Here is a 49,605-nt window from a genome sequence, read left to right as displayed (position 1 = left end):
CCGCCAGCCCCGGCCGCGGTCGCTTCCAGCACATCGCCGATGTCGCCGTCGCCTTCCAGGGCGGTCAACAGGGCGTCAATGGATTCGTCTTCAACACTGGCCTCGTCCGGCCCGGCGGCCCGCGCCGCGACGAGGTCGCGGGTGATGGCCATTTCCTCAACGCCAGAAACGACGAAGGGCTCGCCATCCATCATGGAGAGCTCGACGTAGGCGCCATCCGGCGTCACTACGGTCTCCCCCTCAAGTATCACGTCGCCCGGGCGAATCTCGCGCAGCTCGCCGTCTTCGTTGCGGGCAAAGGCTTTCCCTACCACTGCCACCACGTTTGCTATTGCTACATTGGCCATGAGTCAGTTCCTTCTTGTTGCCGGATACCCGGCTTTAGCGGACCAAGTCCAGTATTGGGACTTTCAATACTAAGTCAGCCGCAGAAAAGCGGTATTGGACTTAAGGGCAGTAAGTCGAGACAGGCTGTGATTCAGTTCACAGATGTGTAAGTGGGGATATTATTCATGGCGAGGGCGAGCTGGACCCGGTCCCGAACGCCCAGTTTCTCGAAGATAGAGGACAGGTGGGCTTTTACCGTGCGCTCGCTGATCTCCAGGGCGGCGGCAATTTCGAGGTTGCTGGCGCCGTGGGCGACCTGCTCGGCCACCATCAGCTCCCGGGAGGTCAGGGAGTCCAGTTCAGGGCGCTCCGGGGCCGGCGTGGGTACGACCCGCAGGGACAGGCCCATCAGCCGCTGGACCAGCTCCGGCAGCATCCACAGCCCACCGTGCTCGACCACCAGGGCGATCTCGCGCAACTGCTCGGGGGCCGCCTCCACATGGCAGTAGCCCACCGCCCCCTGATTGAGCGCCTCAAAGGCCTCCGCTTCAGTGGGTACCGGCGACATCAGCACCACGCGGCTGCCTGTAGCCACGGCCTCCCGCACCCTGGCCATGCAACTGACGCGATCCTGCCCGCTGCCATCGAGCCACAGCACCTGCTGCCCGGGGAGTGACCGTGCCGCGGCCTCCGCCACCTGCTGCACCGACTGCGCATCGCCAAAGGCCTGCTGCCAGCGCTGGCGCAACTGCCCGTCCGGGGTCACAAAGAGTTGTTCCATCAACGCTCCGTCATCGCTCTGTCATCGCGTACTGCTTGGCCCTGAGCACCGGCTTCATGAGGTAGGCCAGGATGGTTTTCTTGCCGGTCAGGATGTCGGTTTCCACCGTCATACCCGGAATGATCGGCAGGTCTTCACCGATAGTGGACTCCTCGGTACGCACGTTTACCTCGTAGAAGGGGTTGCCCTCCTCGTCCATGATCGTGTCCGCTCCGATGTGCTCAACCACCCCTTCCAGGCCGCCATAGACCACGAAGTCATAAGCGGTAAATTTCACCAGCGCTTCCTGCCCGGGCACCAGGAAAGCAATGTCCTTGGGCCGTATACGCACCTCCAGCAACAGGGTGTCGTCCAGCGGCACCACCTCGACAATTTCCTTGCCCGGCAGCACCACCCCGCCAATGGTATTGAAGTAGAGCTGCTTGACGGTGCCCTTCACCGGCGAGCGCACTTCGGTTTGGGATACCCGGTCCGACAGGCCGGTACCCGCCGCCCGCAGGCCGTTGATCCGCGCCAGGGTTTCCGTGAGCTGGGTCCGCGCCTCGTTGGCGAACTCGATCTCCACCTCAGTGACCTTGCGCTCGGCCTCGGTAATGGCGGAACGGATACGCTTCACCTGGGCCTGGGCCTGGGCGTACTCACCGTCAAGGCGATTGACCTCACGCTCCAGCCGCAAAATCTCCACCTGGGATACTGCCCCGGTCTGCACCATGGGCCGGGTCACACTCATTTCCTGGCGCACCAGCTCCAGCGAGCGGCCCAGCTGGCGCGAGCGGGCGGTCACTTCGGACAGCTCCTCCCGCCGCTGCAGCAATTGTTCACTGGCGATTTCCTTGTCGACGGCAAGCTGGGCCTTGCCCGACTCGAACAGGGCCAGTTCCTCATCGACAATCTCCGGCACCTGCTGCCGCCACTCGCCCAGGGGCTCGAAGGCCTCCCCCCGCACCGCCGCCCGCAGGCGAGCGGCCTTGACCAGCATGGCCTGCAGCTCCGCCTGACTCTCGCGCAGGCTGGATTCCGAACGGGTCTGGTCCAGCCGCACCAGCAGCTGCCCCTTCTCGACAATATCGCCCTCGCGCACCAGGATTTCAGTGACCACCCCACCGTCCTGGGACTGGATCACCTGTACCTTGCGGGAGGGAATCACCTTGCCCTGGCCGCGGGTGACCTCGTCAATCTCCGCCAGGGCCGACCAGACCACCAGCGCGATCACCGTGACCGCCAGAAAATACAGTAACGCCCGCGCCCGCAGGGGCTGCTGGGCCAGGTAGGCGCGGTGGGCGTCGTGCTGCCAGGTGCGCGGCTCGTCCTCAGGGTCCTTCAGCCAGCGCCCGAATACCCAGTCCGCCAGGTAGCGCCGCCGCGGCGGCGCTGCGTCGGCAGGTTCCAGTAACTGTTCCGGCGTCGTATTGGCAGTCATGTCGTTCATTTGGCCGCCCCGATCTTGCCCTGCTGCAGAGCCTGGATAACGCTGTCACGGGGGCCGTCGGCCACCAGCTTGCCGTTGTCGATCACGATGATCCGGTCCACCATCTCCAGCAGGGAGTTGCGGTGGGTAACTACCACCCAGGTGCGCCCTTTCACGTACTCCTGCAATTGCCGTTTGACCGCCACCTCGGTGGAATGATCCATCGAGCCGGTGGGCTCATCCATCAGCAGGATGGGCGGATCGTGAATCACCGCCCGCGCCAGGGCCACGCACTTGCGCTGCCCGCCGGACAGCGATTCACCCCGCTCCCCCACCAGCATGTCGAAACCCTGGGGGTGGCGGTTGATGTAATCCCCCAGGTTGGCAATCTCCGCGGCGCGCACCAGGGCGGCGTCACTGACATTGCTGTGGGACAGGGTCAGGTTGTCGCGCAGGCTGCCGTAGAACAGGGTCACATCCTGCGGGGCATAGCCCACGCGCGAGCGCAACTCACTCGGGTCCAGCTGGCGCAGGTCTATGCCGTCGACCATGATCGCGCCTTCGGTGGGCTGGTAAAGCCCCATCGCCAGTTTCTGCAGGGTCGATTTACCCGAACCCACCCGGCCCAGAATCGCCACGTGCTCGCCGGGCTTGATACGGAAGGACACGTTGCTCAGTGACTCCATCTCGCTACCCGGGTAGGCAAAGGAGACATTGCGGAACTCGATGTCGCCCTGGAACATCTCCCGCGACAGGAACTGGGCGCCCTCGGCGCGCTCCATCGGCTGGGCCATCACCTCGTTGAGGGACTTCATCGCCACCTGGGCGTTGTGGAAAGAGGTAATCAGGCCTGCCACCTGGCCAAAGGGTGCCATCACCCGGGAACCGAGCATGGTGCAGGCAATGAGCCCCCCCATACTGAGTTCACCGGCGGAAATCAGGTACACCCCGGTGACAATCACGAACATGGTCACCATCTGCTGGCTCCACATGGTCACGTTCACCGTGGAATTGGATACCAAGCGCAGTTGCACGCCGACATGGGCCAGGAACGAGGTGGTTTCCTCCCACTTGCGCTGCATCCGCGATTCGGCGCCCATGGCCTTGATGGTGTCCAGGCCGACCAGGCTTTCGATCAGGGTGGAATTGCGCAACGCACTCGCCCGGTAGGTGGTTTCCGTCAGTTCCCGCAGCTTGCCCTGGGTCGCCAGGGCATAGCCCAGTACAGCCGCCAGGCCCAGGCCAATCGGCACCAGCACCATCGGCGCAATCCAGGCGATCACTCCGAGAAAAATCAGGGCGAAGGGCACGTCGATCAGGGTGGTGATCGACGCCGAGGTAATGAAGTCCCGCACGGTCTCGAAGGAGCGCAAATTCAGGGCATAGGAGCCCACCGAAACCGGTTTGCTCTCCAGCCGCGACCCCAGCACCCGCTCCATGATCTGCGCCGAGAGCTTCATATCAACCCGCCGGCTGGCCAGGTCGAGGAAGTAGGCACGCATGGTGCGCAGGGTAATATCGGCGATCAGTACTATGCCCACGCCCGCCGCCAGCATCCACAGGGTTTCCACCGCGTAGTTGGGCACCACGCGGTCGTACACGTTCATGGTGAACAGCGGCAGCGCAAGGGCGAATACGTTAATGAAAAAAGCCGCCAACAGTACGTCCCGGTAGATGGGCGCGTTGGCGCGGATGGCGTCCCAGAACCAGTGGCCGCGGCTACTCTCGCCGCTGGCAGGCGTGCGCTGGTCGAAACGAAAACGGGGGCGGCACAGAATGGCGCGGCCGGTATCCTGCTGCCGCAGGCGCTCTCCCGGCACGTCCACCGCCGCTTCGTTGAGGTCGGGGTAAATGACTTTTGCGGTATCGCCGGCCGCGTCCCACTCCAGCAGCAGGCAGGCGCGGTCATTTTCCAGCAACAAAACAGCGGGCAACAGCTCGGTTTCGATAGCGCCAACTGTGCGCTCGACAATGCGACTGACCAGCCCCACCCGACTCGCTGCACGCTCGAACAGGGAGGGTGTCAGCCGGCCGTTGACCAGCGGCAAACCACCGGAGAGCGCTTCCGCTGTGGAGGCACTACCGTGGTAGCGACACAGTGCCAGCAGGCACTGCAGCAGGCTGTCGTCTTTTACTGCTGAGTTCAATGCGTTTGCCCCTACTGCCTCTCCCTGTACCCAGTCTTGGCGCTAAGCATCTGAAAGGGAAAGAGTTATTGTGGCAGCCAGAATAGGCGAGAACCCCTTAAAATGCCATCCGGGGAATGCGCCACTAATCACAGTTCGGGGAAGGAAGCTATTTGGGGATAAGTCGGAAAATCGCTTTTTGTGAGGCGCCTCACACTCCATAATTCCCACGGACACCGATACAGAAAAATACCGCGTTAGCGGGAGGCAAAGCCGCCGCGCGGTGCTAGGCTGTCAGGGAACACCGGAGATGCGAGATGTCTGATAAAAAATCGGTATTCGAGTCACACGACTTGCACCATTCCATCGAGGAAAATGGTGAGCAGAAGTACACCGGGCCGGAGCGCCGCAAGGATGACCGCCGCAAGACCCAGGATCGCCGCACCGAGGTCAGGTTTGACCCCGGCAAACAGGACCGACGCCAGAAGCAGGGCCGTCGCAAAGGCGACAAGACCCCGAAATTCTGGTGATGACTAGTCGCTAGTATTCAGCTCAGCTATTTAGCTCAGACCCACTGCAGCGCGCGCCCGGCCAAAGGCTTCAAGGGCGAACTCGATGTCGTCACTGCTGAGCGCTGCCGACATCTGGGTGCGAATCCTGGCCTTGCCCTGCGGCACCACCGGGTAGGAAAACGCCACCACATAAACTCCCAGTTCCAGCATCGCTTCGGCAAAGCGCGCCGCCAGTGCGGCATCGTGCAGCATTACGGGCACAATAGGGTGCTCGCCGGGCAGCAGTTCAAAACCCTGCCGCTCGAGCCCTTCCCGGAACTGCGCCGTGTTGCGAGCCAGTTGCTCGCGCAGGGCGGGCTCCTCGCTCACCAGTTCAATGGCGCGAATGGCCCCGGCCACCACGGGCGGCGCTACCGTGTTGGAAAACAGGTAGGGGCGCGAGCGCTGGCGCAGCAGGTCAACGATCTCCGTGCGCGCCGCGGTGTAACCCCCGCTCGCACCGCCCAGGGCCTTGCCGAGGGTACCGGTGATGATGTCCACCCGGTCCATACAGCCGCGCAATTCATGAGTTCCGCGGCCGCCGGCCCCCACAAAGCCGGTAGCATGGCAATCGTCAAAGTGCACCAGGGCCTGGTAACGCTCGGCCAGGTCGCAGATTTCGTCCAGGCGGGCGATATAACCGTCCATGGAAAATACGCCGTCGGTCGTGATCAGCTTGAAACGGGCACCGGCCTTGTCGGCAGCCTGCAACTGGGCTTCGAGGTCTGCCATGTCGTTGTTTTTGTAGCGATAGCGCTGCGCCTTGGACAGGCGCACACCGTCGATAATGCTGGCGTGATTCAATTCATCGGAAATGACCGCGTCTTCAGCTCCCAGCAGGGTTTCGAACAGGCCACCGTTGGCGTCGAAGCAGGAGGGGTAGAGGATGGTGTCCTCGGTACCGAGGAAGGCGCTGATCTTTTCCTCCAGTTCCTTGTGCAGGGTCTGGGTGCCACAGATGAAACGCACCGACGCCATGCCGTAGCCCCAGTCGTGCAGGCCCTGCACCGCCGCGGCATTCACTTCGGGATGCTGGGCCAGGCCCAGGTAGTTGTTGGCGCACAGGTTCAGAACCTCCGCGCCGCCCTTGACCCCGACGTGGGCGCCCTGGGCCGTGGTAATCGCGCGTTCTGACTTATACAGTCCGGCGTCGCGGATACCGGCCAGTTCGTTGGTCAGGTGCTCTTGGAATTGATCGTACATAGTAGATTCCTGCTTTCTTGGTACTGGCCGAATGAATTCGGCACTACATGGGTATTACTCCAACACCATGGCATTTTACCTTCTGTAGGTACTGGCCGAATAAATTCGGCCCTACATGGGTATTACTCCAACACCATGGCATTTTACCTTCTGTAGGTACTGGCCGAATGAATTCGGCCCTACATGGGTATTACTCCAACACCATGGCATTTTACCTTCTGTAGGGTCGAATTTATTCGACCGAACGCGGTACTCCACCCCCGGCCGAATGAATTCGGCCCTACGGTGGTTGAGCGGGCGGGCGCTATGCTTCCCAGTTGAGAATCACTTTGCTCGCTTCGCCGGCGTTCATCACGTCGAAGCCACGCTGGAAATCTTCGAAGTTCATGCGATGGGTAATCACCGGTGAGATATCCAGCCCGGAGTCGATCATCACCGACATTTTGTACCAGGTCTCGTACATCTCCCGGCCGTAGATACCCTTGAGGGTCAGCATGTTGAAGATCACCGTATTCCAGTCGATAGCGGTCTGCTCACCCGGGATGCCCAGGATCGCCACTTTGCCGCCATGGCACATATTGGCCAGCATGTCGTTAAAGGCCTTGCCATTGCCCGACATCTCCAGGCCAACATCAAAGCCCTCTTCCATACCGAGTTCTTGCTGCACGTCGGCCAGGCTCTCGCGCCCCACATTCACAGTACGGGTGGCACCCAGTGCCGCGGCGCGCTCCAGCCGGGAGTCGATCAGGTCGGTGACCACGATGTGCCGGGCGCCCGCATGCTTGCAGACAGCCGCCGCCATGGCTCCGATCGGGCCCGCCCCTGTGATCAGCACATCTTCACCCAGCAGGTCGTACTGCAGCGCGGTATGGACGGCATTGCCAAAGGGATCGAACAGGGCCGCCACGTCAAGGTCGATACCGGGGCTGTGCTCCCAGACATTGGACATGGGCAGGGCAAGGTATTCGGCGAAAGCGCCGGGGCGGTCGACACCGATCCCGGAGGTGTGCGCACACAGGTGGCGACGCCCCGCCATGCAGTTACGACAGCGGCCGCAAACCACGTGGCCCTCACCCGAGACAATCTGGCCGGGGCGGAAATCGATCACATTGGAGCCCACCTCGACGATCTCACCGACAAACTCGTGACCTACAACCATGGGCACCGGTATGGTCCTCTGGGCCCAGGCGTCCCAGTTGTAGATATGCATGTCGGTACCGCAGATCGCGGTGCGCTTGACCTTGATGAGGACGTCGTTAATGCCCACTTTGGGCTCGGGCACGTCGTCCAGCCAGAGTCCAGGCGCCGCCTCTTTTTTCACCAGTGCTTTCATTTTTCATCCCGTGCCTGCAAACAGGCGTTCACTATCTCAGAAAATTTCCGCTATAGTAGACGCCACACTTCCTTCATACAAGACAAATTTCCCGCATACCGGAATTCGCCATGACCAAGCCCGCCACCGACCCCGCCAGCAAGGTACTTTGCGAACGCGTGACCGAACTGCGCCAGCGCAATAATTTCACCCTCGAGCAGCTCGCCGCCGCTTCCGGCGTCAGCCGCTCGATGCTCAGCCAGATCGAGCGCGGCCAGGCCAACCCGACCCTGGCAGTCACCTTCCGTATCGCCCAGGCCTTCGGCCTGAGTATAGGCGAACTGGTCGACGACCCCGGTGCGGGGGGGCATATCGAGCTGGTGCACGGAGATGACCCGGCGCACCTGTTCCGCGCCGACGGCGAGTGCCGGATACGCACCCTGTCGCCGCTGCACATGGAAAAAGACATGGAGTTCTATGAGGTGGTGATACAGCCAGGCTCCAGCCTGGACAGCTCAGCCCATTTTGACGGTACCCGTGAACTGTTTACCGTTGCCAGCGGATCTGCCGAAATCAGCGCCGGCAGCACCGAGTGTGAGCTGGCCGCGGGGGATTCCGCCCATTACCGGGCCGACGTGCCCCACTGCATTGCCAACCGGGGCGAGGCGGTCCTCACCGGGTATCTGGTGGTGACCTACAAGTGAACCGGGCTGCTAGTGCAAGAGCGTCAGGTAACCCGGCGCCGCAGGCTGTGGGCGAGGAACAGGGCAGCCGACAGCAACAGCACCGCACCACCCTGGTGGGCCGCTGCCAGCGGCACCGGTACGTGCAGCAGCAGGGTGCTGATGCCCAGCCCCAGTTGCAGCACCAGGACCAGCAGCAGTAGCACCACCGCCAGGCGCACCCGGCTCCCGGGCCCGAGACGCCAGGCGAGCGCTGCAAATGCCGGGATCAGCAGGGCCAGCAGGTAGGCGAAGATACGGTGGTTGAACTGGACGGTGGTAATGTCCTCGAAGGCATCGAGCCAGGGGGGCACGCCGCTATACAGGCCGGGTGGAATAAAGCCGGTGCCCATCAGGGGCCAGGTATTGTAGGCAAAACCGGCCTTGGTACCCGCCACCAGGGCGCCGGAGAGAATCATCAGATACACCAGCACAGCCAGGCCCAGGCCGGGGCCGCCCAGCGGGCCAATGACCCCACCACGGGCTGGCCGGGCGAAGCGCAGATCGAAGATCAGCCACAGCATGTAGGCGTAGATGAGTACCGCCAGCCCCATGTGGGCGGTCAGGCGATACTGGCTCACGTGAGGGTTGTCCACCAGGCCGCTCTTGACCATGAACCAACCCAGTAGCCCCTGGCCCCCACCCAGCAGGAACAGCAGCCAGAGCTTGGGCTGAAGACCCGCCGGCACCCGCTGGCGCAGCATGAAGTACACCATGGGGAAAAAGAACAACACCCCGATCAGCCGCCCCAGCAGACGGTGCAGGTACTCGAACATGAAGATCGACTTGAACCCTTCCAGGTCCATGCCGCGATTGATCTTCTGGTATTCGGGTGTCGCCTTGTACTTGTCAAAGGTGTCGTGCCAGGCCTCTTCCGACAGGGGCGGTATGGCGCCCATGATGGGCTTCCACTCGACCATCGACAGGCCGGAATTGGTCAGGCGGGTAACACCTCCGAGAATCACCATGCCAAACACGACGGCGGCGCAGAGGGTCAACCAGGCCGCTATCTGGCGGTCATACTGGCGTTGCTGTTGGGACAGAAGCATAGAGATTCAGCGCTGGAAATCGGGGGCAGCATGATAACCAAAAGCGGCTGTGGGTGCAGGTCATCACCGTCGACTTTCGATCGGCCCCGGATCGGCGGATGCGCCCAGTACCTCCAGCATCGCCTGGGCCGCCACCGATAGCGGCGCGCGGCGCCGCGTCAACACCCCCACTTCACGGGTGATTGCGGGGGAACCGATGGTGCGAATAGCGGCGCCCATCTCCTCCACTTGCGCCGCGCTCAGGGAGGGCACCACGCTCACGCCGAGCCCCGCCGCCACCATACGGCCAATACTGACCAGCTGGTGTGCCTCGAAGGCCGGGGTCAGCGAGAGGTCGCGCTGCGCCAGTGCGCTGTCTACCAGCTGGCGAATACTCGACGGGCGCTGCAAGGCAATGTAGGACACATGCTGCAGGTCTTCCCAGCGCAACTCGCGCTTTTGCAGCAGGGCGTGCCCCAGTGGCAATGCCACCACCAACTGGTCCCGAAACAGTGGCTGGAACGTCAGGTCCTGGGCCTCTCCGGGGTCGAAGCTGACCCCCAGTTCCGCCCGCCCCTGGCGCACCATCTCCACCACACTCTCCGCCACAACGTCGTGCACCGTCACGTTGATATCCGGGTAGTCCCGGTGGAAACTCGCGAGGATTGCGGGCAGCCGGCTGGCGGTGAAGGTGGGCATGGCGGCAATATCGAACTGGCCACGGCGCAGGGCGAAGCGGTTGTGGACGTCGTCCAGGGCGCGATCCCAGTCGGACAGCAGGCGCCGTGCCGCAGGGTAGAACGCCTCGCCTTCCGGGGTCAGTGCCAGTGACCGGGTGGAGCGGGTGAACAGTTGCCCCCCCAGTTCATCCTCCAGTTTGCGGATACTGATGCTGAGGGCCGGTTGCGACAGGTTGAGCACCTCGCAGGCCTCCGCGAAGCTGCCGGAACGGGCCAGCGCCAGGAAGGCCCGGAGCTGCTTCACACTGACATTCATTTAATTTATCTATTAATCGATTATTTAATTACATTTGTTAAATATAAACTTCCCGGGCACTCTAGCGCAATGCACAGTCTGGTAGGCCCGGCGCCCGCTGCCCGCCTCCCGACTACAATCCTTGAACACCAATGTTCACAGGCACTTTCGACAGACCCAACAGGAGACAGCCATGTCTGGATTCGACAAGGTGGTAGGCAGCTACGAGGAAGCGATGGCTGGCCTGGAAGATGGCATGACCATCGTGGCCGGCGGTTTCGGCCTCTGCGGCATCCCGGAAAACCTGATCAAGGAGATCAAGCGTCGGGGCAACCGGGACCTGACCGTCGCCTCCAACAATGCGGGCACCGACGGCAACGGCCTCGGCATCCTGCTGGAAGACCGGCAGATCAAGAAGATGATCGCCTCCTACGTCGGTGAAAACGCTTTGTTCGAAGCCCAGATGATGAGCGGCGAACTGGAGGTGGAGCTGACGCCACAGGGCACGCTGGCCGAGAAGATGCGTGCCGGCGGCGCCGGTATCCCCGCCTTCTACACCGCCACCGGCTACGGCACGCCGGTGGGCGAAGGCAAGGAAGTGCGTGAATTCAACGGCCGTCACTACATCCTGGAAGAAGCCATCCAGGGCGACTTTTCCATCGCCAAGGCGTGGAAGGCGGACCGCATGGGCAATCTCATGTTTCGCATGACCGCGCGCAATTTCAACCCCATGGCGATCACCGCAGGAAAAATCGCCGTTGTGGAAGTGGAGGAAATTGTAGAGATCGGCGAACTGGACCCCGATGAGATCCACCTGCCGGGTATCTACGTCAACCGCCTGATCCAGGGCACCTTCGAAAAGAACATCGAAAAGCGCACCGTGCGCAGCGCATAAGGAGCATTCACCATGGCATTGACTCGTGAACAACTCGCCCAGCGCGTGGCGCAGGAATTCCAGGACGGTTACTACGTCAACCTCGGCATCGGCATACCCACCCTCGCCGCGAACTACATTCCCGATGGCATGCAGGTCATGCTGCAGTCGGAGAACGGCCTCCTCGGCATGGGCCCCTTTCCGCTGGAAGAGGAAGTCGACGCCGACCTGATCAACGCCGGCAAACAGACCGTGACCATGGTCAAGGGCGCCTCGATCTTCTCTTCCGCCGAATCCTTCGCCATGATCCGCGGCGGCCATGTCGACCTGACGGTTCTCGGTGCGTTCGAAGTGGACTGCCAGGGCAACATTGCCTCTTACATGATCCCGGGCAAACTGATCAAGGGCATGGGCGGTGCCATGGACCTGGTCGCCGGCGCCGACAATATCATTGTCACCATGACCCACGCCTCCAAGCACGGCGAGTCCAAACTGCTGGCGGAGTGCACCCTGCCCCTGACCGGCAAGGGCTGCATCAAGCGGGTTCTCACCGACCTGGCCCTGCTCGATATCGAAGACGGCAAATTCATCCTGCGTGAGAGGGCGCCGGGTGTGAGCGTCGAAGAGATCGCGAGCCTCACCGCGGGAGAGCTGGTGATTCCCGACAACGTTCCCGAAATGAACGTTTGACCCCCGAAGGCATCCCGGCTCCCGGGGTGCCTCACCGCCCCGGAATGACACGCGCCGGGGGCCTGGCGTAGAATGCGCGCCCCGACTTCCATCCAGGCACCCCCATGCCCCTGCTCAAACTCGACGCCGTTCAACTCCAGTTCGGCACCCACACCATTCTCGACCACGTGGACCTCACCATTACCCGCGGCGAAAAGCTGGGGCTGCTGGGTCGTAACGGCATGGGCAAAACCACCCTGCTGAAACTGCTGGCCGGTGAAATGGCCCCGGATGCCGGGGAGCGCTGGCTGCGCCCGGGCGTCAAACTGGCCCGACTCGAACAAACCCTCCCCGACGCCGATAATGCCTCGGTCTACGATGTGGTCGCCGGCGGCCTGCCGGAAGCTGGTGAGCTGCTCAAGGCCTACCATCACCTGTCGCTGCAGGGCGGCGATGTGGACATGAACGAACTGGCCCGGGTACAGCAGCAGCTGGAGACCGCCGATGGCTGGAACCTGCAGCAACGGGTGGAAACCACCCTCAGCCAGCTGCAACTGCCGGCCGACACCCCCATGCGCGAACTCTCGGGCGGCTGGCGCCGCCGGGTGGCGCTGGCCCGGGCACTGGTCTGCGAACCCGACATCCTGCTGCTGGACGAGCCCACCAACCACCTCGACATTCCCGCCATCGAATGGCTCGAGGGTCAGCTGCAGCAATACCGCGGCGCCCTGATCCTGATCACCCACGATCGCCGCTTCCTGCAGAATGTGGTCAACAGCATCGCCGAACTCGACCGGGGTCACCTGTCTGTATGGCGCGGTGACTACCGCGGATTTCTCGAGCACCGGGAGGCGGAGCTGGCGGCCGAAGAGCGAGCCAATGCACTGTTCGATAAAAAGCTGGCCCAGGAAGAGGTCTGGATCCGCCAGGGCATCAAGGCCCGGCGCACCCGTAACGAGGGCCGCGTTCGCGCCCTGAAGGCCATGCGCGAGGAGCGCAGCCAGCGCCGTGCCCGGGTCGGCAAGGCCAGCTTTGCCCTGGAAGACGCCGCCGGCTCCGGCAAAATCGTGGCGGAGCTGCAGGACGTCAGCAAGGCCTTTGGCGACAAGGCCATCCTGCGCAACTTCTCCACCATCATCCAGCGCGGTGACCGGGTGGGCATCGTCGGTGCCAACGGCGCGGGCAAATCCACCCTGGTCAAACTGCTGCTGGGCGAAATCGCCCCCGATAGCGGCACGGTCAAACTGGGGAGCAAACTGGAGATCGCTTACTCCGACCAGTTGCGCGGTGCCCTCGATCCCGAGAAGAACCTGATCGACAACGTCTGCGGCGGGCAGGAGTTCATCGACATCAAGGGCAAGCGCAAGCACGCCATCTCCTACCTCGGCGACTTCCTGTTCACCCCCGACCGGGTGCGCACCCCCGTGAAGGCCCTGTCCGGTGGTGAACAGAACCGTGCGGTGCTGGCACAGCTGTTCAGCAAGCCCGCCAACCTGCTGGTGCTCGACGAGCCCACCAACGACCTCGACATCGAGACCCTCGAACTGCTGGAGGAAATTCTCCTGGACTTCGATGGCACGGTGATCCTGGTCAGCCACGACCGGGATTTCATGGACCGGGTGGTGACCGGGTTGCTGGTGGTGGAGGGCAATGGCGTAGTCAGCGAACACGCCGGCGGCTACAGCGACTGGGAATCCCGCGGCGGCCGTTTGCTGGAGGCACCGCAGGAAAAACAGGCCGCACCCGCGCAGAAGCCGGCAACGCCAGCGCAGGCCACTCCCGCCAAGGCCCGCCAGAAGCTGTCCTACAAGGACCAGCGGGAACTGGATGCCCTTCCCGCCACTATTGAGAAGCTCGAACAGCGCCAGGCAGCCCTGGAGTCAGAAATGGCCAGTAGCGGCTTTTACGAGCAGGCACGCGAGCAGGTCGATGCCACTCTGAAGGAACTCACCGAAGTACAGGCGGACCTGGAAGCCGCCTTCGAGCGCTGGGCGGAGCTGGACGGCTAGTACACTCGCACCGGGGCTAGCCCAGGTAAGCCGCGATATCCACCTCGTCGATCTGGTCGGGAGACAGGTACTGTTCGGCGTACTGGCGATAGACCCCACTGGTCAGAAATAAATCGAAGAGATCCGGGTCGATGTGCTGCTTGTGCTTGAACCGGTGCAATATCGCCACGCACTCCGACAGGGGCTTGGCATCCTTGTAGGGCCGGTCGGCGGCCGTCAGTGCCTCGAAAATATCCGCAATGGCCACGATGCGAGCCGGGATCGACAACTCGGCATCTGTCAGTGCCCGGGGATAACCCGACCCTGCCAGGGTTTCGTGATGGGTACCGGCATATTCCGGCACACGACCCAGCTCCGGCGGCAACGGCAGGCGGTCCAGCATGACGATGGTCTGCACAATATGCTCGTTGATCTTGAAGCGCTCCTCCGCCGTCAGGGTGCCGCGCACGACGGTCAGATTATGTAATTCGCCAAGGTTGTAGAGGTACTCAGGCACCGCCATTTTGAACCCGTGGTGAGCGTCCTGGGCAGGCGTGTGAGCGCGCTCGATACGATGGAAGGGTTTGTCCGATAGCAACTGCTCTGCCGCCGGCAGCGCCTCTGCCGGCTCCGCGGTGCGCCGCAGCAGTTCCTCCCGGGACAGACCCAGGCGATCATCAAAGTGACGCTGCCACGGACGCTGACCGACCTCACGGAGACGCTCACGGGAAGCCTCATCGAGAAATTCGCTGCCCTGATTACACCCCGCAACGAAGGCGAACTCTTCCCGTAGCTGCGTTGCACGGCTATCGAAGTGTGCCTGCGCGGCGTCGGCGTCCCCGCCCTGCAGCACCGCCTCGAGCATGTCGATACGGGCGTCCCGCAGCAATACTTCAAAGCGGGTGCGGATCTCATGGATGCGATTGTTGATGGTTTCCAGCTTGGTGGCCTTGTCGACCACGTACTCCGGCGTGGTGACCTTGCCGCAATCGTGCAACCAGGCGCCGACCCGGAACTCGCGCCACTCCTCCTCGGTGTCGAAGGAAAAGGACGCCAGCGGTCCCTCCTCCACCTCGCAGGCCGCTTCCGCCAGCATGATGGCGATCTCCGGCACCCGGGCGCAGTGACCCCCGGTATAGGCACTCTTGGCATCAATAGCGCCGGAGACCATCTGGATCATCGAATCCACCATTTCCTTCTGCACGTCCAGCAACTGCAGATTCTCCAGCGCCACCGCAGCCTGCGAAGCCAGCGCCTCGATAAATCCGGTAATACGCTGATCGAAGGGCATCACTGCCCCGGAATCCGGGTCCAGTGCATTCACCAGTTCCAGCAGGCCGATCACCTCGCCCTCGCGGGGACGCAGCGGCACACAGAGCACCGTCGCCACCCCCAGCTCGCCCGCATCGGCGCCGTCGCTCATCTGCACGCTGCCGCTGCTGAGAGTCACCCGACTGAGTTCAGGTACCACACCCGGTATCTCCACCATCATCGCCCGACTCTGGAAAATGCCATGGGTCCCCAGAGTCGCCACATTCCACAGCGTCGTTGCGGAACTCGCTCGCCCACCGGCCTTTTCCGGCACACGCCAGTAGACTGCGGCCTGTTCGCAATCTGCGAGCTCTCGAGCGCTGGCGATGACCCGTTCCAGCAGGCGGTTGCGATCGTGTTCTCGCCCCAAGCGGATACCAAAGTCCACCAGGCGGGCGAGATTGCGTCGGGCCTCGCCAAAGCCCTCCAGCAGGGCGCTGGAAAGCAACAGCACCACCGTCATAAGCAAGCCGGCTGCAGGCGTTATCATGTCCAGCAACAATCCACCTCGCTGGAACGCGCTGAACCCGATGACCAGCATCACCAGCGCCAGCGCCAGGGCCATCGCCAGGCACCAGCGAGGTTGCTGCCGCATGATACGGGCCAGCCGGGAGTCCCGGCGCGGCACGAACCAGATCAGCGTGGCCCCGGCCAAAAGCAGCACGCCCAGTTCCAGCCATTTGGCCCAGCGGGGCCTGAGCAACAGGTCACCATCGAACATCGATTCCAGCAACTGCGCCTGGATTTCGATACCGGGCACCGTTTCCCCGAGGGCCGTCATGCGCCGGTCCGACAGCCCGGTGCCTGTCAGGCCAACCAGAACCAGACGCGAAGCCAGAACCTCCGCTGGCACGTCGCCGGCCAGGATATCGCTGGCCGACACATAGCGCGCCATGCCCTGCTCCAGGGGCGCGTAGTGCAGCCACAGGCTGGCGTCCGGCTGGGTCGGCACCGTCAGGTCGGCAATCGCGACTTCCCGCACGCCGCTGGCATCGCTGTTTATGCTGATCGCGGGCTGGCCAGTTGCGACCCGCAGCAGCTCCAGGGACAGGGCCGGCACCGCCTGACCGTTCAGCCCCATCACCAGCGGCAGGTTGCGCACCACGCCACTGGCAGCATCCATGCTCAGCAATGCCTGGCCGCTGGCTGCCGCCTGCAGCTGCGGCAGGCTGGCCAATACCCGGGGAAACTGCCTCAGGTACGCCAGTGGATCCTGACCCACCACCGTCAGGGGAACGGTGCGCATTCCCGCCGTTGTGGTAAAGGCGTCGAAATCGAACCCCGCTGCTCCCAGCACCACCGGCGCCCTGTGCATGGTGCTCGCCAGCACCACCTCGTTGTCCGGCAGTTCTGCCAGGGCAGCGGCCAGTTCGCGGTATTCGGGGCCGAGGCGCTGTGCCAGGTGCCCGGGAGAGGTGCGATCGGGCTCCGGCATGTAGAAATCCAGGCCAATCGCGGCGGGACCCTGGGCGTTGATCTGCTCCAGCAGGTTGGCCACCTGGGTGCGCGGCCAGGGCCACTGCCCATGGCTCTTCAGGCTCTTCTCGTCAATGGCAACGATGGTCACCGGCCGTCCACGGGCTTGCCGTGGGGTCATACGCTGGTAGTGGTCGAACTGGTAGAGCTGCAGCGAACGCAAGGGGGAACCCAGGCTCTCACCCACCGTTCGCAGCCAGCCGGGCTGGGCGGGGAGCGAGGCGGGCCACTCCGAACACAGGCTGAGCAACAGGAACAGTACCAGCGCAGTGGCCGACAACGGGCGCCCGCGGGCGGTGGACAGGAGTGTTCTCGCCCAGCGGACCAGCCTCGCCTCGCGGCCAAGCGCCAGAGTCTGTTCAGGGCCGCTGCCAGGCACGGGCGGAATTACCGGATCGACACTTCGACCCGCCGGTTGCGCGGCTCGGGCACGCCATCAGCCGTGGGCACCAGCAGGTCACGCTCCCCGCGCCCCGTGGCCTCGTAGCTTACCGGCCGCACACCGAAGGCACGCAGGGTCTCGATGACAAACTCGGCCCGCTCCAGGGACAACTCATCGTTGTACTGCGGGCTCGCCGTGGTATCGGTATGCCCGATCACCCGGATTTCCGGCGCCGGCCTGCTGGCGGCATCGGCTTTCAGCGTCTCCAGGGTCGCCTGGGAGGCAGGCACCAGCTCATCGGTACCCGGCTCGAAGTACAGCAGGTAACTGGTCTGGGGTTTCGGCTGTCCGGCCAGCAAGTCGCCGTAGCGGGTGGCCACGGCAGTGGCAGAGGTCCGCTCACTGGAGATCCCGCCGCTCTCACGCACACTCGCCACCTGGTAGGCCTGGTTGACCTCCCGGGTGCCGGTATCGGATTCCACGATCACCGCACCGACGCTGCCGTCCGCCTCCGGCAGCAGAATCACCCGGTCGGTCACCGGGTCATTGGGGAGGGCCTGTACCAGCATGAACAGTCCAACCAGCAGGATGATGGGCATCAGTCACTCCCCCCGGCTTCGAGGATAAAGCGGGTACCGCGCACACCGAGGGTGATCGTAGAGGTGCTGAAACGCACCGCCTCGGGAGAGGTCTTGGCGATGGAACCGGAAATGGCGGAGAGGGAACCGCGCTCGAGGCGCGCTTCGATGGCCCCCTCCCGGGTGCGGGGATCGAACTGGAAGTGTTCCAGCTCCAGCAGGGAATCGGGTCCGGCGGAGAGCACGGTGTTGTCCGCCAGGGTAATGCCCACCGAGCTGTCGCGCCCGGTGCGCAGACTGTCCGCACTGTAGAGCGACATACCGACCTGCGCCGGCAGCTCATTGCTCTCGCGCAGGACTGTGACATCGCCCTTGACGGTTTTGATCATGCCTGCGGCGTCCGCCGCGACCGCCCGGGGGCCCCAGATCACCAGCACAGCAAGCACCACTGCTGCCAGGCCGCCCATTACTCCACACTTCCTTCCTGATGCGCCCATAGCAGGCCCCTTCCAATGGCATCCACCTAATAGGTTTTAGTACAGACTGGGCAGGCTGCAATGCCAGGGACTGAATCTGGCGGCGCCCCTCAGCCCGGTGAATCACCAGCAGCCCGCTCTACAGGGGGCAAGACCAGCGATTCCAGCTGCTCGCGTTCAAAGGGCAGAGCCAGCGCGTGGCGAGCGCGTTCCCAGGCACACCGGGACTGGTGCACGGCGGCCGCGCGCAAAGCCTGGTCGTCCAGCCTGGCCAGGGAAGCCAGCGCCTTCTGTAGCCGCACCTGTACCGGCAGCGATCCGGCGCCGTCCCGGGACAGGGGGGAGAACAGGTCGTCCAGCAGGTCATCCACCGAGAGCCGGGGGAACCACACTCTCACCTCACCGTCGGCAATGTCGGCGTCCCAGGGTTCCGCCTCGATCCAGCGGGTCAGCAGGCGGGTGCCGCGGCCAATGATATCGATGGCGGTGCCCGGATCGTTGACCCCCGGGGACAGCGCGCGCGAGGCGATCTCGGCGAGTACGATCAGGCCGAAACGCGGGTCGTAGTCAAAGGTGCGGGTGGCGCCTATGGCAAAGGCCGCTCGAACCTGCTCCACCTCCAGGCTGTCACTGTCAGCGCCCGCCAGCTTCACCAGGGGGGAGGACAGATCCACGAACGCACCGGGAACCGCGGTGATATACAGGTCGACATCGCAGTCGCACGACAGCGCCAACAACGCGGGAACATCGATATGGCGCACGTAACCCACCTGCCCCGCGGTGACCTGGCGGGCACCCTCGGGAATGCGCGCCGCGATATCGTCACAGGGCTTTGCACCGAGCCCGGGGTGACGCGCCCGCTCCAGCAGTGCGGCGCAGGCCGCCGCCTCCACGCGCTCGGTGGTTTCACTCACTCGCACCAGGTGGGACAGGTGGTCTATCCAGCGCAACAGGGCAACCACAATCAGCGCGATCACCAGTACCGTGAACGCAAACAGCAACACATGCCCATGCTCCCCATAGACACCTGCGTTGAGGGCCACCAGCCCTACCAGACTGAACAGGAAGGAGCCGATAAACACGCCCAGGGCGTGACGGGTAGTTTCATTGTCCAGCACCAGCGTCGTGGCACGGGGGGAGGTGCTGCCGGTGATGGCACCGTGGGCGGTGACCATGGTGGCCAGCGAAAAGGTCGTGACTGCCAGCATGCTGGAAGCGAGGATACCCAGGACGCGATCGGCCGCCTCGGGCGTCACATACTGCGCAGCAATCGGTGGAATCACCGGTGCAATCAGGGCGGCGAGTAGCACCGACGCCAGTGCCGCCAGTGCGTAGAGCAGCGCAGTGAGCCAGAGCTGGCGCGCCAGTTGACGCGCCAGCCAGTGCCAGCGGGTACTGAGACTCACTGGCTCACCAGAGGGAGGTCAGCCCTGGAGCACCTGCCCGACAGCCCGGGCCAGGGTATCGATATTGCGCGCATTGACGCCCGCCACGTTGATTCGCGATGAGTCCAGCATATACACACTGTGCTCCGCCCGCAGCTTTTGCGCCTGCTCCTTGCTGAGGCCGAGGAAGGAGAACATTCCCTTTTCACGCTCGATGAAACCGAAGTCGCGGTCGGTTTCCGACTCCAGTTTACTGCGCAGTTCGCTGCGCAGGCCGTTGATCCGCTGGCACATGGCCTCCAGTTCCGCCTGCCAGTTGGCGCGCAGGGCAGCGTCGGACAGAATGCGTCCGGCGATGATGGCGCCATGTGCGGGCGGCATGGAATAGACCCGGCGCGCGGCGACCTGGGCCTGGCTCACCAGGGCCTCCGCCGAGGCGCTGTCCCGGCACAGGAACAGGGTGGCCCCGGTGCGCTCGCGGTACAGGCCCATGTTCTTGGAACAGGAGGCGGCAACGATCATCTCCGGCAGGCGGGAGGCCAGCAGACGCAGACCCGCCGCGTCCTGTTCCAGACCGTCGCCCAGGCCCTGATAGGCAATGTCGATAAAGGGCAGGAAGCCCTGGGCCTCCGCCATGTCCGCGATCACACCCCACTGCTCGATGCTGAGGTCGGCGCCACAGGGGTTGTGGCAGCAACCGTGCAGCAGCACCACATCACCGGCTTTGGCTTGCTTCAGATCTTCCAGCATGCCGTCGAAGTCAACGCCGTGGGAGGCAGGTTCGTAGTAGCGGTAGGTCTCGAACCTGAGGCCGACACTGCCCAGCAGCGGAATGTGCACCGGCCAGGTGGGATCGGATACCCAAACACGGGCCCCGGGTGCAGCGGCGGCGATCACCTCCGCCCCGATGCGCAGCGCACCACAACCACCGGGCGCCTGGATGCTGCTGACTCGGCCCGCCAGCAGGGCCGGGTTGTCGGCCCCGAACACCAGCTTCTGGATACCGGTATTGAAGGCGGGGTCGCCGGCGGCCGGCATATAGGCCTTGGTGGTCTCCTCGTCGATCAGCGCACGCTGGGCGAGTTGCACCGCCTCGAACACGGGGCAGACACCCGCCTCATCCATGTAGATGCCCACGGTCAGGTCGACCTTGTCGGGATTGCTGTCGGCACGGGCAGCGGCGGCCAGGCCCAGGATCGGGTCGGCGGGTAGCAGGGGTAGTTGGTCCAGCATGGTCAGTCTCCAGGTGTCAGGGCGCGCTTACATCTCCGCCAGCAGGGCGGTCAGCAATTGCCAGAAGGGGGCGACAGTGTCGATCTGCAGCCGCTCGGTCGGTGAGTGGGCACCGCGGATGGTCGGGCCAAAAGAGAGGATGTCCACATCCGCTTTCTTGCTCTTCAGAATCCCGCACTCCAGCCCGGCATGGATCGCCTTCACCTCGGGCACAAACCCGAACAGGCGCTCGTGCAAGGCCTTGCCCTGGGCCAGCAGCGGGCTGTCGAAATCGGGCTGCCAGCCGGGATACCCGCCCTCAGAGGTGACTTCCAGCCCCGCGAGTCGGCCCAGGGACTCCACCTGCCGGCGCAGGGGCAGGGACTGGTCGTAATTGAAAAAGCGCAGGCTCGATTCCATGAACAGCGCACTATCAGCCAGTTCGACCCGGGCCAGGTTGATGCTCAGGTCGACCAGGTCAGCCGGCTGCGCCAGGTTGTAGGACTGGGCCCCGTGGGGGAATACCGCCAGCAGGTCCAGCACCGCGGTGCTGTCTGCCGGGCTCAGAACCGGGCAGGGTTGTGCCGGTTGCAGGGTCGCCTGCAGGCCGTGGTCGGCCTGGGGCAGGTAGCCCAGCCAGTGTCCGGTCAGGGTGTCGAGATGGGCCGCCAGGGCTTCGGCGCCAGAGGCGGGGCAGGCAAACCAGACATCGCCCTCCCGGGGGATGACATTGTGGGCAATGCCGGACTGGAAACGGCTGAGCTGCACGCCCTCTACGCCCTGCAGGAAGTCCGCCAGCAGCTTGATCGCGCTGCCCAGCTGCTCGTGTATCTGGATGCCCGAGTGGCCGCCGGAGAGGCCCTTGAGGTTCAGGTGGAAGAAGGCCAGCTCCGGCGCTTCCACGGTCGGGTACTGCTTGCGGAAGGTATGGCCGCCACCGCCGGCACAGCCCACATAGAGCTCGTTCCAGTCCTCGGTATCCAGGTTGAGCATGCGGGTGCCGCTGAGCAGGCCGGCGTCGAGTTCCACCGCACCGCCGAGGCCGGTCTCCTCCTCGATGGTGAACAGCAGCTCCAGCGCGGGATGGGAGACGCTGTCATCGGTCATCACGGCCAGGGCGGCGGCACAGCCCATGCCATTGTCGGCGCCCAGGGTGGTGCGGTCGGCTTTCAGCCAGCCGTCTACCACCTGCAGTTGCAGGGGGTCGCGGCTGAAGTCGTGTGCCTTGTCTTCGGTTTTCACGGTGACCATATCCAGGTGATTCTGGATGATCACCGTACCGTCACCCTCCCGGCCGGGGCTGGCCGGCACATAGACCACCAGGTTGCCGACGCTGTCGGTCTTCCAGGTGCAACCGCGGGCCTCGGCCTGGTCGATCACGTACTGGCGCACCGCGGCCTCCTCGCAGGAGGGGCGGGGGATCTGGGTAAACTGGTAAAAGTGCTCCCAGATATGGGCGGGAGCCTGGGGATAGTGCTCGGGTTTCATGGGACCTCCAAAAAGGGCGGCGATTATACCCGAGCCTGCGCCGCCATTAAACGCGGCGCAGGTACCCGCAGCCTACATGAAGACGAATTTGGCCAGGAAGATCGCCGCCAGGAACCAGGCCCCCGGGGAGATATCCGTTCTCCGACCGGTAAACAGTTTGATGGCCACATAACTGATGAAGCCCACCGCAATACCGTTGGCGATGGAGAACGACAGGGGGATCATGACAATGGTAATCAGCGCCGGCACCACCTCGGTGGAGTCCTGCCACTCCAGGCCCTGTACCCCGGTGAGCATCAGCATCGCCACGTAGACCAGGGCTCCCGCCGTGGCGAAGGCCGGCACCATACTGGCCAGCGGGGCAAAGAAAATGGCCACCAGGAACAGGGTACCCACGGTCACCGCGGTGAGCCCGGTGCGGCCACCCGCCGCCACCCCGGCGGCACTTTCCACATAACTGGTCACCGGCGCGCAGCCCAGGAAGGCACCGAGGACGCTGGAAGTGCTATCGGCCTTCAGGGCGCGATCCATGTTCTCGATATTGCCACTGGCATCCACCAGGTTGGCCCGCGTGGCCACCCCCAGCAGGGTACCTGCGGTGTCAAAGAGGTTGACGAACAGGAAGGCGATGATGACGCTGGTCATCGCCACGTCGAGGGCCCCGAGGATATCGAGTTGCATAAAGGTGGGGGCGATACTCGGTGGCGCCGCCACCAGGCCGCTGTAGGTCACCTCACCGGTGACCAGGCCCAGCACGGTGATGGCCAGGATGCCGAGGATAATGGCGCCGTGCACCTGGCGGATAGACAGGATGGCAATCAGCACGAAGCCCAGGCAGGCCAGTGCCGGGCCGGTCTCGGTCAGGTCACCCAGGGTGATGAAGGTGGCGTCGGAGGCAACGATGATACCGCCGCTCTTGAGCCCGATGAAGCCCACGAACAGCCCCACTCCCGCAGCCATCGCCACCCGCAAATCAAGGGGGATACTCTCCAGCATCCAGCGGCGGATACGGGTAACGCTCATGATCACGAACAGCACACCCGCCAGGAACACCGCTCCCAGGGCGATTTGCCAGCTATAACCCATGTCCGCCACCACGGTGTAGGTAAAAAAGGCGTTCAGGCCCATTCCCGGCGCCAACCCCACCGGCCAGTTGGCATAAAAACCCATGAGGTAACAGGCCAGGGCGGATGCCAGGCAGGTGGCGACAAAACTGGCCTGGGGATCCATGCCGGCGGATGCCATCATCTGCGGATTGACGAAGATGATATAGGCCATGGTGACAAAGGTGGTGGCGCCGGCTATCAGTTCCGCGCGCACCGTGGTCTGGTGTTCAGACAACCTGAAATAGCGCCCGATCAGGCCGTGGTCCTTTTTCTCCATGGTATCCCCTGTTGGAGCTCATGTTATTTTTTGCGCCCTGGGGCGGCCCCCGGGCTGTCATTGGAGCGCGGTGCCCGAGAGGTTGAGCCCCCAGGGGTTGCGAGAGTGTACGGAATCCCCCGGCGGGGCACCATAGGATGACCGCCTATGCTAATCTTGCCGCATTCTCAACGCGCCAGAGGCCGCCGCATGGAAAAGCACTACATCAGCGCCCAGCAACTGCTGGAAGATTCTTTTCGCCTGGCCTGGCAGGTCTACGAGAGTGGCTACCGCCCCAACTATATCGTCGGCGTGTGGCGCGGCGGCGCCCCCGTAGGAATCGCCGTACAGGAGTTGCTGCACGTACTGGGGGTGGATTCGGACCACATTGCCATCCGCACCTCGTCCTACAGCGGCATCGACCAGCGCAGCCGCCACGTGCAGGTTCACGGTCTCACCTACCTGATCAAACGGCTGGAGTCAGAGGACTCCCTGCTGATTGTCGATGACGTGCACGATTCCGGCCTGTCCATCGACCAGACCATCAAGGACCTCGAGGCCGCCTGCAAAAAGAACACGCCGCACATCCGCGTGGCCACGCCTTACTTCAAGCCGGGGCGCAACAAAACCAGCCGGGTGCCCGACTACTTTGTCCACCAGACCGACGAGTGGCTGGTGTTCCCCCATGAAATCGACGGCCTCAACACGGACGAGATCAGGGCGTACAAACCGGAACTGGCGTTCCTGGGGGACAAACTGGAACGGCTGGGCCAGAAGGATTGAGATTCAGTGCCGGGTATAGGCCCTGATGACTTCAGCGTGCCGGGGGAAGGACTGCAGCAGTTCGTCCCGCTCTCCGAGCGTCATGTCGGCATAGTCAAAGCCTGGCGACACCGCCTCTGATATCAGGCCGTAGTCGCCCTCAGGCAGGTGTGACGCCTTCCAGATCCCCCCTCGTACCACCAGTTGCAGGCGCTGGCCGGCCGCCAGGTCAGGCCCCAGCACCGCCGTTTCCAGTCGCCCGTCGGGATGGATCATGTAGTAGTGCACCGGCGCCCCGAGGTGCCAGTAGTGGATGATATCCGAGCGATTACGATGCCAGTGACCGATAGGCGAATCCTCGGTGAGCAGGTAGTAGATTGAGGTCAGCGTGTAGCGTTCTCCCGCTTCGGTATCGATTTGCGGCCGATGGTCGGCCTGAAAGGTGCGACTGAAATAACCGCCCTCCACATGGCCCTCGAGCTGCAGCTCCCGGATGATCGTTTCCCGGTCTGGCATGTTCGGCCCATTGTTCATGGTCCCATCGCTCATGGTCCCCTCCCCCAGTGCTCCGGCGCCGGCGGCGCACAGGCACCCGGCTGCCAGCATTTTCAACCAGATGCTCATTGTTTGGCCTGCTGCGCCAGGGCAGCGCGAATTTCCGCACTGCGCTCGGCGACCGCCTTGCGCAGTGCTGCCTCGTCCATACTCAGCACCCGACGTTCCTCCATCAGCACGGTCCCGGCGACCACGGTGCTGACGACGTCGGTACTGTCCAGCACATAGACCAGGTGGGAAGTGACATCGTACAGGGGTTGGTGCCGGGTCTTGTCAACAGCCACCTGGATCAGGTCCGCCTGCAAACCGGGCTTCAGCTGGCCCACCTTGTCCCCCATGTGGATCGCGGCCGCCCCCAGCCGGGTCGCCATCGCCAGGGCCTGCCCGGCAGGCAGTGCCGTGGGGTCGCCGCTGGCAACCTTGTGCAACAGGGCCGCCATGCGAATCTCTTCCCACAGGTCGAGGTCGTTGTTGCTGGCCGCGCCATCGGTACCGAGGCCTACATTCACCCCGGCCGCCAGCATCTCCGGCACCGGGGAAATTCCTGCCCCCAACTTCATATTGGAGGTCGGGTTATGGATGGCACCCACGCCGCCCTGCGCGGTAAGTGCGATGTCCTCAGCGTTCAATTGCACCATGTGGGCAGCAATCAGGGGCTGCTCGAACATCCCCAGCCTCGCCGCATGCTGTACCGGTGTCGTCTGGTAGTGCTCGCTGACAAATTCAGTCTCTGCCGGTGCCTCCGCCAGGTGCATGGTAATAGGCGCCTGTAACTCCGCCGCCTTCTCCACGGTCGCTCGCAGGTGTTCAGGCACCACGGTATAGGGGGCATGGGGTGCGAAGGCCGGCGTGATACGCGGGTGTTTACCCTGCCAGCGGCGCACGAAATCCTCGGCCGCGGCAAAAGAGTCGTCCCAGCCTTTGAAACCCGGACTGGGATAGTCGATGTGAGGGGCGCCGACGACCGCCCTGAGGCCGCAGTCCGCCACGACGGAGGCGATCTCATCGGGATAGAAATACATGTCCACAAAGGTGGTGGTGCCGCCGCGGATCATTTCCCAACAGGCGAGCCCGGTGCCGGCGCGAATAAAGTCCGGGGTCACGAAACGCCCTTCCATGGGGAACACGTACTGGTTGAGCCAGGTCATCAGGTCGAGGTCATCGACCATGCCGCGAAACAGGGTCATGGCGGTGTGGGTGTGGCCGTTGATCAGGCCGGGCATGACCACCCGACCGGCGCCTGGCAGGGTCCGGCTGGCGACAAAGCGCGCGTCGATGTCCTCCCGCGTGCCCACCGCAACAATTCTGTCATCATCGACCACCACCGCCCCGTCCAGGATCTCGGGTCGGGATGGGTCCATGGTGAGCACATAATCACCGTACACAATCAGGTCGGGAGCAGGTGCTGCCAGCACCGGAATGCTCGACACCAGCAGGCAGGCAGCAATCTGCCTCACAAAACGAATCCTCACGATTTCATTCCCCCTGTCCTGTGATACCCGGCCGAGCCAGCCGGCCGGGGCGGGATTTCTGGTACTTTTGCTGAATCGGGCTGCGAGTTCCCGAATTGGGAGGTAAATTTTGCACACTATGTGCCAATAACACCAGTTGGGGTCAGCAGAACCCTGCACAGTACTTACACTCACTACAACGACAACAATCGTCATTCCCGGTAGGAGACTCCCCATGACAAGGTACATCCCCAAGCGCCTGGCCCTGGCCACCGCCACCGCAGCGGTAATCGGCTCGACCCCGGCACTGGCCCAACTGGAAGAAGTGATCGTTACCGCGCAGAAACGCGAACAGAGCCTGATCGACGTCCCGCTGTCGGTCGCTACCATGTCCGGCGAGCGCTTTACCTCGCTGTTCGAAGGCGGCGCCGACATTCGCGGCCTCTCTGCCCGGGTCCCGGGTCTGTACGTGGAGTCTTCCAACGGCCGGGTAGCCCCGCGTTTCTACATTCGCGGTCTGGGCAACATCGACTTCGACCTCGCCGCCTCCCAGCCGGTCTCGGTGATCATGGACGAGGTGGTCAAGGAAAACGTAGTACTGAAGAGCTTCCCCCTGTTCGATATCGACCGGGTGGAAGTCCTGCGGGGGCCACAAGGCTCCCTGTTTGGCCGCAACACCACCGCCGGCATCGTCAAGTTTGACTCCAACAAGCCGACCTACGAACCCGAAGGCCACGCCAAGGCAGACATCGGTACCCTCGGCACCACCAACTTCGAGGGCGCCCTGAGCGGCGGCCTGACCGATACCCTGGCGGGCCGTATCGCAGTGCTGTACCAGAGCCGGGAAGACTTCATCGACAACGGTTTCACCGGTGAGGACGATGCCCTCGGCGGCTTCCGCGAAAAGGCTGTCAAAGGCTTCCTGCTGTACGAGCCCAACGACCGCTTCTCCGCCCTGCTGGGCGCCCATTCCCGGGACCTCGACGGCACCGCCGCTGTGTTCCGCGCCAACATCTTCGATACCGGCAGCAATGAGCTGAACGACAACTACGACCGCGACACCGTATTTTTCGACGGCGGCGACAACAACCCGCAGGAATACGAGAACACCGGCTTCAACCTGAAACTGGACTACGACATCGGCGCCACCACCCTGACCTCCATCACCTCCTGGGAAGAGGCCGAAGGCCGCAGCCTGGGTGATATCGATGGCGGCTTTGGCGCCGTGTTCCTGCCGGTGATGGGACCGGGCTTCATCCCCTTCCCCTCGGAAACCCAGGATGCCGCCGACACCGACCAGCTGACCCAGGAGCTCCGCCTCGCCAGTAACAGCGACGGCGCCTTCAACTGGCAGGTGGGCGCGTTCTACTTCGACTCATCCCTCGACGTGGAAACCGACCCGGGGTTTGTGCCTCCCACCACCGTCAGCCACGAAAATACCACCTGGGCCGTATTCGGCCAGGGCGACCTCGCCCTTGGTGACTTCTGGACCCTGACCGCCGGCATTCGCTACACCGAGGATGACAAGGACCTGACGGCGCCCGGATACGACGTCAGCACAGGCGATGAAGATATTAGCGGTGACCTCGCCCTGTCATTCGCCATCAGCGACAACAGCACCCTCTGGGCCAAGGTGGGCACCGGCTTCCGTGCTCCCACCATTCAGGGCCGGGACGTGGCCTTTGGCAACCCGCCTTCGGTGGCCGATTCCGAGACCATCGTCTCCTATGAGCTGGGTTACAAGGCGGAACTGCTGAGCAACCGCCTGCGGATCAACACCGCCGTGTTCTACTACGAAGTGGACGACATGCAATTCACCGCCGTGGGTGGAGCAGACAACTCCATCCAGCTGGTGAACGCAGAACAGGGTACCGGCCAGGGTATCGAACTCGACGTTGAGTGGGCAATTACCGACCAGCTCCAGGTCACCTTCGGTGCGGCCTATGCCGACACCGAAATCGAGGACCCGGCTCTGCGTGTGGGCGCATGCGGCTCGGGCCTGTGCACCGTTGTCAATCCAGTGGATGACCTGGGTGTGATCGTGGATGGCAACCCCTTCCCCAACGCCCCGGAAACCACTTACAACTTCACCCTGTCCTACACCGTACCGGTGGGCAAGGAATCAGAGCTTTTCGCCTTCACCGACTGGTCCTACCAGGGTGATACCCAGATATTCCTCTACGATGCGGTGGAATTTAGCACCGAGGACCAGTTCGAAGGCGGTGTCCGCCTGGGCTGGCGCCTGCGTGACGGCGCCTACGAAATCGCCCTCTTCGGCCGCAACATTACCGACGAGGAAAACGTCCAGGGCGCCATCGACTTCAACAACCTGACCGGCTTTACCAACGAGCCGCGGGTCTGGGGTGTGTCGCTGGCCACGCGCTGGTAAGCGCGACGGACGATAGCCGTACCTGACGCCATCTTCTACACTGAAGTCTGGCCCCGCAAAAACCCCGGTACGCCGGGGTTTTTGCTGTGTGCTCCGCCGCCATCCGCAGGTGGCCTGCTGTGATTGCAGTACCCGATACAACAACAAGAGAGGGTTTGAATCATGTTCATCGTCGAAAGCTACGCCACCGCAGTGGCGCTGTGCCTGGTCACCATGCTGTGCTGGGGATCCTGGGCCAACACCCAGAAGCTCGCCACCCAGGAATGGCGCTTCCAGCTGTTTTACTGGGACTACTCCATCGGCGTACTGCTGCTGGCGCTGCTGCTGGCCTTTACCCTGGGCAGTAGCGGAGAGGCGGGGCGCAGCTTCGTGCCCGATATTTCACAGGCCGGTGGTCACGCCATCACCATGGCCCTGCTGGGAGGCGCGGTGTTCAACCTGGCCAATATCCTGCTGGTGGTTGCCATCGATATTGCCGGTATGGCGGTTGCCTTTCCGGTCGGCATCGGCCTCGCCCTGGTAATCGGTGTGCTGGCCAATTACGACCCGGCCCAGGTGCACAACCCTGCCCTGCTGTTTATCGGCGTCGGGCTGGTAGTGGTGGCGATCATACTGGACGCCGTGATCTACCGGCGGATTCCGGGGGACAGGGCAGCGGGGGTCGGCAAGGGGCTCACCATTTCGGTCATTGCCGGCATCGCCATGGGCTTTTTCTACCGCTTCGTTGCCCAGTCCATGTCGTTTGATTTCGCCAACCCCGAGGCGGGCCTCATGACACCCTACTCCGCCGGGGTGGTGTTTTCCGTTGGCCTGCTGGCCTCCAACCTGCTGTTTCTGCTGCCGCTGATGTACAAACCCATCACCGGCGAGCCGGCGCCCCCCGGGGACTACATCACCCGCGGCAGCACCCGTTTGCACCTGGTCGGCATGCTGGGCGGGGCCATCTGGGCGACCGGTTTCTGTTTCAACATTATCGCAGCCGGCAAGGCGGGCTACGCGGTCTCCTACGGCCTGGGCCAGGGGGCGACGATGGTCGCTGCCTTCTGGGGCGTCTTTATCTGGAAGGAATTCCGCGATACTCCGGCGGGAACCAACCCCCTGATTGCCGCCATGTTCGCCTGCTTCCTCATCGGCCTCGGCATGATCATCTATTCCAACCTCTAGGGAGCAAACCGATGGGACGACTGCTGGTAGTCGGATCCAGCAATACCGACATGATCCTGCAGGTGCAGAACCTGCCACGGCCCGGCGAGACCGTACTCGGGGGCCAGTTCAGCACCGCCCCCGGCGGCAAGGGCGCCAACCAGGCCGTGGCTGCGGCGCGTGCCGGTGCGGATGTCAGCCTGGTGGCCCGGGTCGGTCGGGACAGCTTCGGCGAGCAGGCGCTGGCCGGCTTCGCCGGCGATGGCATCGACACCCGCCACTGCAGCGTAGATGACAGCGCTCCCTCGGGGGTTGCCCAGATACTGGTATCCGCCGCCGGCGAAAACTGTATCGGCGTGGCACCCGGCGCCAACGCGACCCTGGCCCCCCGCCATCTCGATTCCGCCAGCGAGGCCTTTCGCAAGTGTGCCGTTGTCCTGCTGCAACTGGAAACGCCGCTGGCCACGGTGGAGCGGGCAGCCGCGCTGGGCCGCGACGCCGATGCCGTGGTGATCCTCAACCCTGCCCCTGCCTGTGAATTGCCAGACAGCCTCTACCCCCTGCTCGACATGATTACGCCCAACGAAACGGAGGCAGAACACCTCACGGGCATTCGGGTGACGGATGAGAGCAGTGCCGCAGCGGCGGCCCGGGTACTGCACAAGCGGGGCGTCACGACCGTACTGATCACTCGCGGCGCCAGCGGTGTGTACTTGTCCCGCGAGGCTGGGCAAAATGCAGTGACCGGCGAGAGCTTCCCCGCCTTCGAGGTCGACGCGGTAGACACCACCGCGGCGGGTGATGTTTTCAACGGCTGTCTGGCGGCCGCCCTGACCCGGGGTGAGACCCTCGAGCGCTGCGTACGTTTTGCCCAGGCCGCGGCCGCGCTCTCGGTGCAGGTTCTGGGAGCACAAACCAGCGCCCCTGATATCGCCGCCATAGACGCATTTTTCCAATCTCACTGAATCACCAAGGACACCACCATGCGCCGATTCATCAGCTTCTTCGCCCTGCTCCTGGCGGCGACCGTTCTTCCCGCCCAGGCCGCGGAAGGCCCTATTCCCGTCAAGGTCGTTGTTGTCACCATGTTCGAATCCGGTGAGGACAGCGGCGACGAAGCCGGCGAATTCCAGCGCTGGAACGAGCGCCTGCCGCTGGACAAGGTGTTCCCGGCTCCCCACATGCACCATGACATTCACTACAACGAAAAACTCGGTGTCCTGGGCATCGTGACCGGCATGGGTACCGCCAATGCCGCCGCCAGTGTCATGGCACTGGGGCTCGACCCCCGGTTCGACCTGAGCAAAGCCTACTGGCTGGTTGCCGGGATTTCGGGTTTTGACCCTGCGGACGCCTCGCTGGGCTCCGTCGCCTGGGCGGAGTACCTGGTGGATGGCGACCTCGCCCATGAGATCGACGCCCGTGAAATTCCAGAAGACTGGGATACCGGCTACTTCCCCCTGTTCAGCCAGGGGCCCGGGGACCCGGATCGCAAGAGCTACAATCTCGGCGAGGTGTTCCAGCTGAACAGCGACCTGGTGGAGTGGGCCTACCAGTTCACCCGGGACATGCAGCTCCCCGATGATCCGGCCCTGGCAGCGACCCGCAAGCTGTACCCGGAGTACCCGGTAGCCCAGCGCACCCCCTTCGTGTTGAAGGGTGACCAACTGGCCGCGATGACCTTCTGGCACGGCAAGCTGATGAACGACTGGGCCAACGAGTGGACCGACTACTGGACCAACGGCGAGGGCGAATTTGTCTCTTCCGCGATGGAGGATACCGGCACCTTCCAGTCTCTGACCTACCTCCACGAGGCAGGCAAGGTCGACAAGAACCGGGTGCTGGTGCTGCGCACTGCCTCCAACTTCACCATGCCGCCCACGGGCAAAACCGCTTCCGAATACCTGCGGGAAGAACAGCACGACAGCTATGCCGGGCTCGACGCGGCACTGGAAAACGCCTTTCTGGTGGGCAACAAGGTGGTGCAGGAAATCACCGGGAACTGGTCCAGATACGCGGGGGCGACGCCGCGTCCGGAGTGAGTTCCCGTTGCGCTTCGCCATTTTTTCACAATTATCGACTGTACTTTTTACGTCACTTGACAAAGTCCCTGCACTAGACTCTCAAGTGTAGTGATTCCATAGTGATGTAGAAGGTGCAGTATGAAACGGCGTGACGAAGGCAAAGCAAGTCTGGTGGACTTTCTTCGCAGCATCAAATTCGCTCATGAAGGCGGCGCGCGTAATGCGCACGATTGCAGTACGCATTTTGCTGATTTCGAGCAGCGGGCCCGCACCCGGCGCCAGTACAACCAGGAAGACGCCGAGCTGATCCGCAGCGCCAACTAGGCTCAAACCTGTCTCTAGCGACCCACAGCCTGCTGGCGGGTCGCCATCGCCCCACGGAGCACCGTCGTGTTCCGTGCTAAAATTCGCGGCACCCTGAAATCACCCAAGCAACCATCTCAGTAACAAGGCCTGCCCGTGACTGACGCCCGCGACAATATCTACGCCGAGCCGCTGGAGCCCGGCCTGTTCCGCTTTGATGACAAGGTCGCCTCGGTCTTTCCAGACATGATCAAGCGGTCCGTTCCGGGCTACAGCACCATCATCGCCATGACCGGCCTGCTGGCCGGCCGCTATGCCAGCGCGGGGAGCAAACTCTACGACCTGGGGTGTTCGCTGGGGGCCTCGACCCTGTCCATGCGCCAGAACGTCCACCACAGCGACTGTGAAATCATTGGCGTCGACAACTCCGAAGCCATGCTCGAGCGCTGCCGCACCGTCATTGACACCGACAGCCACGAAACACCCGTCACCCTGACCTGTGCGGACCTGCAGGACGTTGCCATTGAGGATGCCTCCGTGGTAGTGCTGAACTTCACCCTGCAGTTCATCGCCAGGGAGGATCGCGATGCAGTGATCAGGCGCATCTGCGACGGTTTGCGACCGGGCGGCATCATGGTGCTGTCGGAAAAGGTTACTTTCGAGGACCCCCACCTCGACGAACTGAACATAGACCTGCATCACAACTTCAAGCGTGCCAACGGTTACAGCGACCTGGAAATCGCCCAGAAGCGCCAGGCCCTGGAGAATTACCTGCGTCCGGAAACGCTGGCGGAACACAAACAGCGCATCGCCAATGCCGGCTTTGGCAGTTGTGATGTCTGGTTCCAGTGCTTCAACTTCGCCTCACTCGTAGCCCTGAAATAAGCCTTGCCCATGGACTACAGGCCACTGATTGATCACTGGCAGCAGGGCGAACTGGCGCCCTGGGCAGCACTCCTCGAGGAGCAGATTGCCACCGGCCTCTCCCTCAAGCGCTACGGCGACCTGCCGCGCTGGCTGGAGGTGCTCGCTTCCCTGCCCGACCTGCCCGCCTCCACCCGCCATCTGGATACCTCCCGGGTGGGCGCGGATTGTGATCCGCCACTCGACCCACAACAGCGCGACGCACTGCGTGACAAACTCCAGGGCCTGCACCCCTGGCGCAAGGGCCCATTCGAATTGTTCGGTGTGCACATCGACACCGAATGGCGCTCAGACTGGAAGTGGGACCGCATCGCCCCGCACATCGACGACCTCGGGGGCCGGCGAATTCTCGATGTTGGCTGCGGCAGTGGCTACCACTGCTGGCGGATGGCTGGCGCCGGCGCAACGGAAGTGATCGGTATCGACCCAACCCCCCTGTTTGTCGTCCAGTTCTGGGCCCTGCAGAAATATCTCCAGCAAACGGGCGTCTGGGTGCTGCCACTGGGTATCGAGCACGTCCCCCCCAGGCTGAAAGCCTTCGATACCGTGTTCTCCATGGGGGTGCTCTATCATCGCCGCTCCCCCATGGACCACCTGCAGGAACTGCGCGACTGCCTGCGGCCCGGCGGCCAGCTGGTGCTGGAAACGCTGGTCATCGAGGGAGGGCCGGGCGCCACCCTGGTTCCCGAGGGGCGCTATGCGAGAATGGGGAATGTGTGGTTTCTTCCCAGCGTGGACACACTGCTGTCCTGGTTGCGAAAAACCGGGTTCAGTGAACCGGCCCTTGTCGATGTCTCCGTCACCAGCACCGAAGAACAACGCACCACAGAATGGATGCGCTTCCACTCGCTGGAAAATTTCCTCGATCCGGAAAACAGCGCACGCACCATCGAGGGCTACCCTGCCCCATGTCGCGCAGTGATCACCGCCAAGGTGCCCGGTTGACGATTTACTACCGCCAAAGGGGTTTTCTGACATGGCATTGAACAAGGGCGTCCGTACAGGCCTGTTTTTTGGCACCACTTCGGGCGTCATCACACCCTCGGGGCTACTGGTCGGCCTGGCCGCGGGTACCGGTTCCGCCAGCACGGTCATCAGCGGCATCCTCATCGTCGCGATTGCCGACTCCCTGTCCGATGCCCTGGGCATTCACCTGTCGGAGGAGTCCAATGCCCACAACAGCGCGACCCATGTGTGGACCGCGACAGTGGCGACCTTCATCAGCAAACTCCTGGTGGCCCTGACCTTTGTCGTGCCCTTCCTCGTGCTACCGCTGCAGAGCGCCATTGTGGCCGCACTGGTGTGGGCAGTGTTGTTGTTGTCACTGATGAGTTGGCAAATAGCGCGCATGCAGCAGACCCGCGCACTGCCGGTCATAGGCGAACACCTGGCGGTGGCGACTGCGGTCATCGTCGCCTCTCACTTTGTCGGGCAATGGATCGGCAGAGTAACGGGCTGAGGGATGAAGCAGGTCTACGCCCACCCCCAACTCATGATGGTAAGCCAGATGCGCAGCCTGCTGGATCAGGCCGGCATTGCCAGCCAGATACGCAATGAGTACGCCGCGGGTGCAGCGGGGGAACTGGCGCCGATCGATACCTGGCCGGAGCTCTGGGTGGAACGCGACGCCGACACCCCACGGGCGAAAGACCTTATCGCAGAACTCCTGACCCGCCAGGACCAACCCGACTGGCACTGCAAACACTGTGGCAATGACAGCCCTGCCAGCTTCGACTTCTGCTGGCAATGTGGCACCAATAGCTCCCGCGCATAGTACGCGCTACAGGATCTGGATCGCCTTGTAGGCCAGCATGGAGGAGTCCCACTGGCGCTCTACTTCAAACTGGTAATCGCTGTAATCGTCGCCGAATACACCGTCCCACTCGTTGTCCGTGTCCTTGGCGTAACCCGTGTACTCCGCGTGATTCAGGTAGATTTCGTTGGCCAGGCTGTCGTCGAAACAGAACTGGGAGACCAGAGCTTCGCTGCTATTGCGCACTACCTTGAAATGAATGTGCGTGGTACGGCTGGCGTACCAACCGGGAAAACAGCACTTGAAGTACACCAGCCCGTTGCTGTCGGTGGTCTGCACTCCGCGGAACCAGCGGGAGCCGAGGGCGGCCTGGTCGCCGGCGGTGCAGTAGCCGCTGTTGAAACTACGGGTATTGCTGCTGCCATCGGTATTCCCTGAGTACAGGCCCTCCCAGTTTACAAACCATACCTCGATGTCGGCGCCCGCGATGGGCTCACAGTACTGGTCGACCAGTTTCAGCACGAGTGCCATGGGCACCCCTGGCTCGCCTTCGGAGATATCCTGCTGGTAATCATCCACATCGAAGTAGCAGGGCCCGAGGGTGTAGTCACTGGTCAGTGTGCAGGGGTTGCCAAGCCCGCTTGCGAAGGGGTCCGCCGGAGGAAAATCCGCCTCCATCGCCGCCGTGCCTCCGGCGCTCCAGTCGGAGTCTCCGGTGCTAGTATCACTGCTATCGCTGTCCTGATCTTCGAGGATGGTGCCGGTATCGGTTTCATCAGTGCTTGTGCTCCCGGAGTTGCTGCCACTGCTGCCACCCCCACAGCCGGGAAGGGAGAGGAAAGGCGCGAGTGACAGCGAGGCACTCATACCCAGCAACAGTTTACGGCGGTTGAGGTGAGGGGGCGGGGTTTTCATGGTAGTCCGGAGTCCTGGTCGAATAACTGGACTCAATGCTACGCCGGTCAATTATACGGAAAAGACGAGGCCGGTTAATAAAGGTAAAGAACTGTTAGCGGCCACCCCGGAGCCGCTCCGATTGCCGGGGATTGTCCAGCGCGACTAGCGCTCCAGGTAAATCGCCCCGTCACCCTCCTCGGCGGCAATATCGTCCGGATTGCGCAGGCGGCACTGCTGCAGCGACAGGCAGCCGCAGCCAATACAGCCATCCAGCTGGTCGCGCAACTTCTCCAGTTGGTCGATCCGCGCCTGCAACTGGCCACGCCAGCGACTGGAGAGCCGTTTCCAATCCGCCTTGGTAGGGGTTCTGTCTGCGGGCAGGGTCTCCATGGCAGCAGCTATTTCCGCCAGCGACAAACCGAGACGCTGAGCCGTTTTGATGACCGCGATTCGCCGCAATACACCCTGGCGGTAACGGCGCTGGTTACCGTTATTGCGCCAACTGCTGATGAGACCCCGATTCTCGTAAAAGTGCAATGTAGCCACCGATACGCCGGCCCGCTCAGCGACTTTGCCCACACTGAGGCCTTCACTTTCCACCATCGCAATACTCCTTGACCTTAAGTTAACTTGAGGTTTTACACTAGCTGAAAATTCAAATCAAACCGACAGGGAGAAGACGATGAACAAGCCAGAAAAGCACAATTGCGAGCGGAAGGAAAAACCGGAAACGATGACTGCGAGCGCATACCACAGGTGGCTGCACAGCCTCGCCGAATCACTGCGCAACCTGCATACCTTGCGCTAGGTTGCGCTCACACCAGGTTGGATAGTGCCAGAGGGACCTGCCAACCCTCCGGCGCAAGACACTGCCTACGGCCTAGTGCAGCGATTTATCACGGCGATGTTCGTGGAATACGTACTCGAACACCTCGCGGTAACTGCGGGCAAAGTGCACGTTGATGCCCTCGCGCAGGTAGTCGGGCAACTCCTCGAAGTCCCGCTTGTTGGCGTTGGGCAGGATGAGTTCCATGATCTTGCTGCGCCGGGCGGCGATGACCTTTTCCCGAATCCCCCCCACGGCCAGCACCTGCCCCGTGAGAGTCAGTTCACCGGTCATGGCCAGGGGGCGCTTGATCCGCTCCTTGCGCGCCAGTGAAATCAGCGCTGTCGCCATGGTGATGCCGGCGCTGGGGCCGTCCTTGGGCGTAGCCCCCTCCGGCACGTGCAGGTGGACCATGCTCATGTCGAAGAAGTCCAGGTCACAGCCGTAATCACTGAGGTGCGCGATCACGTAGCTGTAGGCTATTTCCGCCGACTCCTTCATGACCTCACCCAGTTTGCCGGTGGTCTTGAAGCCGCGATTCAGGGTGTGGATCTGGGAGGACTCGATAGCCAGGGTCGCGCCGCCCATCGCCGTCCACGCCAGACCGGTGGCCACACCCACGCCGCGCAGGGGCTTCTCCTGGGCAAAGGGCGGCTTGCCCAGCAGTTCCTCGATATCCTTCTTGCCCACCCGCATTTTCTGTTCACTGCTGTCGAGCATGTGCACGATGCTCTTGCGCATGATGCGGGACAGCTGTTTCTCGAGATTACGCACACCGGCCTCGCGGCAGTAGGACTCGATCACGTACTTTAGCGCCGGGTCGTTGATCTTGAGCTGGTCATCGCTGAGGCCGTGACGCTCCAGCTGCTTGGGCCACAGGTGGTTGCGGGCGATGGCCAGTTTCTCCTCCGCCACATAGCCGGCCAGACGAATGATTTCCATGCGGTCCAGCAGCGGCCCGGGAATGGTATCCAGCTGGTTGGCGGTACACACGAACAGCACCTTCGACAGGTCGACGCGCAGGTCGAGGTAATGGTCGAGAAACTCGCTGTTCTGTTCCGGGTCCAGCACCTCCAGCAGCGCCGAGGCGGGATCCCCCTGGTAGGAGGCGCCAATCTTGTCGATCTCATCCAGCATGATCACCGGATTGGACACCTCCACATCCTTCAGGGCCTGGATCAACTTGCCGGGCATGGCGCCGATATAGGTGCGCCGATGCCCCTTGATTTCGGCCTCGTCGCGCATGCCGCCAAGACTGAAGCGATAGAACTTGCGCCCCAGGGCGTCCGCCACCGAACGCCCGATACTGGTCTTGCCCACTCCCGGCGGGCCTACCAGTAGCAGGATGGAACCGGCAATCTCTCCCCGGAAGGCACCTACCGCGAGGAACTCCAGAATCCGGTCTTTCACGTCCTCCAGCCCCGAGTGCTGCTCGTCGAGCACCCCGCGGGCGTGACCCAGCTCGAGATTGTCCGGTGAGTTCACCCCCCAGGGCACCTGGGTCGCCCAGTCGAGATAGTTGCGGGTCACCCCGTATTCCGGCGAGCCGGTCTCGAGCACGGACAGCTTGTCGAGTTCTTCCTCGATCCGCTCCCTGGCCGCCGCCGGCAGTATCATGTCGGCGATTCGCTCGCGAAACAGCTCCACGTCTGAGGTCCGGTCGTCCTTGGAGATACCGAGTTCTTTCTGAATCACCTTGAGCTGTTCGCGCAGGAAAAACTCGCGCTGTTGCTCGGACACTTTCTCGTTCACCTGGCTGGTGATCTTGCCCTGCAGTTCAGCCACCTCGCGCTCCTTGCGCAGCAGGGTCAGGCACTTGTCCATGCGCGACAGCAGGGGCAGCGTGTCCAGGATCTCCTGCAGCTCCTCCCCCGAGGCCGAGGTCAGCGCGGCGGAGAAGTCCGCCAGCAGGCTCGGCTGGTTGGGGTTGAAGTTGGACATGTATTGCTTGAGCTCCTCGCTGTACAGCGGGTTCAGCGGCAGCAGTTCCTTGATCTGCTGCAGCAGCGCCATCGCGTAGGCCTTGACCTCGTCGCTGTCGCGATCACCCTGGCTTTTGGGGTACTCCACCTGGACCAGGTACGGCGGCTTGTCATTGAGCCAGCGCACGATGCGAAAGCGTTTCAGGCCCTGGGCCAGGAACTGGCCAGGCGCCGCGCCACTGCCCTCCGGAGCCTGGTGCAGACGCACCACGCAGCCGATGTCGGGGAACTGGCGGGGGGTCAGCGAACTGGTGTCGGGCTGGTTGACGTAACTGAGTCCGATCACGTTGGTATTGGCCTTGGCCACCGCTTTCAGGGTATCGCCCCAGTCCTTTGGATTGATCGCCACCGGCTGCACCTGGCCGGGGAAAAACGGCCGCACAGGGTTGGGAATGAGGTAGAGCGTTTCCGGCAGCATATCGTCTGCCACCGCAGGAGCGTGCTGGCCCGGTGACTCCTCATAGGAGACCGAGATTTCTTCTGTACCACCGTTTCCTGTTTCTTCCATGCCTGAGGCTGCCTTGTCGTTGTCGTTGTCGTTAACGGAGTGGTTGCGGGACTTACTTGCGGGAATATGCCAACTAATATGGGCCTGCAGCCGGCAAATTCAAGCCACCGGGCTCTGCACGCGTTCTCTGGACGCCATGCAGGCGCTATACTTTCAGGTCCATTCCGCGGGCGGCCCGGCCGCCCACAGCACAACACAGGAGCACAGGGTGCATATTGAACAGGCCTCCGAGAGCGAGCTGAAAACCAGGCTCGAGGAACTCTACGCCAGCTACGACCAACTCGCCGAGCGCAAGCTGGCACTGGACCTTACCCGCGGCAAGCCCGGCGTTGAGCAGGTCTCCCTGTCCGACAGCCTCGACGGCGTGCTGGCCGGCGACTACCGCGCCGCCGACGGTACCGACGTCCGCAACTACGGCGGCCTCGACGGCCTGGCGGAAGCCCGCGCCCTGTTTGGCGCCCTGATCGGCACCACTCCGGAAGAGACCCTGGTCGGCGGCAATAGCAGCCTCACCCTGATGTACCAGGTGGTTGACTTTGCCATGAACGAGGGCCTGCGCGGCGAAGACACCGCCTGGGCGCTCAACGACAGCATCAAGTTCCTATGCCCCGTACCCGGCTACGACCGCCACTTCTCCATCTGCGAGTACATGCACATCGAGATGATTCCGGTGCCGCTGCTGGAGTCCGGCCCGGACATGGACGAGGTGGAGAAACTGGTCAAGGCGGACCCGTCCATCAAGGGCATCTGGTGCGTCCCCCGCTTCAGCAACCCCACCGGCACCGTCTACAGCGACGACACGGTCGAGCGCATCGCCAGGCTCCCACAGATCGCCGGTGACCACTTCATCGTGATGTGGGACAACGCCTACGCGGTACACACCCTCTACGACGACGCCCCCGCACTGGCCCCGATCAGCGAATACTGCCGCAAGTACGACACCATGGACGGCGTGTTCCAGTTCGGCTCTACCTCGAAGATCACCTTCGCCGGCGCCGGCGTGTCCTTCATCGGCAGCAGCGAACGCAACCTCTCCACCCTCAAGGCCCACCTGGCCTTCCAGACCATCGGCCCGGACAAGGTCAACCAGCTGCGCCACGTGCGCTTCCTGAAGGACAGCGCGGGTGTAACCGAGCATATGGAGAAGCACGCGGCACTGATTCGCCCCCGCTTCGAGGCGGTGCTGGATACGCTGGACCGGGAACTTGGCGGCACTGGCATGGGCGAGTGGACGGCACCCCGTGGCGGCTACTTTGTCTCTTTCGACACCCGCCCGGGCCTGGCCCAGGAGGTGGTGGACCTGGCGGGTAATATCGGCGTGAAGCTGACCCCGGCGGGCGCGACGTTCCCCTACGGCAAGGACGAAGCCGATCGCAATATTCGTCTGGCGCCGACTTTCCCCTCGGCGGCGGATGTGCAGGCGAGTGTGGATGCCTTTGTGGTGTGCGTGAAGCTGGCGAGTGTGAAGCAGCGGCTGGCGGAATTGGAGGGCTGAACCTCCTCTATTATTGAACGCAGCACTGATTCACTGTGCTGCGCTTCACGCTCGAGAACTCTGCTTAGCCCACGAACTTGTTAGAAGGTGGCTCTGCTCACGTCTGGTGGCGGTGCGGCCACCGCGTAGCCCCTGCCCGGACACGCCGTGAACCCGTCCATGGGGGCTTCTCTGCGACATCCATGTCGCAGAAAGTCCGGGCAGGGGCTACCCGATGTCCACACCTGCGATTCAAGCGACGGGACTTCGCACGAGCAAATTTCCCAATCGACAGGGGCAGTTTCGAAGTATTGCGCGTTGACTGAAGGGCCGCGGACCGGAGGGCCCCGAAGAGACCGTCAGCGGCCATGGATGGCCCGGGCCGCGATCGGACTGTCGAGCGCACATGGACGTGCTTGTAGCGTGTCGCGGAGGGGCCCTGCGGTTCGCGGGCCGCCACTCAAGCTAATTCGGAGTACCTGAACACCACGCAGCGGGGTTAAAAAGAACTCAGTCCTCGCTCTGCTGCCCCGGCAGATTGGCCCCTGGAAACGGGAAGCTGGTGATATTGCCCTCGCGGGGCGTGTTCTCGGAAACCTTGGCTGAACCCTCTTTTTCCACCTCGTCGATGCGAATCACCGACTGCAGCGGAATATAGCTGCGCTTTACCCCGTTGAACTCGTTCTTCAGCTTCTCTTCACTGGGGTCCACCACAATCTGCGAGCGCTCGCCGAAGATAAACTCCTCGATCTCGATAAAGCCCCACATATCACTCTGGTAGATCTGGCGCGCGAACACCTCGAACACCTGCGAACCGTTCTGGAAGATCACCTTGTAGACGGGTTGGTTTGCCATGCTTTCCTCTAAGTGGGCCGACACAATGGCGGCCGCGTGGTTAGTCCCTGGCACCCGGCACAGCAGGCCGAAATTCAGGGGCGGGCAATGTTACCACCCTGCCCACGAATTTCCAGTGTTGAAGCCGCATAAACACTGGGTTTTGCCACCCTGAATCTGTATAATCCGCTGCCCTTTGAAACCCCCGGATTCGCCGCCGCGAGCGGCCAGTGACGTGAGCAAGAAGCTTTACATCAAAACACACGGTTGCCAGATGAACGAGTACGACTCCGCGCGGATGCGCGATCTGCTCGAGGCAAGCCATGGCCTGACCCCCACCGACAACCCGGAGGAGGCCGACGTATTGCTGCTAAACACTTGTTCCATAAGGGAAAAAGCCCAGGAGAAGGTATTCCACCAACTGGGCCGCTGGAAGCACCTGAAGCAGAAGAACCCGGACCTCATCATCGGTGTGGGTGGCTGCGTGGCCAGCCAGGAAGGCGAGGAAATCGGCAAGCGGGCCCCCTATGTGGACCTGGTATTCGGCCCCCAGACCCTGCACCGCCTCCCGGACATGATGCAGAGCCGGGCCGCCAACGCCGGCTCCGGTCCCGGTGGCACCCTGGTAGTGGATGTCAGCTTCCCGGAAATCGAGAAATTCGACCGCCTGCCGGAACCCAAGGTGGAAGGCCCCACCGCCTTTGTCTCCATTATGGAGGGCTGCAGTAAGTACTGTACCTTCTGCGTGGTGCCCTATACCCGCGGCGAGGAGGTTTCCCGCCCGCTGGACGACGTGATCGCCGAAATCGCCCACCTGGCGGCCGGCGGGGTGCGTGAAGTGAACCTGCTGGGCCAGAACGTGAACGCCTACCGCGGTGAGAACCACCTCGGGGAGATCGTCGATTTCGCCGAGTTGCTGCACTTCGTGGCGCGCATTCCGGGCATCGAGCGGATCCGCTACACCACCTCCCACCCGGTGGAATTCTCCGACGCCCTGATCGAGGCCTACGCCGAGATTCCCCAACTGGTGGATCACCTGCACCTGCCGGTGCAGAGCGGTTCGGACCGCATCCTGATGGCCATGAAGCGCGGCCACACGGCGCTGGAGTACAAGTCCAAGATCCGCCGTTTGCGCAAGATCCGCCCGGATATCAGTATTTCCTCGGACTTTATCATCGGTTTCCCCGGAGAAAGCGAAGCAGACTTCGCTGCCACCATGAAACTGGTCGAAGAAATCGGATTCGACACGTCCTTCAGCTTTGTCTACAGCGCGCGCCCCGGCACCCCCGCCTCGGACCTGCCAGACGACACCGATGAGGACACCAAGAAGCAGCGCCTGCAGATTCTGCAGACCCGCATCAACCAGCACGCCCAGGAAATCAGCCGGCGCATGGTGGGCAAAACCCACCGGGTACTGGTGACCGGCGTGTCCAAAAAGGACCCCGGGCAGCTCCAGGGCCGCACTGAAAACAACCGGGTGGTCAATTTCGCCTGTGCAGACCTGAGCCTGATCGGTGAATTTGCCGACATCCTGGTCCATGAGGCCCTGCCCAACTCCCTGCGCGGTGAGTTGCAACCGGCCTGAAACAGTCCCGGGACTGTTTTCAGACAAGGTTGACTGAGCCAGATTCCGGTATATCCTTTGAATTTCAATCCCTTGCCATCCTTGGCCGACTAACGATTTGAACAGCGAATCCCCGACGCCGTCCCCTGCGACCGCATCGACACAGCAAAGCCTCACCCTGGAACCCAATGACCCGCGCCATCTGGCCCTGCTTTGCGGCCAGCTGGACAGTCACCTGCGCCAGATCGAAAAGCGCCTGGGCATCACCATCCACAACCGGGGCAACCAGTTCCAGCTCACAGGCCAGGCCAGCAATGTGGCCGCTGCAAAAAACCTGTTGATTCACCTGTACGCCGAGGTGTGCCAGGGCGTGGGCCTGTCGCCGGAGTCACTGCACCTGCACCTGCAGCAATCGGGGCTCGAGCACCTGGCGGAAAACGCCGAGACGCCGGTGGAGGCCATCCAGGTCATCCGCACCAAGCGGGCGTCGGTCAAACCCCGGGGCAAGAACCAGCAGAGCTATGTGCGCACCATCAAGCTGTGCGACATCAACTTCGGCATTGGTCCCGCCGGTACCGGTAAAACCTTCCTGGCGGTGGCCTGCGCCGTCGAGGCCCTGCTGGAAGAGCGGGTACGCCGTATCCTGCTGGTGCGCCCGGCAGTCGAGGCCGGGGAGAAACTGGGCTTCCTGCCCGGCGACCTGACCCAGAAGATCGACCCCTACCTGCGCCCCCTGTACGACGCCCTGTACGAGATGCTCGGCTTCGAGACCGTGAACAAGTACATCGAGCGCAACATCATCGAGGTGGCCCCACTGGCGTTCATGCGCGGCCGCACCCTGAACAATTCTTTCATCATCCTCGATGAAGCCCAGAACACCACCCGGGAGCAGATGAAAATGTTCCTGACCCGGATCGGTTTCGGTTCCACCGCGGTGATCACCGGCGATGCCACCCAGATCGACCTGCCCCGGGGCACCCAGAGCGGACTGACCCACGTCAGCAATATCCTGCACGAGGTGGAGGGCATCGGTTTCACCTGGTTCGGCAACAAGGACGTGGTGCGCCACCCCCTGGTACAGCGTATTGTCGAGGCCTACGACGCCGCCGAAGACAAGGCGACACCGCTCGATGCCGGTCGCGAGAGCAATCGCGATAAAAACCGGGACAAAAGCCGACCGTGACCCTGATCGTGGATATCCAGCGCGCCAGTGCCGAACCCGCACCCGACGAGGACGACATAACAAGCTGGATCGAAGCCGCCCTGGCCGGGCACCGGGAAGGCCAGGACACTGAAATCTCCGTACGCCTGGTGGATCGCGAGGAAATGACCGAACTCAACGGCCAGTATCGCGACAAGCCCAGGCCAACCAACGTGCTGTCGTTCCCCTCTGACCTACCGCCGGAACTCGGCCTGCCCCTGCTCGGTGACATCGTCATCTGCGCGCCCGTGGTCGCCGACGAGGCGGCGGAACAGGGCAAGCCACTGGCGGCCCACTGGGCCCACATGACCGTGCACGGCACGCTGCACCTGCTGGGGTACGACCACATCGAAGACGACGAGGCAGAAGCCATGGAGGCCCTGGAAACCCGGGTCCTGGCCGCCCTCGACATCCCCTGCCCCTACACGGCAGATACGCAAGCCAACAAGCCCGCAGACGCTCTCACCAACACACTCACAGAAGCGCCTGCCAATACCCCCAAGGAGCACAACCCGCGATGAGCGAAGACCGCGACGGCAACGATTCAGGCGACAAGTCCTGGCTCGAGAAAATCGCCCTGCTATTTTCCTCGGATCCCCACAGCCGGAATGACCTCGAAGAGGTCCTGTCGATCGCCGCCGAGAACGAGGTGATCGACGAGGACGCCCGCAGCATCATGGAAGGGGCAATGAAAGTCAGCGGTATGCAGGCCCGGGACATCATGATCCCGCGGGCGCAGATGGTGGTGATCAAGGCGGAGTCCACTCTGGAGGAGCTCCTGCCCCAGATCATTCGCTCGGCCCACTCCCGCTACCCGGTAGTGGGCGACAGCCCGGACGACGTGCTGGGCATCCTGCTGGCCAAGGACCTGCTGCCGCAGATCCTCAGCAAGGACAACAGCGACTTCGAGATCCGCGACCTGCTGCGCCCCACCGTGGTCGTACCCGAGAGCAAGCGCCTCAACGTCCTGCTGCGGGAGTTCCGTGAGAACCGCAACCACATGGCCATCGTGATCGACGAGTACGGCGGCGTGGCGGGCCTGGTCACCATCGAGGATGTGCTGGAAGAGATTGTCGGCGACATCGAGGACGAGACTGACCACGAGGAAGACCAGTTCATCCGCAAGATCTCCGACGAAGACTACTTCATCAAGGCGCTGACGCCGATCGAGGACTTCAACGAGCATTTCAAGACGACCTTCAGCGACGAGGAATTCGACACCATCGGGGGCCTGGTCATCCAGGCCTTCGGTCATATGCCCGCGCGCAACGAGGTCACCACCATCGACAATTTCGAATTCAAGGTAATCAACGCCGACCAGCGCAAGATCCACAGCCTGCGCATGCGGCCGGTGGAAGACTAGCCCGGTGTCCCTGCAGCGCCCCCCAACCGGCCTCGAGCGCTGGCTGGCGCCGCTGTTGTCTGTGCTGGCGGGGGCTCTGGTCACCCTGTCGCTGGCCCCCTACAATTTCTGGCCGGCGGGCATCCTCGCCTGTCTCGCCCTGTGCGCCTTGCTGGGGCGCTGCTCCGGGCGACAGGCACTGTGGCGCGGCTGGCTGTTTGGGCTCGGCTTCTTCGGCACCGGCGTGTCCTGGGTCTATGTCAGCATTCACGTCTACGGCTACGCCTCGATACCGCTGGCGGTCTTCCTGACCGTACTGTTCTGCGCTGGCCTGGCCCTGTTCCATGCCCTCTTCGCCTGGTGTTACGCGCGCTGGATAAGGCCGCTACCGGCCGGCCTCACGCTGGGGTTTCCGGTCCTGTGGGTGCTGTTCGAATGGCTCCGGGGCTGGGTCCTGACGGGCTTCCCCTGGTTGTACCTGGGCTACGCCCACATCGATACCCCGCTGGCTGGCTGGGCGCCGATTACCGGCGTGTTTGGCCTGTCCTTCGCCTGCGCCATCACCGCCTCCAGCCTCTACCTGGCCTGGCGCCGGCGCCGGGCGTCGGCCTGGGCCTCCGCGGCGATCAGCCTCGCCATTACCTGGGCGGGCGGCGCCCTGCTGAAACCGGTGGAGTGGGTCGCCCCCGCCAGCGAATCCAGCCTGCAGGTGGCGCTTTACCAGCCAAACATACCCCAGGAAAAAAAGTGGGACAGGGACTACCTGCCGCATATTCTGCGCCAGTACGGCACCGTCATGGCCCCGCTCTACGGTGCGGATATCGTGGTCTGGCCGGAGTCCGCGGTGCCGCGCTACTACCAGGATATGACGCGCTGGTTTGAGCCAATTGCCAATCGGGCTGCAGAACGGGGTACCACACTGATCAGCGGCGTGCCCTGGCGCGGGAGTGAACCGGGGCGGTACTACAACAGTATCGTTGCGCTCGGCGAGGGCGAGGGTGTCTACCACAAGCAACGCCTGGTGCCCTTCGGAGAGTATGTGCCGCTGGAGGAGTGGTTGCGGGGACTGATCGCCTTCTTCGACCTGCCGATGTCCGGTTTTACCCCCGGCAGCCCCGACCAGGCTGCGCTCCGTGCCGGCCCCTGGCGGGTGGCACCTCTGATTTGCTACGAAATTGTCTACCCACAGCAGGTAGCGCAGGCCTCCCGCGACGCGGACCTGCTGCTGACCATCAGTAACGACAGCTGGTTCGGGGATTCGATCGGACCGCTGCAACACCTGCAGATGGCGCAGCTGCGCGCCCTGGAAAATGGCCGCTACGTCGTGCGCGGCACCAACAACGGTGTTTCCGCGATCATCGACCAGCGCGGCCAACTCCAGGCCCAGAGCGAACAGTTTGTGGAGACCGTGCTGACTGGCGAGGTTCAGGTCATGCTGGGGGAGACCCCCTTCACGCGTTTTGGAGTGACCCCGCTGATCAGCGGCTGCTGGCTGGCCCTGGCGGTGATGTGGCTGTCCAGCTACAGCCCCAGTGAACGGCGCCGGCGCCGGTAATGCAGACCGGCGCGGCTCAGGCGCTCACCACGCGATCGCCCTGCAGGCGCCCTTTCTCCGCCTGCAATTTCAACCAGTTGTAGGCGCGTCCGCCGACACAGGCACCTGTCAGTTCACGGGCAAGCTCGACGGAATCCAGCAAGCCAGCCAGGTCGATACCGGTAGCGAAACCCTCCTGCCCCAACAGCAGCACCACGTCCTCGGTGGCGACATTACCACTGGCGCCGGGCGCAAAGGGGCAGCCTCCAAGGCCGCCAATGGAAGCGTCAAACCGGCGAATGCCGGCTTCCAGCGCGGCATAGACATTGGCGACACCGAAAGCCCGGGTATCGTGGAAGTGGCACACCAGTCGCTCGCTGCCAAAATCGGCCACCGCCTGCTCGCAGAGTGCCCGCACCGCACCGGGCGCTGCGGCACCGATGGTGTCGGCAAGCACGATCGTTTCCGCCCCCGCCTCCAGCAGCTCTGCGCTGAGCCGCAACACCTCGGACATGGGTACCACACCCTCGAAAGGACAGGCCCAGGCGGTGGCCACGTAGGCCTGGACCCGCACGCCTTCGTCCTGCGCCAGGGCGATCACCTCGCGGCTCACCGCCATGGCGTCAGCGGTGCTCATGCGGATGTTTTTTTCGTTCAGGGTATTGCTGGCGGCCACCACCAGGTTGACCGTATCGCAGCCGGTGTCACACGCCAGCTCGTAACCCCGACGGTTCGGAATCAACACCGAAAAATCGGTATCGCCCATCGGCAGGGCTTTGCACACCTCGTCGGTACCCGCCATGGCAGGTACGGCCCTGGGCGAGACAAAGGCACCCACTTCCACGGAGGGAAGCCCTGCTGCACACAGACTGTTGATGAGGCGCACGCGGTCAGCCGGGCTCAGGAGGCGGTCCTGATTCTGCAGGCCATCCCGCGGCCCGACCTCGTTAACGGTGACTCGTTCGGCGCTACTGTTCATCACTTTAACCCGCCTGCTCGGTCAGGCCGATGGAGCGGGCGATGATCTCTTTCATCACCTCCGAGGCACCGCCAAAAATCCGGGTGATACGGGCGTCGGCGTAAGCGCGGCTGATGGGATACTCGTCCATATAGCCATAGCCGCCGAAGAACTGCAGGCATTCATCCACCACCCGGCCCTGCAACTCACTGGAGTACAACTTGATCTTGGCGGCGGATTCACCACTCAGGTGGCCAGCATTCAGTTGTGTCACGCAGTGATCCACGTAGACCTGGGCCATATCGATTTCCGTACGCAGTTCCGCCATCTTGAAGCGCGTGTTCTGCATGCTACCCAGGGTGCGGCCGAACAGCTTGCGCTCCTGGATGTACTCCATGGTCCAGTCGAAGGCCGCCTGGCAGGAGGCCACATTGGTGGCGGCAGCAATCAGTCGCTCTTCCGCCAGGCCAGCCATCAGGTAGTGAAAGCCCTTGGCGGGATCACCCAACACGTTGGCGGCGGGGACCACCACATTATCGAAGAATAGCTCGGAGGTATCCTGGCTGTGCATGCCCAGCTTCTTCAGGTGGCGGCCACGCTGGAAACCGGCCATGCCCCGCTCCACCAGGAACAGACCCACTTCCCGCGGCTTCTCCGGGTTGGTCTTGGCGGCGACCACGACCACGTCCGCCAGTTGTCCGTTGGAGATGAAGGTCTTGGCGCCATTGAGCACCCAGTCGTCGCCCCGGCGCACCGCGGTGGACTTCATGCCGGCGAGGTCCGACCCGGCCCCCGGCTCGGTCATGGCCACGGCAAGGATGCTCTCGCCGCTGATACAGCCCGGCAGAAAACGCTTTTTCTGCTCTTCGGTGCCGTTGGTGCCGATGTAGGGTGCGACCAGGGCGCTGTGCAGGGGCAGGTAGAAGCCGGTCTCCCCGATCCGCATCAACTCCTCGATTTCGATCTGGGTGTAGCGAAAGTCGGTCAGCCCGAGGCCGCCGTGGGCTTCGTCGGCCCAGGGCAGGAGGTAACCCTGTTCCCCGGCCTTCAGCCAGACTTCACGAGACACCATGCCCTGCTCACGCCAGGCCTCCTGGTGAGGGACTACCTCCCGCTCCAGAAAGAGGCGGAAGGACTCGCGGAACATCTCGTGTTCCTCGGTAAAGTTACGCTGTTCCATAGAATTCTCCCGAAATTCAGTGTGTTTGCCCTAGCTCCACTGCTGGGCTTCGAGAATGGCTTCCCGCCGTGACCTGGCACCGTACAGCATGATGCCGACCGCAACCGGCACAAGTACCACCGCGACCAGGGCGATGGACTTGCCCAGGGCGGCATCGCTCTGGAATACGTAATCCGTGGTCGCTGCAACCACGGTCGGGCCAAGGCCCAGGCCCAGCAGGTTGGCACCCAGGAAGTACAGGGCGACGGCCTGACCGCGCATCTGGTTGGGGGTCATCAGCTGGATGACACCACCGGCGATGCCCCCCTGGAATGACGAGAAGAAGATCGCCAGGGCCAGGCAGGCCACTGCCAGTGCCGGCTCGGTC

Annotated in this window: 46 protein-coding genes (1 of these 46 cut by a window edge); 22 read left to right on the top strand and 24 right to left on the bottom strand. The window is 63.1% G+C overall.

The annotated features are described in order from the left end of the window. From FV139_RS19965 to FV139_RS19950, 4 genes are all read right to left on the bottom strand, one after another. The coding region (locus FV139_RS19965) for a retention module-containing protein (protein ID WP_148070259.1) at positions 1–347 on the bottom strand (347 nt) is incomplete at its 3' end. A gap of 131 nt (positions 348–478) precedes the next feature. Then, positions 479–1,108 (bottom strand): response regulator transcription factor, encoded by a 630-nt coding sequence (locus FV139_RS19960; protein WP_148070258.1) that lies wholly within the window; start codon positions 1,106–1,108, stop codon positions 479–481. Positions 1,109–1,118: 10 nt separating this feature from the next. Further along, a complete protein-coding gene (locus FV139_RS19955; RefSeq protein WP_235898736.1) occupies positions 1,119–2,537 on the bottom strand; it encodes an HlyD family type I secretion periplasmic adaptor subunit in 1,419 nt (472 codons plus the stop codon). After that, positions 2,534–4,663 carry a type I secretion system permease/ATPase gene (locus tag FV139_RS19950; RefSeq protein ID WP_148070257.1) on the bottom strand — a complete coding sequence of 710 codons (2,130 nt, stop codon included), beginning with the start codon at positions 4,661–4,663 and terminating at the stop codon, positions 2,534–2,536. Before FV139_RS19950 ends, FV139_RS19955 begins: the two co-directional genes overlap by 4 nt. 296 nt (positions 4,664–4,959) lie before the next feature. Here FV139_RS19950 and FV139_RS19945 point away from each other — a divergent pair, with 296 nt between their 5' ends. Beyond that, complete coding sequence (locus FV139_RS19945; protein WP_148070256.1) at positions 4,960–5,172, top strand: hypothetical protein; 213 nt, start codon at positions 4,960–4,962, stop codon at positions 5,170–5,172. Positions 5,173–5,202: 30 nt separating this feature from the next. Here FV139_RS19945 and FV139_RS19940 read toward each other — a convergent pair whose 3' ends face one another. Beyond that, positions 5,203–6,396: a glycine C-acetyltransferase gene (locus FV139_RS19940; protein ID WP_148070255.1), complete on the bottom strand. Its 1,194-nt coding sequence runs from the start codon at positions 6,394–6,396 to the stop codon at positions 5,203–5,205. Between the two features lie 304 nt (positions 6,397–6,700). Next, complete coding sequence (gene tdh, locus FV139_RS19935) at positions 6,701–7,729, bottom strand: L-threonine 3-dehydrogenase (RefSeq protein ID WP_148070254.1); 1,029 nt, start codon at positions 7,727–7,729, stop codon at positions 6,701–6,703. Between the two features lie 110 nt (positions 7,730–7,839). Here tdh and FV139_RS19930 point away from each other — a divergent pair, with 110 nt between their 5' ends. Then, positions 7,840–8,412 (top strand): helix-turn-helix domain-containing protein, encoded by a 573-nt coding sequence (locus FV139_RS19930; RefSeq protein ID WP_148070253.1) that lies wholly within the window; start codon positions 7,840–7,842, stop codon positions 8,410–8,412. Between the two features lie 23 nt (positions 8,413–8,435). Here the strand turns inward: FV139_RS19930 and FV139_RS19925 are convergent, their stop codons facing one another. Next, the gene (locus FV139_RS19925; protein ID WP_148070252.1) at positions 8,436–9,479 is read right to left on the bottom strand and encodes a COX15/CtaA family protein; all 1,044 of its coding nucleotides are present in this window, start codon (positions 9,477–9,479) and stop codon (positions 8,436–8,438) included. 63 nt (positions 9,480–9,542) lie between these two features. Further along, entirely contained in the window at positions 9,543–10,442 is a 900-nt protein-coding gene (locus tag FV139_RS19920) for a LysR family transcriptional regulator (protein WP_235898735.1), read from the bottom strand. Between the two features lie 184 nt (positions 10,443–10,626). Here FV139_RS19920 and FV139_RS19915 point away from each other — a divergent pair, with 184 nt between their 5' ends. The 3 genes from FV139_RS19915 to FV139_RS19905 all read left to right on the top strand — a co-directional run bounded on the left by FV139_RS19915 (position 10,627) and on the right by FV139_RS19905 (position 13,985). Continuing rightward, complete coding sequence (locus FV139_RS19915) at positions 10,627–11,328, top strand: CoA transferase subunit A (protein WP_148070250.1); 702 nt, start codon at positions 10,627–10,629, stop codon at positions 11,326–11,328. Positions 11,329–11,340: 12 nt separating this feature from the next. Next, complete coding sequence (locus FV139_RS19910) at positions 11,341–11,997, top strand: CoA transferase subunit B (protein WP_148070249.1); 657 nt, start codon at positions 11,341–11,343, stop codon at positions 11,995–11,997. Between the two features lie 104 nt (positions 11,998–12,101). Next, complete coding sequence (locus FV139_RS19905; protein WP_148070248.1) at positions 12,102–13,985, top strand: ATP-binding cassette domain-containing protein; 1,884 nt, start codon at positions 12,102–12,104, stop codon at positions 13,983–13,985. Between the two features lie 16 nt (positions 13,986–14,001). On the opposite strand, the gene FV139_RS21165 is transcribed toward FV139_RS19905, so the two are convergent. From FV139_RS21165 to FV139_RS19870, 7 genes are all read right to left on the bottom strand, one after another. After that, complete coding sequence (locus FV139_RS21165) at positions 14,002–17,130, bottom strand: CHASE2 domain-containing protein (RefSeq protein ID WP_148070247.1); 3,129 nt, start codon at positions 17,128–17,130, stop codon at positions 14,002–14,004. A gap of 8 nt (positions 17,131–17,138) precedes the next feature. After that, the gene (locus FV139_RS19895; RefSeq protein WP_148070246.1) at positions 17,139–17,732 is read right to left on the bottom strand and encodes an OmpA family protein; all 594 of its coding nucleotides are present in this window, start codon (positions 17,730–17,732) and stop codon (positions 17,139–17,141) included. Beyond that, positions 17,732–18,178, bottom strand: coding sequence for a FecR family protein (locus FV139_RS19890; RefSeq protein ID WP_148070245.1), 447 nt, complete (start codon positions 18,176–18,178; stop codon positions 17,732–17,734). Before FV139_RS19890 ends, FV139_RS19895 begins: the two co-directional genes overlap by 1 nt. Positions 18,179–18,297: 119 nt before the next feature. Further along, the gene (locus tag FV139_RS19885) at positions 18,298–19,593 is read right to left on the bottom strand and encodes a DUF2254 domain-containing protein (protein WP_148070244.1); all 1,296 of its coding nucleotides are present in this window, start codon (positions 19,591–19,593) and stop codon (positions 18,298–18,300) included. An 18-nt stretch (positions 19,594–19,611) separates the two neighbouring features. After that, a complete protein-coding gene (locus tag FV139_RS19880) occupies positions 19,612–20,805 on the bottom strand; it encodes an amino acid aminotransferase (RefSeq protein ID WP_148070243.1) in 1,194 nt (397 codons plus the stop codon). 27 nt (positions 20,806–20,832) lie between these two features. Then, complete coding sequence (gene pepD / locus FV139_RS19875; RefSeq protein ID WP_148070242.1) at positions 20,833–22,272, bottom strand: beta-Ala-His dipeptidase; 1,440 nt, start codon at positions 22,270–22,272, stop codon at positions 20,833–20,835. Between the two features lie 72 nt (positions 22,273–22,344). Next, positions 22,345–23,655: an NCS2 family permease gene (locus FV139_RS19870; protein ID WP_148070241.1), complete on the bottom strand. Its 1,311-nt coding sequence runs from the start codon at positions 23,653–23,655 to the stop codon at positions 22,345–22,347. Positions 23,656–23,844: 189 nt separating this feature from the next. Here FV139_RS19870 and FV139_RS19865 point away from each other — a divergent pair, with 189 nt between their 5' ends. Next, entirely contained in the window at positions 23,845–24,417 is a 573-nt protein-coding gene (locus tag FV139_RS19865) for a phosphoribosyltransferase (protein ID WP_148070240.1), read from the top strand. Between the two features lie 3 nt (positions 24,418–24,420). On the opposite strand, the gene FV139_RS19860 is transcribed toward FV139_RS19865, so the two are convergent. Next, positions 24,421–25,020 carry a cupin domain-containing protein gene (locus tag FV139_RS19860; protein ID WP_235898734.1) on the bottom strand — a complete coding sequence of 200 codons (600 nt, stop codon included), beginning with the start codon at positions 25,018–25,020 and terminating at the stop codon, positions 24,421–24,423. Next, a complete protein-coding gene (locus tag FV139_RS19855; protein WP_187276662.1) occupies positions 25,017–26,408 on the bottom strand; it encodes an amidohydrolase family protein in 1,392 nt (463 codons plus the stop codon). The genes FV139_RS19860 and FV139_RS19855 overlap by 4 nt, the downstream gene beginning before the upstream one ends. A gap of 229 nt (positions 26,409–26,637) precedes the next feature. On the opposite strand from FV139_RS19855, the gene FV139_RS19850 reads away from it, so the two are divergent. The 9 genes from FV139_RS19850 (at position 26,638) to FV139_RS19810 (ending at position 34,959) form a co-directional block, all read left to right on the top strand. Further along, positions 26,638–28,791 (top strand): TonB-dependent receptor, encoded by a 2,154-nt coding sequence (locus FV139_RS19850; RefSeq protein ID WP_148070238.1) that lies wholly within the window; start codon positions 26,638–26,640, stop codon positions 28,789–28,791. 162 nt (positions 28,792–28,953) lie between these two features. Then, positions 28,954–29,955 (top strand): multidrug DMT transporter permease, encoded by a 1,002-nt coding sequence (locus FV139_RS19845; RefSeq protein WP_148070237.1) that lies wholly within the window; start codon positions 28,954–28,956, stop codon positions 29,953–29,955. Between the two features lie 11 nt (positions 29,956–29,966). Beyond that, positions 29,967–30,899, top strand: a complete 933-nt coding sequence (gene rbsK, locus FV139_RS19840; RefSeq protein ID WP_148070236.1) for a ribokinase — start codon at positions 29,967–29,969, stop codon at positions 30,897–30,899. An 18-nt stretch (positions 30,900–30,917) separates the two neighbouring features. Continuing rightward, positions 30,918–31,976: a purine nucleoside permease gene (locus FV139_RS19835; RefSeq protein WP_148070235.1), complete on the top strand. Its 1,059-nt coding sequence runs from the start codon at positions 30,918–30,920 to the stop codon at positions 31,974–31,976. A gap of 120 nt (positions 31,977–32,096) precedes the next feature. Beyond that, complete coding sequence (locus FV139_RS19830; RefSeq protein ID WP_148070234.1) at positions 32,097–32,282, top strand: hypothetical protein; 186 nt, start codon at positions 32,097–32,099, stop codon at positions 32,280–32,282. A gap of 135 nt (positions 32,283–32,417) precedes the next feature. Continuing rightward, on the top strand, positions 32,418–33,146 hold the full coding sequence (gene cmoA / locus FV139_RS19825; protein ID WP_148070233.1) for a carboxy-S-adenosyl-L-methionine synthase CmoA: 729 nt from the start codon (positions 32,418–32,420) through the stop codon (positions 33,144–33,146). A gap of 9 nt (positions 33,147–33,155) precedes the next feature. Next, positions 33,156–34,130 carry a tRNA 5-methoxyuridine(34)/uridine 5-oxyacetic acid(34) synthase CmoB gene (gene cmoB, locus FV139_RS19820; RefSeq protein WP_148070232.1) on the top strand — a complete coding sequence of 325 codons (975 nt, stop codon included), beginning with the start codon at positions 33,156–33,158 and terminating at the stop codon, positions 34,128–34,130. Positions 34,131–34,161: 31 nt separating this feature from the next. Continuing rightward, positions 34,162–34,644 (top strand): VIT1/CCC1 transporter family protein, encoded by a 483-nt coding sequence (locus FV139_RS19815; protein ID WP_213004187.1) that lies wholly within the window; start codon positions 34,162–34,164, stop codon positions 34,642–34,644. 3 nt (positions 34,645–34,647) lie between these two features. Next, on the top strand, positions 34,648–34,959 hold the full coding sequence (locus tag FV139_RS19810; protein WP_148070231.1) for a putative signal transducing protein: 312 nt from the start codon (positions 34,648–34,650) through the stop codon (positions 34,957–34,959). A gap of 6 nt (positions 34,960–34,965) precedes the next feature. Here the strand turns inward: FV139_RS19810 and FV139_RS19805 are convergent, their stop codons facing one another. Both FV139_RS19805 and soxR read right to left on the bottom strand, forming a co-directional pair. After that, positions 34,966–35,853, bottom strand: coding sequence for a dioxygenase family protein (locus FV139_RS19805; protein ID WP_148070230.1), 888 nt, complete (start codon positions 35,851–35,853; stop codon positions 34,966–34,968). 144 nt (positions 35,854–35,997) lie between these two features. After that, positions 35,998–36,438, bottom strand: a complete 441-nt coding sequence (gene soxR / locus FV139_RS19800) for a redox-sensitive transcriptional activator SoxR (RefSeq protein WP_148070229.1) — start codon at positions 36,436–36,438, stop codon at positions 35,998–36,000. Positions 36,439–36,517: 79 nt separating this feature from the next. Between soxR and FV139_RS21320 the strand changes: the two genes are divergently transcribed. Continuing rightward, on the top strand, positions 36,518–36,643 hold the full coding sequence (locus tag FV139_RS21320; RefSeq protein ID WP_268939993.1) for a hypothetical protein: 126 nt from the start codon (positions 36,518–36,520) through the stop codon (positions 36,641–36,643). A gap of 72 nt (positions 36,644–36,715) precedes the next feature. On the opposite strand, the gene lon is transcribed toward FV139_RS21320, so the two are convergent. After that, complete coding sequence (lon, locus tag FV139_RS19795) at positions 36,716–39,151, bottom strand: endopeptidase La (RefSeq protein WP_148070228.1); 2,436 nt, start codon at positions 39,149–39,151, stop codon at positions 36,716–36,718. Positions 39,152–39,359: 208 nt separating this feature from the next. Between lon and FV139_RS19790 the strand changes: the two genes are divergently transcribed. Beyond that, on the top strand, positions 39,360–40,646 hold the full coding sequence (locus FV139_RS19790; RefSeq protein WP_148070227.1) for an aminotransferase class I/II-fold pyridoxal phosphate-dependent enzyme: 1,287 nt from the start codon (positions 39,360–39,362) through the stop codon (positions 40,644–40,646). 489 nt (positions 40,647–41,135) lie between these two features. Here FV139_RS19790 and FV139_RS19785 read toward each other — a convergent pair whose 3' ends face one another. Next, the gene (locus FV139_RS19785) at positions 41,136–41,480 is read right to left on the bottom strand and encodes a DUF1820 family protein (protein ID WP_148070226.1); all 345 of its coding nucleotides are present in this window, start codon (positions 41,478–41,480) and stop codon (positions 41,136–41,138) included. 214 nt (positions 41,481–41,694) lie between these two features. On the opposite strand from FV139_RS19785, the gene miaB reads away from it, so the two are divergent. The 5 genes from miaB (at position 41,695) to lnt (ending at position 47,121) form a co-directional block, all read left to right on the top strand. Next, a complete protein-coding gene (gene miaB / locus FV139_RS19780) occupies positions 41,695–43,044 on the top strand; it encodes a tRNA (N6-isopentenyl adenosine(37)-C2)-methylthiotransferase MiaB (RefSeq protein WP_148070225.1) in 1,350 nt (449 codons plus the stop codon). A gap of 97 nt (positions 43,045–43,141) precedes the next feature. Further along, positions 43,142–44,206, top strand: coding sequence for a PhoH family protein (locus FV139_RS19775; RefSeq protein ID WP_148070224.1), 1,065 nt, complete (start codon positions 43,142–43,144; stop codon positions 44,204–44,206). Continuing rightward, positions 44,203–44,745 carry an rRNA maturation RNase YbeY gene (gene ybeY, locus FV139_RS19770; RefSeq protein WP_148070223.1) on the top strand — a complete coding sequence of 181 codons (543 nt, stop codon included), beginning with the start codon at positions 44,203–44,205 and terminating at the stop codon, positions 44,743–44,745. The genes FV139_RS19775 and ybeY overlap by 4 nt, the downstream gene beginning before the upstream one ends. Beyond that, positions 44,742–45,587, top strand: coding sequence for an HlyC/CorC family transporter (locus FV139_RS19765; RefSeq protein ID WP_148070222.1), 846 nt, complete (start codon positions 44,742–44,744; stop codon positions 45,585–45,587). Before ybeY ends, FV139_RS19765 begins: the two co-directional genes overlap by 4 nt. Before the next feature lie 4 nt (positions 45,588–45,591). Next, the gene (gene lnt, locus FV139_RS19760; RefSeq protein ID WP_235898733.1) at positions 45,592–47,121 is read left to right on the top strand and encodes an apolipoprotein N-acyltransferase; all 1,530 of its coding nucleotides are present in this window, start codon (positions 45,592–45,594) and stop codon (positions 47,119–47,121) included. Between the two features lie 16 nt (positions 47,122–47,137). Here the strand turns inward: lnt and FV139_RS19755 are convergent, their stop codons facing one another. The 3 genes in view from FV139_RS19755 to FV139_RS19745 are tightly spaced (at most 30 nt apart) and all read right to left on the bottom strand, a layout consistent with a single transcriptional unit that may run on beyond the window. Then, positions 47,138–48,079 carry a hydroxymethylglutaryl-CoA lyase gene (locus FV139_RS19755; protein WP_148070221.1) on the bottom strand — a complete coding sequence of 314 codons (942 nt, stop codon included), beginning with the start codon at positions 48,077–48,079 and terminating at the stop codon, positions 47,138–47,140. A gap of 4 nt (positions 48,080–48,083) precedes the next feature. Further along, positions 48,084–49,238 carry an acyl-CoA dehydrogenase family protein gene (locus FV139_RS19750; RefSeq protein ID WP_148070220.1) on the bottom strand — a complete coding sequence of 385 codons (1,155 nt, stop codon included), beginning with the start codon at positions 49,236–49,238 and terminating at the stop codon, positions 48,084–48,086. A 30-nt stretch (positions 49,239–49,268) separates the two neighbouring features. Next, a protein-coding gene (locus FV139_RS19745; protein WP_148070219.1) for a spinster family MFS transporter crosses the window boundary here: on the bottom strand, positions 49,269–49,605 show its 3' portion. The gene runs 1,007 nt beyond the window's last position; only the last 337 of its 1,344 coding nucleotides appear in the window; its start codon lies beyond the right edge, outside the window; its stop codon occupies positions 49,269–49,271.

The sequence above is a fragment of the Parahaliea maris genome, assembly GCF_008064665.1.
Taxonomy (GTDB): domain Bacteria; phylum Pseudomonadota; class Gammaproteobacteria; order Pseudomonadales; family Halieaceae; genus Parahaliea; species Parahaliea maris.
The sequence above is the reverse complement of the archived record's forward strand: the minus strand, read 5'-3'. Positions and strand labels throughout refer to the sequence as shown.

Bases quoted from the DNA above. Each gene is read 5' to 3' on its own strand.
- FV139_RS19960 (WP_148070258.1), bottom strand. From the start codon at position 1,108: ATGGAACAACTCTTTGTGACCCCGGACGGGCAGTTGCGCCAGCGCTGG.
- FV139_RS19955 (WP_235898736.1), bottom strand. From the start codon at position 2,537: ATGAACGACATGACTGCCAATACGACGCCGGAACAGTTACTGGAACCT.
- FV139_RS19945 (WP_148070256.1), top strand. From the start codon at position 4,960: ATGTCTGATAAAAAATCGGTATTCGAGTCACACGACTTGCACCATTCC.
- FV139_RS19940 (WP_148070255.1), bottom strand. From the start codon at position 6,396: ATGTACGATCAATTCCAAGAGCACCTGACCAACGAACTGGCCGGTATC.
- tdh (WP_148070254.1), bottom strand. From the start codon at position 7,729: ATGAAAGCACTGGTGAAAAAAGAGGCGGCGCCTGGACTCTGGCTGGAC.
- FV139_RS19930 (WP_148070253.1), top strand. From the start codon at position 7,840: ATGACCAAGCCCGCCACCGACCCCGCCAGCAAGGTACTTTGCGAACGC.
- FV139_RS19925 (WP_148070252.1), bottom strand. From the start codon at position 9,479: ATGCTTCTGTCCCAACAGCAACGCCAGTATGACCGCCAGATAGCGGCC.
- FV139_RS19915 (WP_148070250.1), top strand. From the start codon at position 10,627: ATGTCTGGATTCGACAAGGTGGTAGGCAGCTACGAGGAAGCGATGGCT.
- FV139_RS19910 (WP_148070249.1), top strand. From the start codon at position 11,341: ATGGCATTGACTCGTGAACAACTCGCCCAGCGCGTGGCGCAGGAATTC.
- FV139_RS19905 (WP_148070248.1), top strand. From the start codon at position 12,102: ATGCCCCTGCTCAAACTCGACGCCGTTCAACTCCAGTTCGGCACCCAC.
- FV139_RS19895 (WP_148070246.1), bottom strand. From the start codon at position 17,732: ATGCCCATCATCCTGCTGGTTGGACTGTTCATGCTGGTACAGGCCCTC.
- FV139_RS19890 (WP_148070245.1), bottom strand. From the start codon at position 18,178: ATGGGCGGCCTGGCAGCAGTGGTGCTTGCTGTGCTGGTGATCTGGGGC.
- FV139_RS19880 (WP_148070243.1), bottom strand. From the start codon at position 20,805: ATGCTGGACCAACTACCCCTGCTACCCGCCGACCCGATCCTGGGCCTG.
- pepD (WP_148070242.1), bottom strand. From the start codon at position 22,272: ATGAAACCCGAGCACTATCCCCAGGCTCCCGCCCATATCTGGGAGCAC.
- FV139_RS19870 (WP_148070241.1), bottom strand. From the start codon at position 23,655: ATGGAGAAAAAGGACCACGGCCTGATCGGGCGCTATTTCAGGTTGTCT.
- FV139_RS19865 (WP_148070240.1), top strand. From the start codon at position 23,845: ATGGAAAAGCACTACATCAGCGCCCAGCAACTGCTGGAAGATTCTTTT.
- FV139_RS19860 (WP_235898734.1), bottom strand. From the start codon at position 25,020: ATGAGCATCTGGTTGAAAATGCTGGCAGCCGGGTGCCTGTGCGCCGCC.
- FV139_RS19850 (WP_148070238.1), top strand. From the start codon at position 26,638: ATGACAAGGTACATCCCCAAGCGCCTGGCCCTGGCCACCGCCACCGCA.
- FV139_RS19845 (WP_148070237.1), top strand. From the start codon at position 28,954: ATGTTCATCGTCGAAAGCTACGCCACCGCAGTGGCGCTGTGCCTGGTC.
- rbsK (WP_148070236.1), top strand. From the start codon at position 29,967: ATGGGACGACTGCTGGTAGTCGGATCCAGCAATACCGACATGATCCTG.
- FV139_RS19835 (WP_148070235.1), top strand. From the start codon at position 30,918: ATGCGCCGATTCATCAGCTTCTTCGCCCTGCTCCTGGCGGCGACCGTT.
- FV139_RS19830 (WP_148070234.1), top strand. From the start codon at position 32,097: ATGAAACGGCGTGACGAAGGCAAAGCAAGTCTGGTGGACTTTCTTCGC.
- cmoB (WP_148070232.1), top strand. From the start codon at position 33,156: ATGGACTACAGGCCACTGATTGATCACTGGCAGCAGGGCGAACTGGCG.
- FV139_RS19815 (WP_213004187.1), top strand. From the start codon at position 34,162: ATGGCATTGAACAAGGGCGTCCGTACAGGCCTGTTTTTTGGCACCACT.
- FV139_RS19810 (WP_148070231.1), top strand. From the start codon at position 34,648: ATGAAGCAGGTCTACGCCCACCCCCAACTCATGATGGTAAGCCAGATG.
- FV139_RS19805 (WP_148070230.1), bottom strand. From the start codon at position 35,853: ATGAAAACCCCGCCCCCTCACCTCAACCGCCGTAAACTGTTGCTGGGT.
- soxR (WP_148070229.1), bottom strand. From the start codon at position 36,438: ATGGTGGAAAGTGAAGGCCTCAGTGTGGGCAAAGTCGCTGAGCGGGCC.
- FV139_RS21320 (WP_268939993.1), top strand. From the start codon at position 36,518: ATGAACAAGCCAGAAAAGCACAATTGCGAGCGGAAGGAAAAACCGGAA.
- lon (WP_148070228.1), bottom strand. From the start codon at position 39,151: ATGGAAGAAACAGGAAACGGTGGTACAGAAGAAATCTCGGTCTCCTAT.
- FV139_RS19785 (WP_148070226.1), bottom strand. From the start codon at position 41,480: ATGGCAAACCAACCCGTCTACAAGGTGATCTTCCAGAACGGTTCGCAG.
- FV139_RS19765 (WP_148070222.1), top strand. From the start codon at position 44,742: ATGAGCGAAGACCGCGACGGCAACGATTCAGGCGACAAGTCCTGGCTC.
- FV139_RS19755 (WP_148070221.1), bottom strand. From the start codon at position 48,079: ATGAACAGTAGCGCCGAACGAGTCACCGTTAACGAGGTCGGGCCGCGG.
- FV139_RS19750 (WP_148070220.1), bottom strand. From the start codon at position 49,238: ATGGAACAGCGTAACTTTACCGAGGAACACGAGATGTTCCGCGAGTCC.